The sequence below is a fragment of the Halomonas shantousis genome, assembly GCF_054654615.1.
Window position 1 is genome coordinate 3,828,286 of record NZ_BAAIER010000002.1, and the last position, 57,361, is coordinate 3,885,646.

Sequence of the window (57,361 nt, forward strand, 5' to 3'; positions counted from 1 at the left end):
TCCGGCGCATCATCCGGCTGGTCCTTCTTCATGACCTGCTCGGCTTTCTCGCGCGCGTTGGTGTCGGCCGCCCTCTCGCTCTCGCCGGTCTGGCTTGTCGTCTTGCCTCGCTTATCGTCGATTCCCATTGTCTCGTCCTCCGTGTCGATGGAAGCTGCCTCCGCCCTGACGGCCCCGTGCATCTCACCCGTTGATGGCTGATACCTTCCCACCCTCGGACTCGAGCCGAAGCCGCCAGGCCTGTCCCTGAGACTACAAGAGCCTGTTATCTAGGCATCCCGTTCCTTCGTCTGGCTCTCTGACGAGCTGTCCGTGTCGGAGTTCTGCTTGGCCTGGTCCGCCTTGGCACGTACGTTGTCAACCTGGTGCTGTCCGGCATCGGCGGCCTTTTCCATCGCCTCGACACGGGCTTTCTCGACCTGTTGATGTCCGACTTCGCTGGCCTTGCTCATCGCCTGGTCACGCTTGGCTCCCATGGTGCGGTTCTCTGCCCGGGTGGAAGGCAGCATGCCGCCCAGAGCGGCGCCCAAGGCGATACCCAGTGCGCCGACAACCAGAGGATGTTCCTGCACGAAGTTGGCGATCTGCCCCTGGGCGCCTTGAGTGCGTTGAGACATGTTGTTCATGGAAAAACGACCTCCCTGTTGGTGTTGCTTACGCTGCTGTTTACGCTGCTTGCGCTCCTTGAGCGCTTCCTGACGCTGGTGCGCCCTGTCGCGCATGTCACCCGCCATTCCCTGGGCCTGACCGCGTATGCCCCGCAGCTTCTCGCTCCACTTGCCTGTCGCGGCACCCAGTCGATCCTTCGCGCCGCCCATGCGTCCCCGACCACGGTGGTTATCGTGATCGGTGTAGCCCGGACGAGCCCCCCCAAGATCCGACGCCGGCAGGTTGGACTCGGCCGTCAGCGGCCGCGCTCCACCGTGCGTGGAAGCCCCCGTCGTGGGCCGTGCGGCAGTGGCAGCCCCCGTTCCGGGGCTGCGGGACTCGGCGTTTGCCGTGCCGCGAGTTCCCAGATGCGTCGCGATCCCCGGATAGTCCCGCTCCTGCGGGAGAGCGTGACTGCGCGCATGCGTTGCTGTCCCGGCAGAGACATCAATGCCGGGGCCAGCGCGGGCATCCGCCTCGTTGCTCGCACGGACGTAGTCGTTGGTACCGGGATGCGTCACGGTGCTGCGATGGTCGGCCACGCCGGAGCGGGTCGCGCCAGGATAGCGGGCCGTATCGGAAGAGCCGGTGACATCGGGATAATTGGCCACGCTGGTTTCTGGCGGCATTCCGCTGCGGCTCGACGAGGTGGTATGCCTGGACACCGACAGGTCGTGTGACGAACCGTCATCGGAGGAACCGGAGCGGCGTTTCGATGAACTGGCCACCATCAGCCACCCGACGCCCACGCCCAGCATCAGCGAGGGCACCGGATGCTGCCTGACCGTGCGCCCCAGATTGGAGAAGAACTCGCTCGCCCCGCCATGGCTGACATAGCCATAGGCGTCATGCATTAGCGCCTGGGGATCGACCCGCTGCTCCAGGTCGGATAACGTCTCGTCCAGATGCGAACGCGTCTGCTCGATATCCGATTCGATCTCATCGGGACTGCGATTGTCACGGGTATCGTGCTTACTCATTTCATCTGCTCCTTGGTCTCTTTGCCGTGTTTCTCGACCACACTCTCGTCGCGCCTGACGCTGTTCATCGTTCGGCTCGGCATCAGGCTCTGAGCTTCGAGCTTCTTGCGACCGCTCTGCAGCATGACAAAGCCGATCACCATCACGATGACGGCAACGATCAGTGCGGAGAGCCAGGGAGCCAGTACGTTGCTCAGGGCATATACCGCAGCGAACAGCAGCACCAGGAAGCCGTTCATCAGCACTGCCCCGGCCACGGCAATAGCGGCGATGCCGCCCATCGCCTGCTTCATGTTCTGCGACATCTCGGCCTTGGCCAGATCGATTTCCTGGCGGACCAGCGTCGTCATGTCATTCGTCAGATTGGAAATGAGCGAGCCAATGGATGATGACTCGGTGTTCTTGCCGTTGGGGTTATCCGATTCCATGATGTCTGTCTCCCTGTCTATCGCCAAACGAATCAGAAGGCTGCGCAGGCGATTTGACTACGTCAGCCGGCTTGCATGTGACGGGCCGCTAAACGAAAGCGTTTGACGGCCCGCGTTGATCTGTCGACTAGCCGGACGTTCTAGAACTTTTCACGAAGCGGGACAGCAATATGCCCGCCATGACCGCTCCTCCGACGAAAAGAGCCGGCCGGCGGCGTCCCAGCGCTTTGGTCTGGGAGATGAGCGTCGCAGCATCCCGTTCACGCAGTGTCCCCGAAAACTCATCGACATTGCCGGCCAGATCATGGGCATAGCGTGCCCATGACGCCTGGCCCTGTTCATCGAATTGATCGGCCATGCTATGCACGGCTTTGGCGACGCCACCGACCTGATCCGCGGCCATCTCCTTCTGCCGTTCGACCTGCTGTTCGACGATGCCTGTCGCCTGACGTCGCGCCTCGTGACTCTGATGGTGCGCATACGCCTTGGCACGCTCCTTCACTTGGCCGGCCTGTTGCTTGGCCTGGGCACTCGCCTCGACGGTCCTGGCGCTTTTCTCGACACGCTCATCCGATGAGCGTTTCGGTTCGCCCGTGTAGGAGGGCGTCCCAGGTGTCACACGGTTTTCCGGGTCAGCCATCGAAACCTCCCTTCTTCAATAGCGCATCAATGGATCGCGGATCATTCGCAGGACTGCGCGTGCAGCCCAACGTCACCGCTTGTCACGTTTACCGTCGCGTACACTGGAGGGCTCGAGGAAGTCATCCTTGAGTTCCCTGTTGCTGCTGTTTCCGGCACCGGTCCTGCCGTCATCGCGGCTACCGGCAGCATCAGTCCTGACATGCTCGTTAGTACCGGGCGACGCCACAATGCTGGGATCGGCAACGCTGTTGCCGGCCGGATCCGCCACGCTCGGCCCGTGCGATGCCGCAGTCGTAGACGCCGCCGTTGTCGCCGTTGTGGGCGTAGACGCCGTCTTTGGTGTAGACGTCGTTGGCGTCGTGCTCGAGGTCTGATCCAGGGGAACGGGAAGATTGCGCGAGGAGTCACGTGTGGCGGTGGAACTCCGGTTGGAGGCGAACATCAGCCAGCCCACACCGATGCCGATCAGTAGCGCGGGAACCGGATTCTGCTTGATGGTGCGCCCCAGATTGGAGGCAAACTCGTTGGCGCCGCCACGGCGGACGTAATCATAGGCACTGTTCACCACCGTCTGCGGATCGAACATCTGCTGCAAGTCGCTGAGCGTCTCGTCCAGATGCGAGCGTGTCTGGCGGATATCCGACTCGATCTCGTCCGGATTGCGGTTGTCACGGGTATCGTTGTCGTTGTGGCTCATTTCATTTGCTCCCTGGTGCCCTTTCCATGTTGCTCAACCACTTTCTCGTCACGCCGTACGCTACTGAGCGTCCGGCTCGGCATCAGGCTTTGGGCCTGGAGCTTCTTGCGACCGCTCTGCAGCATGATGAAGCCGATCACCATCACCACGATGGCGACGATCAGCGCGGAGAGCCAGGGAGCCAGTACGTTGCTCAAGGCATATACCGCCGCGAACAGCAATACGAGAAAGCCGCCCATGAGCACCACACCCGCCGCGGCAATGGCCCCAATGGCCGCCACCGCCTTCTTCATGTTCTGCGACATTTCGGCCCGTGCCAGATCGATCTCCTGGCGGACCAAGGTCGTCATGTCATGTGTAAGACTGGAAATCAGCGAGCCAAACGATGACTCGGTTTTAGTGTTTCGGTTATCCGGCTCCATCCCGTTCTGCCTCCTTGCCTATCGTCGTAGCCAACAGCACCAAACGCATACGCGACGTCCAGTGAACCCCGAGGGACACTCAGACGCCTCGCGCCCGAGACCTGTCCCGAGTCGGTGAAGCGGTCTTACATTCCGCCCCGACCGCCGCCTGTCTCTCCATCGCGTTCACCGGAACTCTTCAGGAAGCGGGAAAGCAGCACCCCGGCGGCAACGGCACCCCCCAGAAAGAGTGCAGGCCGACGACGCCCGAAATCCTTGGCCTGGGTCATCAGCGTATTGACGTCCTGCTCACGCAGGGTGCCGGACAGATTGTCGATATTCCCCGCCAGGGTATTGACGTAGCGCGCGCAGGAAGCCTGTCCCTGCTCATCGAACTGATCGGCCATGCTGCGAAAGGCGGTGGCAAAGTTACCCACCTGATCGGCGGCCATGTCCTTCTGACGATCGAAGAGCCCTGTCGCCTGGTGACGCGCCTCATCCGCCTGATGGCGAACATATTCTCTTGCCTGCTCCTTCGCCCCGCTCGCTTTCTGCTTGGCCTGTTCCTTGGCTTGTGCCGTCTGTTCCCTGGCCTGGTCCTTGGTATTGTCCTTGGCGGAACCGCCGCGGGATGCAGTCCCGTTGGTCGGTGCGCTTTCGCCCGAGGGCTGGGCAGAAGAGGGAGTACCGGGAGTTACACGGTTTTCTGAATCAGCCATTTCGACAACCTCCATGTAGCAAAATGTTATATCGGGTTTACTGTTAAAACCTTTATTGCTTCCTTTTTACATCTACCTAAATACGGTTTTCTAGAAGAAAAAATAGTTGCTTTAAGCAGAACGTCAACTTCGCTCAAGAGCGTTTGCTCTCCTTGCCGGCCGCTTGTCCCGCGCCCCAGGCAGGCCTGCGAGCTCATCTCTTTCACCAGCCTAGTTCATTTCATGATAGTGCCTATCGAGCATAGCCCCATGCCCTGCGTCGCGGTGATAACACCGGTTTATAAACCATGAATCGGGATGGAAAATAAATAAATCAAATAGATCATTCATTAGCCGAGCCAAACAATAAAACGCTCTTGCTGATATTCTTTAATTCTGCGCTTCATGACCCGACGGCGGGGAGGGAGAAAACCCTTGCAGGCGACTTGGCAGCCGATATAATCCGCGCGGTTTATCACTGCGAGGCGGTGCAATGTCGCCATGAATCTGATCAGTTTCGACGCCTTTCGTACCCTCGGGCTGCCCGGGGTCCGCTACATCAAACCCGAACGCATGTACGAGCATCTCGACGAGATCGCCCGTGCCGACTGGCTCCTGTTTCCCGAGTATTGGCAGATCAATACGCTGGTCTACGGCCTGAAGAAGCGCATCTTTCCCAGTCTCGCCAGTTACCACCTGGGACACGACAAGGTGGAGCAGACCCGCGCGTTTCTGGCCGTGTGTCCGGCGCACGTGCCACCGACGCAGATCCTCGGCACCTCGTCGGCCAGCCTGGACAGGGTGGAGCAGCATTTCGGCTATCCCATGATCGTCAAGCGTATCAAGAGCTCGATGGGCGAAGGCGTGATTCGGGTCGAGAATCGCGAACAGTTGCAAGCGCACGCGCGCCAGGAAAGCGTGCTGTACGCGCAGGAGCCGCTGCCCATCGATCGGGATCTACGCATCGTGATGGTGGGGGGCGAGATTCTGGCCGCCTACTGGCGCCTCACGCCGCCGGGCGGCTACCGTTCCAACGTCAGCCAAGGCGGTACCGTCAGCCATGACAATATTCCCGAAGCGGCGCTGGCCCTGGTCAGACGCGTGGCGCGTGATCTGGATATCAATCACGCCGGCTTTGACGTCGCCATGGCCTGGGATCACCCGTTTCTCTTCGAATTCAATCGGCTGTTCGGCAATCAGGGCATTCCCGACAGCGCCCGGCGCATCGGACAGGCCATTCTCCGCAGCCTGAACGAGGATGACGATGACATGGACCCCACCGGTCAGCCGCCCTTCGGCCTGACCGGCTGAGGCCGCCCCGCGAGCTTGGTCAATCGCCCTTGAGACGTCCGCCCATTTCCTGGGCCAGATCGACGGCATAGTGATCGGTCATGCCACCGATGAAGTCGAGCATGCGCCGGTAGCTGGCGTAGAGATCCCAGGAGGCGCGCGGCGTGTTCTCTCCGATCAGCGCCAGCACCCGCTGATGCTTGAAGGTGGAGTGGCCGGTGTGATGTAGCTCGTGTGCCGCGCCGATGAAGGCTTCGAGCAGGATCCCCAGCGTGGTGTAGGCCCCGATTTCGAGCTTGGCCTTGCGCTCGTTCTGGAAGATGCGCTCACGGGCCAGTTGCTTGGCCGCCTTCACTCCCCAGCCAAGATCCGGGTGGCAGAGTTCCAGCAGATCCTCCTGCAGCGTACCCTGCAGGAGGATCTGCTCATGTTGCACGAATACCTCGGCAACCTCCGCGACCGCCCGCTCCATGGCAGCACCGCGCAGTGCGGCGATGCGTCGACGCTGGGATACGCCGTCACGCTGCATGCCGGCGTAGTCCGCCGGAACGCCGCCGGCGATCTGGGTCAGCACCTCGGCGACTTCATCGAAGCGCAGGATACCCATCTCCAGGCCATCCTCGAGATCCAGCAGGGCATAGCAGATATCGTCGGCCGCCTCGACCAGATAGGCCAGCGGGTGTCGGCACCAGGAGAATTCGCCGGTCGGCCGCAGACCCAGGCGTTCGGCGACTTCGGCGAGCAGATGCCGCTCGGTCTGATAACAACCGAATTTGCCGGCCGGCGTCGCCCGCTCCACCGTCCATGGGTACTTGAGCATCGTGCCCAGCGTGGCGCCGGTCAGGCGCATGCCGCCCTTGAACTGGTTGTATTCGATCTGGGTGACGATACGAAAGCCCTGCGCGTTGCCTTCGTAGGTCAGCAGATCCTGGCGCTGAGACGCCGCCAGGCCGTCGAGAAAGCCGCTACCGTTGCTCTCGGCGCGCTTGAACCAGTCGCGGATGGCATATTCGCCGGCATGGCCGAAGGGAGGATTACCGATATCGTGCCCCAGGCAAGCCGCCTGCACGATCACCCCGAGGTCCGCCGGGGTGATCCAGGCCGGCAGGCTGTCGCGCAGTTTCTCGCCGACGATCATGCCCAGGCTACGGCCCACGCAGCCCACTTCCAGCGAGTGGGTCAACCGGGTATGAATATGATCGTTGTCGGTCAGCGGATGCACCTGGGTCTTGCGACCCAGGCGGCGGAACGAACCGGCAAAGACGATACGGTCGTGGTCCTTGTGAAAAGGACTACGTCCGATTTCACCGCGCGAGCCACTCGGCTTGTCATGAAGCCGAGTGGGATCGAGCAGGCGGTCCCAGGTCAGCGTGGCCATCGGCACCTCCTTGAATTTGGCCACATCCTACCATCTCGCCCGCCGTGAGACGCCCTGTCGCGTTGTCGAACGGCAGAGCATAAGCAACAGGAAGGGTTCCCCGTCTCGCGCGCTAGCGCCAGGCCGGACAAGTCCGGGCGAGGAGACGCCGTCGAGACCGGATTCAACGTCGCATGGCCGACGCGCGGCAGACCGTGTCGGCTTTATGCCCTATCGGCCCTGCTTCATGCCGCCCCTGCTTCGTATCGGCCCTACTCCATATCGGCCAAGGCCGGCAGCAGCACCTTCAATTTGCGGGTCAGGGTATTGCGCCCCCAGCCGAGCAGCTCGGCGGCTTCCCCCTTGCGTCCACCGGTGTGCTTGAGCGCCGTCTCGATGAGGATGCGCTCGAAGTCGGGCACCGCCTCCTCCAGCAGATGCGTGTGCCCCGAGGCCAGCGCCCGATCCGCCCACTCGCGAAACGCCGCCCGCCAGTCGCCACCGGCGGCCTCGGTGCCTTCGACGTCGCGCAGCTCGGGAGGCAGATCGTCGACCAGCACCTCGCGGCCGGATGCCATCACCGTCAGCCAGCGGCAGGTATTCTCCAGCTGTCGCACGTTGCCCGGCCAGGGCAGCCGTGTCAGGTGCGTCTCGGCATCCTTGGTCAGCACCTTGGTCTCGACCGAAAGCTCCTTGGCAGCCTCGGCCAGGAAGTGCTGGGCAAGGCGCGGAATGTCCTCGCGACGCTCGGCCAGCTTAGGCAGATGCACGCGGATGACGTTGAGGCGATGGAAAAGGTCCTCGCGAAAACGCCCCTCTTCCACCAGCCGCTCGAGATTCTGGTGCGTGGCGGCGATGATGCGCACGTCGGCTCTCACCGAGACGTGGCCACCGACCCGGTAGAATTCGCCATCTGCCAGCACGCGCAGCAGACGGGTCTGAGTATCGGGCGGCATGTCGCCGATCTCGTCGAGAAACAGGGTGCCCCCATCGGCCTGCTCGAAACGTCCACGCCGCTGGGCCGTAGCCCCGGTGAAGGCGCCCTTCTCGTGACCGAACAGCTCGGATTCCATGAGGTCCTTGGGAATCGCCGCCATGTTGAGGGCGATGAACGGGTGCGCCCGGCGCGGACTATGCTGGTGCAACGCCTGGGCCACACGCTCCTTGCCGGTTCCCGACTCGCCGTTGATCAGCACGGTGATGTGGGACTGGGACAGCCGCCCGATGGCGCGGAACACCTCCTGCATGGCCGGGGCTTCGCCGATGATCTCCGCCGACAGGCCCTCCGGCACCTCGGCCGGTGCCCGGCGCTCACGAGCATGCGCCACGGCGCGACGCACCAGGGCCAAGGCGTCGTCGACGTCGAAGGGCTTGGGCAGATATTCGAAGGCACCGCCCTGATAGGACGCCACCGCGCTGTCGAGATCGGAGTGTGCGGTCATCACGATCACCGGCAGATCGGGATGCGTCTCGCGCACCCGGGCCATGAGATCGAGTCCGTCGAGGCCGGGCATGCGGATATCGGTAACCAGCACGTCGGGGGGCTGGCGCAGGATCTCCTCGAGCGCCGTATCGGCACGCTCGTAGCTTTTCACCTCGATATCGGGCTGGGCCAGGGCACGCTCCAGTACCCAGCGAATCGCACGGTCGTCATCGACGATTACGATACGAGCAACTTCAGACATGAGGCCTCCGGCGGATAGTTATCCAGGCTGCAGCGGGAATCATGGTTGGCCCTCCAGCGGTATCAGCAAGCGAAATTCGGTGCATCCGGGCTGCGAGTCGCATTCGATCAGCCCCTGATGCTGATGCAGGATCGACTGGGCGATGGACAGCCCCAGACCGCTACCTTCGGCACGTCCGGACACCATGGGATAGAACAGGGTTTCACGCAGCGCGGCGGGGATCCCCGGCCCGTTGTCGACGATCGCCACCTCGCAGACCAGCCGATGACGCTCGGCCCCCAGGGTGAACTGCCGCCGCGCCCGGGTACGCAGGATCAGCTGCGGCGCTGCCGTGGCATTCTCCTCCATGGCCTGGACCGCATTGCGGGCGACGTTCAACACCGCCTGGATCAGTTGGGCCTCGTCACCCACGAGATCCGGCAGGCTGGGGTCATAGTCGCGAACGTAGGTGACCTGGTGATGCTCGGCTTCCAGCAGCGCCCGGACACGCTCCAGCACCCGGTGGATATTGAGCGATTCGTGGCGCACCAGGGCGTTGGGGCCCAGCATGCGATCGACCAGATCCCGCAGTCGATCGACCTCCTCGATGATGATGCGGGTGAACTCGGCCAGTTGCGGGTCAGGCAGGTCGCGCTCGAGCAACTGGGCCGCACCGCGAATACCGCCCAACGGATTCTTCACTTCGTGGGCCAGCCCCCGCGACAGCACCTTGATGGTTTCCTGACGGGCGATCAGCGCTTCCTCGCGGGAAATGCGCAGCAGTCGATCGCGCGGCTCGATCTCGAGCAGCAATTCATCCTCGGAAAGCGGCGTGGCATTGAAGTCGACCGTGATCATCTCCCCGGGCGGCACGATTAGCGAAGCCTCACGCTGAGTGAAGGGGTGAAACTCCTTGAGTGCCTTGGCCAGTACCTCGGCCACGGTGCCATCGACCCCCTCGAGACACTCCAGCTGCTGGCCGGCGACACGTGCGCAGCTGGCCGATAGCAGCGCCTCGGCCGCCGGATTCAGCCAGCGCACCCGCAGCGCACCGTCCAGCAACACCACGGCGGTAGTGAGATGTTCCAGCAAGCGTTGATACATGACCCGTTCCGACATGGTGCTCCCCCCTCGTACACTTGCACTGCAAGAAGCGCGCCAGCCTCTATCGCCTGCGTTACCGCGAAGAAAAGGACCCGACCCGGCCACTCATGCACCATAATGGTGCTCAAGGGCTATTCCTTGAAGGCTTTCGGTGCTTTTTCCAGCGCTGGCCGGCGTCACTGTCGATGAGATCCGGTGCAGCACCGGCGCCATGCTTAACGTGAAAAACGATGGCCGCACTGGTCTGACGCACCGTGCCACCGGCATCGACCAACTCCGCCTGCAGGACATGCGCCCCCTCGGCCAGATGACTGAGCATGAACACCTGGGCATGCATCGCCGACTGGCTGAGCGTGCCATCGAGGCGCAGTTGAACCCGATCCGCCGGTTTCAGCGCGGGTGCAGTGGCAAGCGCGACCTGAACGTTGCCGCTTCGCCCGGTAGACAGCGTGGCGCCGTTCTCAGGCGAGACGACCCGGAAACGACTGTAGTACCCAGCGCCCGCCGGCCCCGGGCGCAGTCGCGGGTCGCTCGCAGGCAGCACGGTAATCGGCTCGAGCTGAACCGCACCTCCCGGGCTCGGGCGGTCACTGAACGAGACGCTGCCATTCTCGTCGACGCTGCGATAGATCGGGGCCGCCATACTTGCGGTACTCAACGCCACGCCACTCGGCAGCACGACGCCCCATAGCCCGATCATGGCGGCCGATCGCCACCAGCGTCGCTGCCGCGTGGGCCACTCTTGCCACGCTGCACCATTGTCATGCGGCATTGACGCTTTCAAAAGAACCAGCACTCCCAAACGAAACAGCACTTCCAAACGAAACAGGCCCCGCCAATGGCGGGGCCTGTCGCTTCGCGAGCATAGGCTCACTCACGCGTGTCGATCAGCAGCTATAGTACAGATCGAACTCGATCGGGTGCGTGGTCATGCGCAGACGCTCGACATCTTCACCCTTGAGTTCGATGTAGGCATCGATCATGTCGTCGGTGAACACGCCACCTTCGGTCAGGAAGGCGCGATCCTTGTCCAACGCTTCCAGCGCCTGATCCAGGCTGTTGGCGACGGTAGGCACGGACTTGCCTTCTTCCGGCGGCAGATCATAGAGGTTCTTGTCCATCGCATCGCCGGGGTGAATCTTGTTCTTGATGCCATCGATGCCGGCCATCAGCAACGCCGCGAATGCCAGGTACGGGTTGGCGGCCGGATCCGGGAAGCGTGTCTCGACGCGCTTGCCCTTCGGGCTGGCCGTGTACGGAATGCGGATGGAGGCGGAACGGTTACGCGCACTGTAGGCGAGCATGACCGGCGCTTCGAAGCCCGGTACCAGACGCTTGTAGGAGTTGGTCGCCGGGTTGGTGAAAGCGTTCAGGGCACGCGCGTGCTTGATGATGCCGCCGATGTAGTACAGCGCCATTTCCGACAGGCCTGCGTACTCGTCACCCGCGAACTGGTTCGTGCCATCCTTCCAGAAGGACTGGTGAACGTGCATGCCGGAACCGTTGTCGCCCACCAGCGGCTTGGGCATGAAAGTCGCCGTCTTGCCGTAGGCGTGCGCCACGTTGTGGATGACGTACTTCATTTCCTGAACTTCGTCGGCCTTCTTGACCAGTGTGTTGAACTTCACACCAATCTCGTTCTGGCCGGCGTTGGCGACTTCGTGGTGATGCACTTCCACGGACTGGCCGATCGCTTCCAGGGTGTTACACATCGCGCTGCGGATGTCGTGGAAGGAATCCACCGGCGGTACCGGGAAGTAGCCGCCCTTGACGCGCGGACGGTGGCCCAGGTTGCCACCCTCGAGACGCGTCGCGTCGGTGGACCAGGCACCTTCTTCGGAGGTGATCTTGTACATCGCGCCCTGGATGTCGGCTTTCCAGTGCACTTCGTCGAAGATGAAGAATTCGGGTTCCGGACCGAAGAATGCGGTATCGCCCAATCCGGTGGAGTTCAGATAGGCTTCGGCGCGCTTGGCGATGGAGCGCGGGTCGCGCTCGTAGCCCTGCATGGTTGCCGGCTCGATGATGTCGCAGCGCAGCACCAGGGTGGAATCTTCGGTGAACGGGTCGAGGAAGCCGGTGCCGTCTTCCGGCATCAGGATCATGTCGGACTCGTTGATGCCCTTCCAACCTTCAATGGAGGAGCCATCGAACATCTGACCGTTTTCGAAAAACTCTTCGTCCACGGCATGTGCCGGAATCGTGACGTGCTGCTCCTTGCCCTTGGTATCGGTAAAGCGCAGGTCCACCCACTTGACGTCGTGTTCTTCGATAAGGGCGAGGGTCTTCTCAGCCATTGTGTCCTCCACTATGAGCCGCGGCTCGATGTTGTCTAGCTTATCCAACGTCGTTTGTAGCATGCCCCAGGCCGTCTGCCCATGGGGGATGAAATTGTCTATTTTAAAGCATGAGCTATGCCAGCCTAATGCAACACCGCCTACAATCAATGTTAATTCATTGATTATTAAAAGAATAAAAAATCAAAATTTTTGTCTAAGCCAGCACCAGCATAGCGCCGATCATGCTTCATTATGGTGCCATGGCTTACCTGCGCACATAAACGGTGCAAAAAAAACGCCATTGCACACTAATGGTGCACCCCGCGTCATCCTCGCCTCAGCAGTGCCTGCTATCGCTTCGTTTAACCGGTTAACACTCACACGAGCTAGAAAAATCAGTAATTTACGCGATTGCCACGCTTTGCAGCCCAAGACTACGATCCCCTTTCACTACGCAACGTTACCGCTACCGCTCATGGCTCATCATGTACAGTTTCGTGATCGATTCACGCCAGGCCTCGGACCACCTCGAGCGCTGTCTTGCCACGCTCGCCCAGGTGACGGCGCGTCATGTCGAGCCTATCGAGCGGCTGGTGCTCCTGGCTCATGACACGCCGGCAGCAAAAGAGATCGTCCAGCGGCAAGGCGCCTACATGGAGGTCGCCCAGCATCTGCCCCGAGGCGCCCGCCGCCACCGCGGAGCCCGGCTGACCCAGGGCGAGATTCTCGTATTTCTCGACGCCAGCTTTGCCGTCACCGAGGACTGGTGGGCCTCCCTGTATCAGGCGTTTGTACAACGCCGCGCCGACGCCGTGATCCTGACCCAGCATCCCCATCTGCGACTGCCGGGCCTGAGCCGGCGCTGGCGACGCTATCAATATGAGCGCGCGACGCGCACCGACCAGGCCAACCCCGGGGCCAACCTGGCAGTGCGCCGCGAATGGTTCGAGCGTCTGGGAGGTTATGACATGCATCTCGACGACACGGCCGATGCCGATTTCGCTTTGCGTCTGGTGCAGTGCCGGGCTCGGCTGATCCTCGTACCGGATCCGACATTGAAAAGCTGATGTTCGACGCATGGTGAGTTTCATCACTGCGCTCACTGGCCAAACGGGGCAGGCGCAGTATGCTTTCAGAAGCGCCCACGATACGCCACGACAGGATGTCGAGACATGGCAGGCGCTCGACCGACACGGCACGAGGCGTGGAGTATGCGCCAGGGAGGGAGTCATGCCGAATCTGTTTCATGCCCAGGATCTCGTTCAGCGCCTGCGCGGGCACTGGCGCAGGAGCCTGGCCGAACCGCTCTGGGGACGCAGCGCCATTCTGATGCTGCAGCGTGTCCTGCCCGACGAGGACCATGCACGCCTGCCGCACAATGCCCCCCACTGCCTGGGACCCGACAGCTTCCGTCAGTTGATCAAGAGCCTTGCGGAACATACGCATATCACCAGCCTGCGCCAGGCACGCCGACCGCATCGCGATCCCCTGCCCCGCATCGCCCTGACGTTCGACGGCGGCTGGCGTGACAGTGCCGAGGTCGCCGCCCCGATTCTCGACCACCTGGCACTGCCAGCCAGCATCTTTCTTTCCGCCGGTCAGTTCGATCGGCCCTGCGGCCCCTGGTGGGCGGTGATCGGGGATGCCTTGTGGGAACGCCACCGCCCCGAATGCGTGCGAGAGGCGCTGGGCGACGCCGGTCTGCCGCTCCCGCCCATGCCGGCGACCCTACCGGACAAGGCCTATAGTCGTACCCTGCATGGCTACCTGACGCTGCTGCGCCAGGCACCGCCCCGACAGTTGCATGACGCCGCCCGAGCGTTACATGCCCAGCTCGACTTGCCGCCCCATGCGCTGGACGCCTTCAGCATCCGGCGTCTGGAGGCGGACGGGCTGATTCGCTTCGGCGCCCACGCCGCGCTGGCCTCGCTCGAGGCGCTCGATGACGCCGGGCTCCGCCGCCGGGTTCGCGAGTCCCGGCGCGAACTCGCCGTGCTGTGTCGCGACCCTCTGCCGACCCTCGCCTTCGCCGATGGCGCCCCGTCGCCCCGCATGCAGCGCATCGCCCAGGAATGCGGCATCGCAGAGGCCCTGAGCAGCGACATCGGCTGGCTGTCGCATCGCGATGCTCCGCTGGCGCTGCCGCGCATTCCCATCTCGCAACCGATCGCCCACAGTCCCGGTCGCCTCTACGACTGGTTGATCGGGCATCTCTGATCCGACAGCACCCGCGGCGCAGGCAGAAGAATCCCCAGGTATAGGCAAGGCCGCAATGTGTGGTAGAATGCCGGCCTTTAATTCCCCGCCTCCGGCAGACATCTCGTTATCCTGACGAAAGCCCTCATGTCAGCTTTGGGGTAACGTCCTGATAACGCAGCGCTTGTCCATTTTCGCGAAGCTCATCCCCACGCCGAGACAGGTGCACGGCTAGGGGCCTTATTCGCCAACCCGCGCCGTCAGTGGTGGCAGCCGTCATGGCCCGCCCCTATAATGCGCCCAATTTTCCAGCAGGATCCCGTCGTGATCGAGAATCTTCGTAACATCGCTATCATCGCCCACGTCGACCATGGCAAGACCACCCTGGTCGACAAACTCCTGAGCCAGTCCGGCACGCTGGACCGCAAGACCGAAGGTCAGGAGCGCATCATGGACTCCAATGACCAGGAAAAGGAACGCGGCATCACCATCCTGGCCAAGAACACGGCGATCCGCTGGCAGTCTCCCGAGACGAACAGGGACTACCACATCAACATCGTCGACACGCCTGGGCACGCCGACTTCGGTGGCGAGGTCGAGCGCGTCATGTCGATGGTCGACTCCGTACTGCTGCTGGTCGACGCCGTCGACGGCCCGATGCCGCAGACCCGCTTCGTGACCCAGAAGGCGTTCGCCCAGGGCCTGAAGCCGATCGTCGTGGTCAACAAGGTCGACCGCCCCGGCGCGCGCCCCGACTGGGTCGTCGACCAGATCTTCGATCTGTTCGACAACCTCGGCGCCACCGACGAGCAACTCGACTTCCCGATCATCTACTGCTCGGCGCTCAACGGCATCGCCGGCATGGATCCGGATGACATGGCCGACAACATGAACCCCATGTTCCAGGCCATCGTCGATATCGTCGAGCCGCCCAATGTCGAACTCGACGGTCCGTTCCAGATGCAGATCTCGGCACTGGACTACAACAGCTACGTCGGCGTCATCGGCCTGGGCCGCATCAAGCGCGGCGCGGTGCGCCCCAACCAGCAGGTCACCGTGGTCGACGTCGACGGTACCACCCGCAAGGGCAAGGTCGGTCAGGTCATGACCCACCTGGGCCTCGAGCGTGTGCAGACCGAGCAGGCTACCGCCGGCGACATCGTCTGCATCACCGGTATCGACGACCTGGGCATCTCCGACACCATTTGCGATCCGGCCGCGGTCGAGGCGCTGCCGCCGCTGTCGGTCGACGAGCCCACCGTGTCGATGACCTTCCAGGTCAACGATTCGCCGTTTGCCGGCCGTGACGGCAAGTACGTCACCAGCCGCAACATCAAGGATCGTCTCGATCAGGAACTGATCCACAACGTCGCGCTGCGCGTCGAGCAAGGCGAGTCGCCCGAGAAGTTCAAGGTCTCCGGACGCGGCGAGCTGCACCTCTCGGTGCTGATCGAAACCATGCGTCGCGAAGGTTTCGAGCTGGCCGTGGGCCGTCCCGAGGTCATCATCAAGGAGATCAACGGCGTCAAGCAGGAGCCTTACGAAGAGGTCATCATCGACGTCGAGGAGCAGCACCAGGGCGCCGTGATGGAAGAGCTCGGCTACCGCAAGGGCGAGCTGACCAACATGAACCCCGACGGCAAGGGCCGTGTGCGCCTGGACTTCATCATCCCCGCGCGCGGACTGATCGGCTTCCGTGGCCAGTTCCTGACCCTGACCTCCGGCACCGGCATCCTCACCAGCCGCTTCGATCACTACGGCCCGCTCAAGCCCGACGCCGCCATCGAGCGTCGTAACGGCGTGCTGGTGTCGATGGTTCCCGGCAAGGCGCTGGCCTATGCGCTCTACGCCCTGCAGGATCGCGGCAAGCTGATCATCGATCACGGCACCGAGGTCTACGAAGGCATGCTGGTGGGCATCAACAACCGTGCCAACGACATGGTGGTCAACCCCACCAAGGGCAAGAAGCTCGACAACATGCGCGCCTCGGGCAATGACGAGAACATCGTCCTGACCCCGCCGGTCAGGTTCTCGCTGGAGCAGGCCATCGAGTTCCTCGACGACGACGAACTGGTCGAGATCACGCCCAACCACATCCGCCTGCGCAAGAAGCATCTCACCGAGAACGAGCGCAAGCGCGCCAGCAAGAGCTGATCCCGGCGCTTGCCCTCAGCCTTATCCAGCCCGCCTCACGGCGGGCTTTTTCTTGGCAAGCGCCTATTGACGCGCTCTTTCCTGACACGCATTCAAGCGCGGCCTGGCGCTGCCGCCTCCCGAGAGATGCGCAATAAAGCCGGGCGGCGACGTAGCGTACAATAGGCCGCCATGACGAACACCTGACACCACGGACAACCCGGGAGACAGCACATGCAACTTGGCATCATCGGACTGGGCCGAATGGGCGGCAACATCGCCCGCAGACTGATCAACCACGGACATGACATCGTCGTGTACGATCACAATGCCGATGCCATCGAGGCGCTGGCCGCAGAAGGCGCCGAGCCGGCAGCCGACCTCGAAGCCATGATCCAGCAACTGGCCACACCACGAGTGCTGTGGGTCATGCTGCCGGCCGGCAACCCGACCGAACAGACCGTCGAGCTTCTGGGTCAGCGGCTGGAGCCGGGCGACATCATCATCGACGGGGGCAACACCTACTACAAGGACGACCTGCGCCGTGCCAGGACGCTGGCCGAGCGGCAGATCCGTTATCTCGACGTGGGCACATCCGGCGGAGTGTGGGGCCTGGAGCGCGGCTACTGCATGATGATCGGCGGCGACAAGGAGACCGTCGACTATCTCGATCCACTCTTCGATGCCCTGGCGCCCGGCTACGGCAGCATCGAACGCACCCAGGGCCGTGACGCTCCCGACGAGCGTGCCGAACGTGGCTACATCCATGCCGGCCCGGCGGGTGCAGGCCACTTCGTGAAGATGGTCCACAACGGCATCGAATACGGCATGATGCAGGCCTACGCCGAAGGCTTCGACATCCTCAAGATGCGCGGCTCGGAAAACGTTCCCGAAGAGGAGCGCCTGCAGCTCGATCTCGCCGATATCGCCGAAGTCTGGCGGCGCGGCAGCGTCGTGTCCTCCTGGCTGCTCGATCTCACGGCTCAGGCACTGGCCCAGGATGTCCAGCTCTCCCGGTTCAGCGGCTTCGTCTCCGATAGCGGTGAAGGCCGCTGGACCATCGAAGCCGCCATCGAAGAAGCCGTTCCTGCGCCGGTGCTGACCTCCGCCCTGTATGCCCGATTCCGTTCACGCCAGAAGGCGACCTACGGCGACCGGCTGCTGTCGGCCATGCGCTTCGGCTTCGGTGGCCATGTCGAAATCCCTCAGTAAGGCCTCGTGAACGGGTCTCGTCAGCCCGTTTCGGATCGTTGCACTGCAACGAGACCTCCCACCCACGGGGCGGTATGCCGGCTGCGTTGACGGCACGCCGCCCCGTGGGCGATATCAGACTATATTAATGACAACGTATTAGATGAATTTCAGCATCATCCTCTGATTGACGCCGAATAAATCCTACTAGCTTGAGGAAGAGAACCATCTGGCTTCGTGCCCTTTCTGCGTCAGACTGATAACGCAAGGATCAAATAAATTACATAAATAAACGTAAGCACTCTGGCCCTTACGCTCGCACGTTTACGCAAGCGCCAGAATCGGGACATCAATGAGGGAGATCAAGGGAATGGCTGCTTTCAGAATCATGCTGACTTTCGGCTCACGCGTCGAAGCCATCAAGACCGCGCCGCTCATCCACGCGTTGCGTCAGCACCCCCATATCGAGGCCCGCGTCTTTGCCGTCGGCCAGCAGCAGGAAATGCTCGACCACGTTCTGGAGCCGTTCGATCTCGAGACGGAGCACCACCTGACGCTACCCCGTCCGGCCCAGTCGCTCAATCAGCACACGGCATCGCTGCTGCCCCGTCTCGACGAGGTCCTCATCGACGAAGCGCCGGACATGGTGATGGTCCATGGCGACTCGCCCAACTGTCTGGTCACGACACTGGCGGCCTTCCATCGTCAGATTCCGGTGGCGCATCTGGAAGCCGGCGTGCCGACCGGGCCCGCCAACCGCTCACGCCCGGAAGAGGCCAACCGGCGACTGGCAAGAAGCCTGGCCACGGTGCACTTCGCGCCGACCGCCGCGGCCCGTGACGCACTGATCAATGAAGGCACCCAACCGGAGCGGATCGTACTTACCGGCAACATCCTCAGCGACGCCCTGCTGTGGGCACGCCAGTGCCTGCGCAACAATCACTGGCAGCCGCCGGAGTCCTCCGCCCTGGCCGCGCGCCGCCCGGTCGGTGGCCCTCTGCTGCTGGTCAACACGCCGCGTTGCAGCTTCGACGAGGGCACGATGCAGCTTTGCCAGACCCTGGCCCACCTGGCGGATCGCCATCCCGAGCTGCGTATCGCCTATCCCGTGCCGCTGAATTCCGACGTCCGCGGTCCGATATTCCAGCACCTCGCCGGTCGCGCCAACGTACAGCTGCTGCCCCCACTGGATTACGCGGAATTCGTCTACCTGCTGGACCGGGCCACGCTGATTCTCTCGGACAGCGATACTCTGCACGAGGAAACGCCCTCACTGGGCAAGCCGCTGCTGGTGCTGCCCAATATCCCCGAGCCGCAGGTCATCGATAACACTCCGCTGCAGCAGATCGAAGACGATCGCGAACGTGCCATCGCCGAAGTGGAATATCTGCTCAGCGACCAGAGCGCCTATCAGCAACTGGCCCAGAGCCGCGACTTCCAGAGCGACGGCAAGGCCTACGAACGCATCGTCAGCTGTCTGGAGAAATGGACCCAGCCGCAGCTCAAGAGACAGACCGCTTGAAGCGTGCGGCGCGCATTCATCGTTGCTGATGGACGGTCCGATCAGCAGCGTTATCAATCCGTTGCGTCTATGCTGTAAGACAAACTCACGGGAAACGTGCGACAGGAGCCAGCATGCATCGCAATATCGAATGGGACACGCCCGGGCAGGCCAGCGTCAGCCAGCATTACTCTCACGAAAAGAACTATGACACCACGCCTTACCCGGGCTTGATCCTATCGGCCCGCCATCAGGGCAAGATCGCCCGAATCAAGGTGGAAGCGTACAAGGAAGGCGTCAGCATCGGCGAAGTGGTCGCACTGATCGACCCGCACAGCGGCGAGCGTCTCAAGCAGCACGGCAAGCTTGAACTCGGCGACACCGTGCGTCTGCCGGATGACAAACGCTCCTTCGAGCCGCAGGAACCGGACGACGACTGACCCGTGCCGGCCAAGCGCGCATGAGCGGCAAATTGCAGGATGAGAACGGCCAGGCTCCGACGGGGTCAATGAACTCAAGCAGTATGCCTCCGACACGCTGCCCAAGCTGAAAGAGCACCTGCAGATGTGCAGCAGCAGCTCGCCAGCGGCCAGTAAGCTGCAGTCTCTGAGGCGACTTGCCGGTAGCACTTGACGATATAGCGTCCCCATGACCGCACCTCGACGGGTGCGGCTTCTTCATGTCTATCCACGCCTTCACGGTCACGCCGTCGCACCTTCGAACGGCTGTTCAGGCCAATTGCGGGTTGGCCACGAAACGCCCCCGGCATGCCTTGAGATGCTCGAGCGCACCGACCTGACCGCTCATCTCGAGCGCATCCCGGTAGACCGGATCATGCCAGCCCTCGATCTCGATCGTGCCGCGATAGCCGTTCAGCCACAGCGCCTCGAGGATGCGCCGCCAGTCGCTGTCGCCCAGCCCGGGGAAACGATGGAAGGCGAACGTCTCGCGACCATGGATGCCGTGAGTGCGGATCACATCCCAGTTCACCTGAGCATCCTTGCCATGCACGTGAAAGATTTTCGGTGTCCATTGCCGCAGCTGCGCGACCGGATCGATGAGATAGAACCACTGGTGCGCCGGCTCCCATTCGAGCCCCAGATTGTCGTCGGGCAGCTCGTTGAACATCAGTTCCCAGGCCGCCGGGTTGTGGGCGATGTTCCAGTCACCGCGCTGCCAGCCACCATGCATCGGGCAGTTCTCGAAGGCGATCCGCACCCCCTTGTCCGCCGCGCGGCTTGCCAGCTCGCCCCATACCGTCCGGAACCTCGGCAGGCTCGCCTCGATGGGCTGGTCACGCAGCCGTCCGGTAAAGGCCGAGACGATATCCGTGCCGAACAGGTGCGCCTGGTCGATCAGCCTCCCCAGCCCGGCCAGGGTTTGGCGGTCCTGTTCATCGTCTTCGAGCGGATTGCCGTAGAGACCCAGCGCACTGATACGCATCCCGGCGGCCTCGGTCGCTTCGTGGAGCTCATCCGCCAGGCGCGGCAGATCGGCACTCCCCAGTGTGCGGAAGAAGAACGGCTGAATGCTCTCGAAACCGTGCTCCGCGAGCCGCTGCACATAGCCCTTGGGATCCGGCGTCTCGGCCTTGACCATCGTGCCGATACGCAGATCCATCGCCGGCGTGTTCATGTCGCCTCCCCATGTCCTCGCCATCCAACGGACGGCCCGCGCTGCTAGCGCGACACCCCGGTATGATGCGCCTGCGTTACCCGTGGAGGCTCCGGCCCGGCGCAGCCCGATAGCCAGACGCCCAGCATCGCCAGCCCGAGAATCGGCAACAGCGCTCTCCTCGTAGATGCTCCGTGGACTCTCATGTCATCTCTCCAGCTTGTCTCGCCGCTTTCGCCACGCCTCATGCACCACCGCCACTGACCGCTGAGGCACGGCCCCATTTCATCCTCGTCCAGGTTCGCCGGCTTCGCCACCCCTCTCCCGGCGGGCTGAACCGGGATCTGCGCCACGACTTGCCCGGCCGATGCCGTCTCACCGGTTACACACCCCTTTCTCTGGTCTAGCCTGACAGGAGAAGCAGACGCCAGGGGAACGATTATGCAACGCCAACACATCGCCACGGCTTGCCTGATGATGACCACTGCCGCATGCTCCTTTGCGGCATTCGCCCAGTCAGACGGCCCTCAACAGGACGTCATTGCCAACACGCTTACCGGCGGCGTCGGCAGTTTCACGCCTGCCGGCTCCGGTCGCGCGCACTTTCAGGGCGCGATCGGCATCAGCACCAGCGATTACTTCCGCGGCGCCTACCGTAACGTGGAAGAAGATCTCGATCAGATCGCCTTCACCACCGGCCTGAGCACGACCATCGAACTGATGCGCGGCAACCAGGGGCCGATTTCGGACCTCAGCCTGAGCCTGGGCACCGCCAACAACTTCGCCAGCGACAGCGAGCGCCCCGCGCTCGACGACGACGGCCATTGGTACAAGAGCAACTGGTTCGCCGGGCTTGCCGGTCGCCTGGGTACCGACTGGCTGGGCAGCCTTACCTATACGGCCTATACCGTGCCGGCGGACGACGACAGCGACGCCAGCCACGAAGTGGCCATCGCCACGCAATATGCCGGCGACAATCGGGTCGGCAGCCTGAATCCGCAATTCGAGCTGGCCGCCCCCTTCGCCAACCACGACGCTCACGGCGTCTTCGCCTCCGCCAGCCTCTCGCCGCAGACCGAGCTCGGCGGCGCCCGCCCGGTCACGCTCACCTTTCCCCTGGAGATCGGCATGGGCTTCGACGATTACTATGGCGCTGGCAGCGGCTCGGCCGGCTACGCACACGTCGGCGTCTCGGCCAGCACCCCGCTGGACTTCGTCCCCTCCCGCTATGGCAACTGGCATGTCGTCGGCCAGGTGGATGTCCTCGCGCGTGATCATGACCTGCGCGCCACTGAACCCGACTTCGCCAGAGACACCGTCGTGCCCAGCGCGACCGTATCGCTGACCATGACGTATTGAGGGAAGCGGCAGCAGCGCTGCCGCATTCCTATTGCCTGGGCGGCAGCGAACAATTCCCGAAGCCGTAACGCATCCCGAGAGACTTTCTGAGCTGCCTGGGCGGCAGCGAACCGCCGCGCATTTCGCGACCGGCCACGTTGAACTTTCTGAGCTGCCTGGGCGGCAGCGAACCCGAAGTGCGCCGCATGCCTGGGCGGCAGCGAACCCCTCACCGGCGAACGTGAAGCCGGCATCTATTTTCTGAGCTGCCTGGGCGGCAGCGAACGACGTAACGGTGGGTTTTCAGTCGTCGAGTCATTTCTGAGCTGCCTGGGCGGCAGCGAACGCCCAATGCACGGTCACCACGCGCGGCGGGTCTTTCTGAGCTGCCTGGGCGGCAGCGAACCTCGCCGATGCCGGTGGTGTCGATGCCGATATTTTCTGAGCTGCCTGGGCGGCAGCGAACACTCGGGCTTTGTTGGATTCCCATGCCCGTATTTTCTGAGCTGCCTGGGCGGCAGCGAACAAAAGCGTGGATGTGCGGGCGATTGGGAATACTTTCTGAGCTGCCTGGGCGGCAGCGAACTCGTTCAACCTCGCAGGCGAAGCGATGGGGCATTTCTGAGCTGCCTGGGCGGCAGCGAACTTGAACGCGAGCGCGTACTGCGCCCAGTGCGTTTTCTGAGCTGCCTGGGCGGCAGCGAACGTGGTGATCGAGGAATTGGCCGACGTGTCATCTTTCTGAGCTGCCTGGGCGGCAGCGAACGCAGCGAGCGTGGTCGGCATCCAGCCGTAGACTTTCTGAGCTGCCTGGGCGGCAGCGAACCCGGAGCCACCGCCACGCTGCGCCTGCCGATCTTTCTGAGCTGCCTGGGCGGCAGCGAACCGATATGCAGATCCATCGTAGCCAGTGAGCTATTTCTGAGCTGCCTGGGCGGCAGCGAACAACGTGCATGGCTCACTCTCGAGCCGCTACGTTTTCTGAGCTGCCTGGGCGGCAGCGAACTTTCAGCAGACTGCTAGCATGGAGAGCTGTATTTTCTGAGCTGCCTGGGCGGCAGCGAACAACCTGATCATCCCCTCCAAGCGGGACACTGATTTCTGAGCTGCCTGGGCGGCAGCGAACGCCGCCCGTGGCGCTGCCTGGAGAGCCGCTAATTTCTGAGCTGCCTGGGCGGCAGCGAACCTCGCGCCGCTGTTGATCTGCATGCCGCCCAGTTTCTGAGCTGCCTGGGCGGCAGCGAACATGGATATCGTCCTTTACGCTCGCTTCATCCTTTTCTGAGCTGCCTGGGCGGCAGCGAACCACTGCCGCCGTATCGAAATGGGCCAAACAGATTTCTGAGCTGCCTGGGCGGCAGCGAACGTGACGCTGAAAGATGGCGAGGTTTGGGATGATTTCTGAGCTGCCTGGGCGGCAGCGAACGTGATCGATGTCATATACCGGCTTCGCAATATTTTCTGAGCTGCCTGGGCGGCAGCGAACACGGAGGCGTCGAAGTGCAGGTGTCTTGGCCATTTCTGAGCTGCCTGGGCGGCAGCGAACACTCGAAGAGCGCGGCTATCAGATCAGCGTCTTTTCTGAGCTGCCTGGGCGGCAGCGAACATTGCATCATGACTACTCAACGTACCGACCTTTTTCTGAGCTGCCTGGGCGGCAGCGAATTCAGCGCACAACGAAAGGGATGGAAGTTGTTATTTCTGAGCTGCCTGGGCGGCAGCGAACATGTCGGTGATTACATATTGCTCGCCCTCTATTTTCTGAGCTGCCTGGGCGGCAGCGAACGTTTCCCCGGGTGTTGCGGCAGATGTTCAGCATTTCTGAGCTGCCTGGGCGGCAGCGAACAACCGGTAATCACCACGGTATGTTCTCCGACATTTCTGAGCTGCCTGGGCGGCAGCGAACATGCAGCTCAGCACGAAGTGCGAGACTGCGATTTTCTGAGCTGCCTGGGCGGCAGCGAACGGCGACTGCTGGAAGGGGAGCTGGCCCTTAAATTTCTGAGCTGCCTGGGCGGCAGCGAACGGGTTTGTTACTGGCTGTACGGCCCCGATGAATTTCTGAGCTGCCTGGGCGGCAGCGAACCTGGCCGGGAGGGAGTTGAAGGCCTACATCAATTTCTGAGCTGCCTGGGCGGCAGCGAACGTTTCAGCCAGAGCAGTTTATCGGCACTGAGCTTTCTGAGCTGCCTGGGCGGCAGCGAACGGGTCCATGGCGTGCCCCTTATTTCAGGATCATTTCTGAGCTGCCTGGGCGGCAGCGAACTCCGCGAACGTACTGCCCAGCAACGCCTATTTTTTCTGAGCTGCCTGGGCGGCAGCGAACCAACCCGATGCTGCAGGACGTCAACATCGGCTTTTCTGAGCTGCCTGGGCGGCAGCGAACTAATCCTTGGCAAGCAGCGCAATGGGCCTACATTTCTGAGCTGCCTGGGCGGCAGCGAACCGATGACCTACACCGCTGAGGTGCAGCATATCTTTCTGAGCTGCCTGGGCGGCAGCGAACTCATGGGAACTCTCGATAGCAGTCAAGCAAAATTTCTGAGCTGCCTGGGCGGCAGCGAACGGCAACTCAAGATCATGGCCGCGACTCTTGAGTTTCTGAGCTGCCTGGGCGGCAGCGAACCGCTCGAGGCGGTTGCCGGCTTGGATAACAGCTTTCTGAGCTGCCTGGGCGGCAGCGAACGACCCTGCTCATGCCCTACGACTTCCCCGCATTTTCTGAGCTGCCTGGGCGGCAGCGAACAGAGTAGCTGGATCAGGCTAGTACAACCGACATTTCTGAGCTGCCTGGGCGGCAGCGAACAGCGCCGCCGAGGAATACGGATTCACTGGGAATTTCTGAGCTGCCTGGGCGGCAGCGAACTTTTTGCTTGAGCGCCTGGCCCAATTTGAGCATTTCTGAGCTGCCTGGGCGGCAGCGAACAATCTTCAGGTCATAGTCGTTCTGCAGCCGCTTTTCTGAGCTGCCTGGGCGGCAGCGAACAGCTGGCGGCGCTGTCGGTGCGGGCGGAGGGATTTCTGAGCTGCCTGGGCGGCAGCGAACTTGACCGTCGGCGAGAACCGCTACCTGACGCTTTTCTGAGCTGCCTGGGCGGCAGCGAACGGCACAACGCATTGCACAAGGAGGCATGCCATTTTCTGAGCTGCCTGGGCGGCAGCGAACCCTTGATCCAGCCGGCGGGGTCGCCTGCCACGTTTCTGAGCTGCCTGGGCGGCAGCGAACAATGCTTCCTTATTCTGGGGCACGAATTGCTATTTCTGAGCTGCCTGGGCGGCAGCGAACTGGACCGCTGACAGACAGCATTGATGATCTGAGTTTCTGAGCTGCCTGGGCGGCAGCGAACGGTAACGGTATAGAACATGCCGACGTGCCCCATTTCTGAGCTGCCTGGGCGGCAGCGAACGTTTTCGGCTTTGGTACGCTCGAAAATCACCCTTTCTGAGCTGCCTGGGCGGCAGCGAACTTACAGCTTGCCCAGGCGGGCATGCTGGATCTTTTCTGAGCTGCCTGGGCGGCAGCGAACATACGCGCCCAGCCCTTCGCAGAGATCGTCGATTTCTGAGCTGCCTGGGCGGCAGCGAACATCGCGCCGGACGGAGCGCAGCGTCAGCAGGCTTTCTGAGCTGCCTGGGCGGCAGCGAACATGCAGTGCTTGGCATCCTGATTAAGCCGCTTTTTCTGAGCTGCCTGGGCGGCAGCGAACTCTGATCTCAATGGAAAAGCAGGGCCGGGTGATTTCTGAGCTGCCTGGGCGGCAGCGAACCGCGGGGCCGATACTGGTGTCCCAGCTTACGATTTCTGAGCTGCCTGGGCGGCAGCGAACCAAGTATTCCTCGCTGTTTCCGAAGGCCACTGTTTCTGAGCTGCCTGGGCGGCAGCGAACCACGAGAACCTTAGCAAACCTGAAATTTCCCATTTCTGAGCTGCCTGGGCGGCAGCGAACCTGCCTGGGCGAGTATCACGGGTATTTTCAGCTTTCTGAGCTGCCTGGGCGGCAGCGAACCACTCGATGGCGTAGCGTTCCGATCGGATAGCTTTCTGAGCTGCCTGGGCGGCAGCGAACGGGCTGAAGTATGGCTTCCGGTCGGGACTTGATTTCTGAGCTGCCTGGGCGGCAGCGAACCGCGCAGTGGATGATGATGTGATCAACGTCACTTTCTGAGCTGCCTGGGCGGCAGCGAACGAGGCGTGGGCCGATTCTTCAAGGGTGTCCTGTTTCTGAGCTGCCTGGGCGGCAGCGAACATGACCAGGCTTACCAAGGAGAAGGGCTCCCTTTTCTGAGCTGCCTGGGCGGCAGCGAACCTCGCCATCAAGGGGGCACCGCCACTCGAACTTTTCTGAGCTGCCTGGGCGGCAGCGAACGATGCCATGGCAGCACGGGTGCCTTTCTTCCTTTTCTGAGCTGCCTGGGCGGCAGCGAACTGTCTTTCGTAGCATCCCCGTGATCGACCGCATTTCTGAGCTGCCTGGGCGGCAGCGAACCATGGCCCGCTGAACCTGCGGCGGCGCGTCAATTTCTGAGCTGCCTGGGCGGCAGCGAACCGTCTGCGAGAGGAACTCATCGGAGGCGTTCATTTCTGAGCTGCCTGGGCGGCAGCGAACCACCTTCGCCGGGGAGGCCACCACCAAAGCGTTTTCTGAGCTGCCTGGGCGGCAGCGAACTTCCGGCAACGCGTGGCCTCGTCACTGGCAGCTTTCTGAGCTGCCTGGGCGGCAGCGAACTAGAGCGTATTTACGTTAAAGGTCTGATTGTTAAAGAGCAATGCTGTTATAGAGCAACGCCTCCCTTTTCAGAGAGGCGTTGCTAACTCCTTGTTTTTCTACGGCCTATAAAAGCGCCTGAAAAAAAGGGTCAGAACCAGGGGATGGTGGCTTCGCTGCTCAGCCCGTAATGATTGAAATGCCCTGGAGCCGACTGCAATTGCGGTTGGCCATGTTCGATGAACAGGGCAAATCGCTGTCCGCTGGAGCGGCTATTGAGCTGGATGAAAGGGAGAGCGATGCGCTTCTCGGCACTCTCTGCAAACAACGCCTGAGCTTCTTCCACAGTGATGTCATGCCGCCGGGCATAACGTTTCACCTGACTGGCATTGCCCGTCTTGAACTGCCGACGCCTGACCACTCGGTGGCGAACACTCCCCGGCACCGGCTGAATGCCATCGATCTGCACGAGTTCGCGCATGCCGGCCTGCCAGGGTTGTTCCATCAGCTGCTCAAGCCGCGCCTGCTGGCCATGCAGGCGTAGCCGATCACCCGGTGTGCGCGCACGCATACCAATCTTGTGATCGGGCAGACTGATGCCGATATCATCGATATCCAGATCGAACAGGGCCCGGTGCAACTTGCCGTAGAGCGCGCCCATCAACATGGCCGGTGGAAATTCCGGATCGGGGCGCAGGCGAATGTCAATGTAGTGATCCATGTCTTACCCCGCATCACCAAAGACACCACCACGAATCAGGATGGCCATCACGAAGTGCTGATCTTCAGTGGATGGGGCCTGGTCCTTGAGCAGCCAGTTATCCAGCAGGTTGTAGAAATCCTTCTTCTGCTTCGGCTGGCGATAGGCGGCGCCCTGCGTAGTGACGGAGCCGTAGGGTTCGACAGCAATCGGCCCCAAATCGCTACCATCTTCCGGTGCCGGGTACCAGGTATCGATGGTGCGCAGGGCGTTGCCGATCTTCTGCGAGTGAATGGCGGCGTTCTTGTCGTCACCGATGCTGTAGAGCGTCTTGCTCTTGTCGCCACGGGCACGATCCAGAATCAGCTCCTGCGACGGAAATACTTCCTGCCCGGCTCCCACCCGTGCGAAGGCGACGACATCCAGCAACAGATACTGCTCGCCGGCCAGGGCCAGAGCAATGAGATCACCCAGTTCGCGGGTCTGCTCGTTGCCATGAAAATCACGTGTCGAATGACCGAGCGCATCGAATGTCCACTGCTGCGCGGCCTCGCCCTCTTTCATCTGACTGACCGTGACCTCAACCTGCTCGGCGCCGATGCGGTTACGCCAGAGAAAGCGACCGTTGGCGAGGTTGCAAGCATAGCGGTGGGCCAGCTCGCCGAACCCGTGCTCACTGGCATAGCCTTTGACCGTCTGTTTCAGCTTCTGCTGGTACTCCGCGCTGTTGCAGGCCGAGGGCGTACCGGCGCCAGCCAGTACACGCAGCGTGAAGCGTACCGAGAGCGTGTCGGCATCATGGGGTAAAGAAGCTATATCAACCAGTTGTGGATTGGGTGACTCGACCTTCATGTTTTGCTTTAACGCATCTTTCTCTTCCTTTCCTTTAAGGCGGTGTGACGCAGTTCCCCTGACAGCTTTCTCGCGAACTGGCACGGCAGGCCATTGATCATACCGGTCTCGTTCCCCCCAGGCTCCGGCGCCGAACAAAGCATCGGAGGGATCGAGCTTGCGCTCGAAGGCAAGGACGGAAGCGGTTTTCAAAGCATCATTCTTGGCCATGTTTATTCTCCTTGATGGTCACTCTTCGTCGAATTGCGTCTGGGCGTAGCCATTAACGAGGCGATAGACACCTCGCTCGAGATCGTTTTCCACGACCCACATCAGATCGTCGGGTTTTTGGATGCGATGAGGGCTGACCCACTCGCCGACGGAATGGAGACTTTCCACGAACTGAAACGGCACGCTCGGGTCGCGCGCGTTGGCAACCTCGCCGGGCTTGTACAGATCGGAGATAGCGCCGTAGCCGACCGGAATCGGCACCAGCCAGCCGGGATAAGGGCGGCGGACTTCCCAATGCACCGTCTCCTTCTCCTTGCCGTCTTCATCCTTGCACTTCTCGACTCGGCACTCATGATTGAGGCGCGACAGATCAAGCCAGGCGTCGAGTGCAGTGGCGTTTTCGTTATCCGCCTGGAGCGTGGCGGTATGCTCGGTAAGGCGGTCGTCGCGCAGGACCAGGGCAAAGCCGGGAAGCAAACGGCGCTTGAGTCGCCGAAACTGACGACTACGCTCCTCGGCGCTCTCGTCCAGCGCGATCAATTCGGGGTGATGGCGCTTTTGACCAGGCAGTGGTGGCATCACGCTGCCGCCGGCGATGCGCATGCCGCGTACGATCTCGTCGATCTCACGCGCTGTACGGGAGCGCATTTCATGGCTGACGACGCAGGCGCTGTCCAGCACCTCGACGTTCACTATCAGCGTGAGATCGAGATGGGCGCGGCCTTCCTCGACGATGGCGGCGGTACTACCACTCTTGTCGACGGGGTTACGGGTCAGATGAAAGGTGCGGGGCCGATAGAGATGATTGGGACCGCCGGGCGTGGCCTGGGGTACGAAGTCGTGGCAGACCACCCCTACGCCGGAAAAGGCTAGCTCAACATGCTCGGGTAGCTGACGCTCTAATGCGTGGATCAATCCGATAAAGGCACTCATCGCCGGGAAGCCCCAAGTCATCGGACTGGATATGGCGTTGGCGTTCTGGACGCGCAGATGTGGCAGGATCAGTAGGTGATCAATCATGCGTGCCGTCTCCCAGTTTGTCGTCTGCATCGTCACCAAGGCAGTCCTGCAGGTCATCCAGCTGGCGACGGAAGCTTTCCATCAGCGCTGCGGTTTGCCGTACCCAATGGTCATATTCCGTATCGCCAAGATTCAGGCGACTGTGCTGAGACAGGACGTAGTTCAGCCATTGCGCAAATTGCGCGCATATCTCGACGGGCCAGTTAGCGGCGCGGCGTGCCTGGCGGAAATTGTCGTCCAGTTCGGCGCGCCCCGGATCAAGCCAGTACTGTTGGAAGATATCCAACCGACAATCGTTATCATGCGTCCAACCGGGCGGCAGGCGGTGCATCTCCAGCATGAACAGCACCAGTTCGTCGGCTAGCATGGCCGCCAGATCGTCACGCAGGTCGCGGGTCTGATAGTTGCGCTCAGGATCGCTTTCCAGAAAGTGCTTGAGGTCTGAGATGATCTGGCGCACCGGCGCCCGCCGCGCAAAACGTCGAAAAACGGAGTCGGTGCGCAGCGGCGCACGCACATCGCGGGAGACCCAGGCTGGCGGCAGCGAGGCGAGCAGATAGTTCTGGCCGCCGCGTTCACTGTTGAGCTGGGAGATGTTTTGCGGCTTGGTACCGCCCAGCTTCTGCACGGCGAGGTTGGGGTAGTCGCAGTAGCCGTCGGTCGAATAAGCCTTGTTCTTCCGCGCTTGGCGGGCCTGCTTGCCGATATCGCCAAAACGGTCCGTGCTGATGGCCTGAAAAATGTGCTGCGCCAGCGAGGTGGCGTAGAGCGGAGCCAGCAGCAGGTAGTGGTCATCATCTGTCGGGTCCGTGCCATTCAGCCAGTACAGCTGCTTGGCCCGGGTATGAGAAGTGGCGTTGCCGCGCGACTGGGTGATGGCAGCGAAGGCGCGGATCCACTCGATCGCCTGGGCGCGATCATCACTGAGCGCCTGCATCAGCGTTTCATCTTTTGCCAGCGCCCGCTCAAGTAGCGGTTGCCCTTCGTATTCGAGCCGCAGGAACTTATAGACATCCAGTGCCGCAGCGTTGCCCACCACATCGCCTTGAAAATCATCTGGCAGAACATGACTGCCGACTAGCGTGCGTGTCGGTAATACGTTGGGCGGAGCGTAAAGATTGGTGCCCTTGGCATCGGGATGGATAGGCTTGAGCGAGTGAGTGACGACCTGAAGCTGGGCTACACGGCGTGCGGCGTCACCGATCCAGTTAGTGCGCCGGAATTGCTCGACGGTCGCCGCGTATTTTGGGTCATCAGGAGCGAGTTTTTCGAGACGGGCGCTGCATCGCTCCTGCAAGAACTCATCGATCAGCCGCCGAAGGGCTGAGAAGTGTATGTCTGTTGTCATGGACTCTCTGCCTTCAGTTGGGTAATAATATCCATTGTACTCTTATGAATCTTCATCACCGGATCGGCTATTCTAAACTATACTTGCAATTAAACTAATCTGCTGTAAGGCAGCTAAGAAAATTGTGCTCTTGATGCTGGAGCCTTACCGCTGCCGAACAGGCAGCTTTACCCTACCCAGCTAGTTTCCCCGCTATACCGTATGGCGGTATAGCGCTACACTAGGAATAGCTAGATGATTGATTCCTTCAGGGACTCCTGGCTTTACGAGTTCCACGTGAATGGCACCATCCATCGTGCTATTCCGTCGGATCTCGAAGCCGCTCTGCTGCGCAAGCTTGATATTCTGGATTTCGCCAACAGCGAAGCCGATCTGCGTGTGCCGCCGGGTAATCGGTTCGAGCATCTGAAGGGATCGCTGAAAGGCTGGTGCTCCATTAGAGTCAATCGGCAGTACCGACTGATCTTTGAATGGGACGGCCAGCGGGCGCATAACGTTTACCTCGACCCGCATACCTATCGGTGACGTCATGATGCAGACCCAGCGCAAACCGACCTCGGTCGGCGACATGCTGAAATACGAATTTCTAGAACCGTTCGGGCTGACCCAGACCGCGCTGGCACGCGCTATGGGCGTACAGCCGCGGCTGGTCAACGAGCTGTGTCGCAATCGCCGCGTCATTACGGCAGATACAGCGCTAATGCTCTCCCGGGTGTTCGGTAACTCGGCGCAGTTCTGGCTCAACCTGCAGCAGAAAAACGATCTCTGGGACGTCATGCATGATGAGCGGCGCCGTGCACGAGTCGAAAAGGCGGGTCCGCCCCCTGAAATGGCCTGAACGTTAGGCAGCGCCATCAGCGCCTCACGAATCCCAGCGCAGGATGAAAACTCCAGCCCCGCATGTCATCGCGTAATCGAACGGTGCCGAAACGCTCGGCGCAGCGCATCAGGCTCATGTTCATGTCACTCGCCTGGGCGACCAGCGCATCCATGTAATCCGGCTCGTTCCACGGCGTGATTCGCGCATTGTCGATTGCCTCGTCCGTCAAGCGCGTGCAGCGTGTGTTGCCAGGGGTATAGGCGGTGATCTCTCCACGCTCGGTGTTGGCCTCCCAGAAGCCGTAGTCCTCTTCGCTTTCGTCGGGGAGTAATGCCAGTTCCACGTAGGTGGCCGGATCGAAGCGAAACGGCTGCTGCTGCGAAAGCACACCAGAAAGCGTAATCCGCGGCACAACGTGCCAGCTGTATGCGCCCAGCCGAAAAGTGGAAAGGCCGGCCGCTTGGCCCTTGGCGCGCTTGCGCTCACGTTTCGACAGCTTGGCGGGATCGGCCTCCGGTACGGGTGCAGCCTCCGGTGTCTTGGCAACCATCAGCGCCGCCAGCCGTGCATGTTCCAGATCCACCAGCTTCTCGCCGGGTAACAGCGGATCGGGTGCCAATAATCGCGGGCGGGCGTCGATGGTCTCGGATTCCTCCGGCCTGAGCAGTGTTTCCAGTCGGTGATGCTGCAGCCGCCAACGGTTGTCGCTCTCGAAGCCCGGCTTGCAGAAGGCGGCCTCGCCATGACGCTCGAGATGGCGGGCATTGGTGTCCAGCAGCGCAATGTTGGGCGCGGTGACCGACTCCGAGCGGTGGCGCCTCACGCGGCCGGCAAGCTGGATGATCGAGCGCATCGAGGAGGGCTCGACCACGGCCCAGTCGTAGTCGTGGTCGCGACCTACCTCGGTCACGGGCGAGCCCAGCACGATGAACAGCTGCTCCGGCTCGGCGGCGCGTTCCAGTCGGTGGCGGATATCGGGCAGGTCTAATACCGCCAGTTCATGGCTGCGATTGAGGGTGCGATCCAGCCGTTCCTCGATACGCGAACGCAGCAGCAGCGGAAACTGCGAGTGGTAGGCGCAGAGATGAATACGGCAACCATCCGGGATGTCAGCCCGGTAGAGCGCCAGTGCCACTTCGACCAGTGGTTCGATATTGGCCATGCGGATCAGCCCGAAACTGACCCGTTTGTCGGTATGGGGGTCGATCGTATGATGCACGGCGTGCAGCGCCAGCGCTTGCTCGAGCATCGTCTGCGCCAGTGCCGAGCGGACGATCTCGGGCTTCGGGCTCGATGCGGAAACGGGCACCAGTCGAGCCAGCCTTCGAGGTGACGCGTCGGCCAGCCTGGCAGTGCGCCTGCGGGCAAAGGTGTCATGGGCGGCATCGAATGCATTGCTATCGACGCAGTCGACATGCTGACGATCATGTTCATCGAACCAGGCGCAGCAAACATTGACGGGCTGTCCCGGTTCGCCGCGATTGCGCTGAAACTGACGGCGCCCCTCGCGGTAAGCATCGAACAAGCCGCGTACCAGGGCCGGGGGCAGCGTGGCGGAAGAGAGCAGCACACGCGAGCCGAGCATGCCGGTCCAATGCACCAGGCGGGTCAGCGCCGGCAGGTCGTCGATGTCGAAATCGTCCGGCTCGTCGAGCACCAGGTCGCCGCTCATCAGGCGCAGCATCGGCGCTATCTGATGGCCGCCGCGCAGGCTTTCGGTGGCTGGCACCAGATGATCGATGGTGCAGACCAGGATCGGGGCGCTGATCAGTGCCTTGACGTTGGGGTTGGCCACCGCCTTGGCGAGCAACGGGTGATCGTCGAAACGACCTTCGAAATGCACATGGCCTTGCTCTTCGAATAGCGATTCTCGGGATGCCGACCCGCTGGCTTCGGCCCGGGACTGCTGATGCTCGAACAGGGCGCGACTGGCACTGCCGCCCACGCGTACGGCGAGATCGTCGCTGCCGAGCCCGAGGCGTTCGCGATAGGCCTGTCCGGTCTGCAGGGTCAGGGTGCGCAATCCGAGCGCGATCGAGAAGCGTGCGCCCTGTTCGGGATCGGCCAGGGCATACAGGATGCGGCCGTTGGCGAGCGTCTTGCCGCAACCGGTCGACGCCATGTTGATGCCAAAGAAACCCTGCTCTCGCGATTTGCCGCGCAGCCCGGTGGCGAGATCGAAGGCGCGGTCCTGCCAGCGAAAGCGTGGATTCTGGCTGCGTTTCTTGAAGCCCTTGTGGCGTGCGATGCGCGGCAGCGCCTCGACCATGTCCGGTAGCCGGTGAGTGATCTCGCCCACGCCACGGGTCACGCCCAGCAGATGCTCATCGAGCGGCTGGCAGAACTGTCGTTTGCCATGCTCGAAAACGGTGTTGGCGTAAAGCTGCCTCGACCAGTCGCCCTTCAGGCGGCCTGCATCGGTGAGGCCGGAATAGTGATGGTCGGAAAGCATCAGGGCCATGCGGGCCAAATGCATCACGAAGGGATTGTCCAGCGGTGGTTCCGTAGGCTTTTTCATCAACTCCAGCAGCTGACGGGCAAGGCGCTGGCTGCGTGCTCGCCAGGCATCCGAGGTAACCGGCAAGCCATACGAGAAGCGCCACCAGGGCGCTAGATCGGCTGCAGCATCTTCGGGTGGTCGTTCGTTCCAGTTGGCGGTAAAGGCTTCGGGCAGCCGCGGCAGGCTGCCCGCATTGAGATGGCCGCGAGCGCCGACCCGCTTTTGCTTTCCATCGCGGTCATCAAAGGCGGGCATCGCCGGCAAGCGGTGGTGGCTCAGGATCAGCCAGCCGATGGCCGCCGCTATCGGCGGCAGACTCGTGAACGGCGCGTCGCTATCTTTCAGTGAATCCAGCCCATCACGCTTGAGCCGCTCCAGCCAGCAGGCATCGTCGCCTGCCGTCGGGGCCAGAAGCCGGTTGAGCCACTGTGTGTCGGGGTCATTGCCGACGAAAGCCTGCAGCAGGCGTAGCGAAACCCATTCGTGGCGATAGAGGTTGCGCCCTTCCAGCTTGCCGGCAAGCCGCCACTGAAAAGCCTGCGTGGCCTTACCCAAGTCGTGGAACAGCGCGGCCAGCGAGGCGAGCAGGTGAATCAGCTGGCCGCTGTGCCAATCGTTCTCATCCTCCGCGCGCAGAATATTGCGCCGAGTGGTGTTGGTCGGCGTAGCGCCGCGAGCGTTGAATTGCGAAGCGTCCCCTACGACCCACAACAACTCGCTGTGATCGTGACCCCGGATCCAGTGGCAGGCGATCGCCGTATTCTTGCGTGCCTTGCTGCGCAGCAGCTTCCTGAGCGTGTCGAGCCCAGCCTTGGTGATGGAGGTCTGCCAGGTACGTTCGCCACGGCGCTCGGCGAACTGATCGAGAATCCGCCGCGTTTCCTTCAGGGCGTTCTTGTGGCACTGCGAGACGATCAATATGTTCATTGGCTGGCCTCGAAGGCGAGCCGTTCGGCCACGCTTTTCAAGGTGTCGATCATGGTATCGAGCGCTTCCACGCGAGTGAGACGCTCGATGCAGGCCTGGCGGAACTCCTGCTCTTCATCGCCACGGCTGGCAGAAATGAACGCCTGCGGCAGGATCACGGCGTCCTTGATCAGGTCGGCGACATCGAACACCAGCCCGCCGCGACGAGTCTTGCCATGCAGTACGGCGAGCCCGTGCGGCAGGCCCATCACCCAGGTCGCCGTCGCACCAAGGCCATAGGCGAGATAGTTGCCATGATCGAGGAAGCGATTGGCGGGATCGGCGCCGCTGCCGTTCTTGGCACGCGAGAAGTCGCCGTACTCGCTGGCCTGGCTTGCCAAACGGAAAAGCTGCTTGGTGAGACGTGCCTCTTCGGTGAGCAGCGCCGTGGTGTCCGGCGCCTGCGCGATGGCGTCACGGCTGCGCTTCAACAATCCGCTCAGCTCGGCAGCGCTCGGCGTGAAACCACTGTCGCGCTGGAAGCGCCCCTCCAACCAGTGGCGTTCGACCTGTTCGAGCCGCGCCCGCTGAAAACTGCGCGCCGCCTCCAGGCGGAGTGCATCATCGAACCAGAAGCGTACCCACTGCTGCAGATATTCGGTAGGCCGGTACTCGCTTTGTGGGTTGAACCAGGCGACCTCGACATCGACCTCGTTGGCGGAGAACAACGGCGTGCCGCCTCCGCCGCAGAAGCCGACCAACACACCGGCCTTGGCCAGCTCGCGCATCGCTGCCTGGGTGATCGAGGTACCAGTGCCCAGCAGTAGCGAGGTAGTGTTGGCGATGGGGATGTTCCAGTACTTCGAGCGCTTGCCCTCATCGGTGACGTACTCGACACGTCCACCATTGACCAGCACTCGGCAGTGTTGGAGGTAGTACAGATTCGCCCGCTTCGAGTGCAGGATCGTTTTCAGGTCGGAAGGTGACAGATCGTCCATGGCGTCCTCGGCGAAGCAGCTTTGGTTAACCGTTTTTGCATATAAGCAAATTAAGCTACCTACTGCTACCGAAGAGAAACATTATCTCTTGGTCGGCGCTGGGCGATGAATGAGGAAGGCAGGCGTGAAGTCTTCATACCTGGACGACACGGGAGCACATCGTACGGCTTGCGCCGCTGCCCCCAAGAAAACTGCAAGAAAAGATGTGCCGCCGGGAATCGATTCTCACCGCTTCCCGGCGCTCGGCTCAACCATGATCCTGAACTGGGCGGGCACTCTCCTCCGGTGGCGTGATCTCGCCCTTGAGATACTGCTCGGTCGTCAGGAGAAACAGCCGACAGAACAGCTGATGGATGGCCGCTTCCCGCCTCTCGGCCAGCAGATCGGGGTCCTCGTCGGCCAGGGTCGGGTCGTGCTTGGGATATTCCCAGGCCAGGCGTACCGAGCCGGAGGTGGCGTCGAAGATCTGCAGTGTCGGGTTGGTGCCCTTGAGCCCGGTATTGATGCGATATGTCATGTTGGCCTCCTAGCAGGCAATTGATAAAAATTATCATTTGCATAGAAGAAATCTAGAAGGCCGCTCCCGCCCTGTCAAGACAAATGACAATCATTATCAAAAAGAGATCTCTCATCAATACGAAGGCCTCGCCCACCGAAGCGGGCAAGGCCGTCGCATGCCGATTGCGTCCGGCGGCAGGGCCTCAGCCGGGCGGCTGCTCGGGGTTGTCGGGCATGCTGGTCGTGCCCGGCGCTTCACGGCTGAGGTGCAGATAGTGCAGGTGGCGCTCGTACTGGTCGAGGATGTCGCCGATGACTTGATCGCGGGAGTAACCCATCAGGTCGTAGCCCTGGCTGCCCTCGAGCAGGTAGACCTCGAGCCGGTAATAGCGGTCCGAGGCATGGGGCGTGTGCATGGCGAACCCCGGCGTGGTGAAGCCCTGACTCCAGACCTGATAGGTGAAGTTCTGCTCCTCCTCGAAATCGACGTTGAGCGCGAGATATTCATCGCCGTTCTGCTCGCCCTGCTGCACCTCGACGTTAACGCCCTGTTCGCGCAGCGAGTCGCGAACCGACTCCATGGCCGGCCGGCAGACGTTATCGAGAAAACGCCGCGCCTCCTGGCGGTCGGGAAAGCTCATCGCCCGCTTGAGGCGCTGCTGCCAGCTCTGCGAGGTGTGGCGCTCGCCACCGCCGCCGGTACGCCCGGAGAGCTGGCCCGCCAGGCTGGCACGCCGGCTGTCCTCCTTGAAGGCTTCCAGCTTGAGTGCCTTGTAGAGTCCGGCGATCATGAAGAACAGCACGACCGAGAACGGCAGCCCGGTGATGACCACCGCACTCTGTAGCGTGGTCAGCCCACCGGCCAGCAGCAGGGCCAGTGTCAGCACGCCGATCACCGCCGACCACAGGATGCGCATCCAGATCGGCGCATCGCTGTTGACGTCCTTGAGGATCGAGGTGAAATTCGACAGCACCAGCGCGCCCGAATCTCCGGACGTCACGAAGAACACGATCGCCAGGACGCTCACCGCAAGGGTCGTGAAGATCGGCGCGGGGTACTGCTCGAGAAACAGATAGATGCCCGACGGCGGGTTGGCCATGATCTGCGCGCCGAAGTCGGTGGCTCCGTTCATGGCCATGTCGATGGCGCTGTTCCCCAGTAACGACATCCACAACATCATGAAGATGATGGGTAGCGTCAGCGTGCCGAAGACGAAGGTACGGATGGTGCGCCCACGCGAGATGCGCGCCAGGAAAAGCCCCACGAACGGCCCCCAGGCGATCCACCAGGCCCAGAAGAACAGCGTCCAGGCGTTGAGCCAGCCGGTGGGCGGATCGAAGGCGTAAGTGTTGAAGGACATGCTCACGAAACCGGCCAGGTAGTCGCCGATGTTCATCACCAGGGCGTTGAGCAGAAAGATGGTCTTGCCGGCGAACAGCACGAACAGCAGCAGCGCCACCGCGAGCAGGATGTTGAACTCGGAGAGCCGGCGAATGCCTCGTTCCACGCCGGTCACCGCGGAGATGGTCGCGAACAGCACGATGGCGAGCACCAGGATGACCTGCGTCCAGGTACTTTCGGGAATGCCGAACATGTAATCCAGCCCGAAGTTGAGCTGGATGATGCCGATTCCCAGGCTGGCAGCGATACCGAAGACCGTGCCCAGTACTGCGGCGGTATCCACGACATGGCCGATGGGACCGTAGATCTTTTCGCCGAAGATGGGATATAGCGCACTGCGGATGGTCAGCGGCAGATTGTAGCGATAGCTGAAGAAGGCCAGCGACATCCCCACCAGCGAATAGATGCCCCAGCCGGACAGCCCCCAGTGCAGAAAGGTCAGCTGCATGGCATGGCGCGCTGCGGCGACCTGGTCCTCCGGTGCCCCGGGAGCGTTGTAGAACTGCGTCACCGGCTCGGCCAGTGCGAAGAAGATTACGCCGATGCCGATGCCGGCGGAGAACAGCATTGCCGCCCATGAAAAGATATTGAAGTCGGGCCGGGAGTGCTCCGGGCCCAGGCGGATCTTGCCGAAGCGTGACAGACCGACGCCGATGACGAAGACCAGATAGATCACTACAGTCAGGAAGTAGTACCAGCCGAAGGTATGGGCGATCCAGGCCAGAATCGCATTGATCACGCTGTTGGCCTGTTCGGTGGCCAGCATCGTCCACAGCGAGAAGACGACGATCCCGATCACCGAACTGTAGAAGACCACCGGATTGAGACGGTCCCGCGATGCGGCATCGCTATTGTCCTGGTTACTCATATCGGTCCCTGAAGAGTCGGAGAAATGGGCGGGCGCAGCGCGCACACCTATCCGGCCGCCGGTATCCTGCATCGGCGACACGCATCATGCTGGTTCGAGTCGTGGCCCTGCGACCGTCGTCTTCAGAGTAGAACAAGAACCGCCGGCACATGACGTTATGTAACATCCACGCCTGCCGGCACTTGGCGGGCACGTGCGATGATGCGCGTTCCTCTTTACAATTCCCTGGCCGCCTGCCCGAATCCGGAGATTGCCGATGTCCTTCCTTCGCCTTGCCTGTCTTGCCCTGGGACTCACCCTGTCCACGCTGGCCCAAACCCAGGCCCAGGCCCAGCCGGACCGGCAGGAGTGGGAGGGGTATCGCGATGCGCTGGAGCGGGGCGCGCAGCAGGCCCAGGTATGGCAGTACGGCTGGGGCAGCGTTTATGGCGTCAGCCTGGCGGTCAACGCCTACCAGGCCAGCGAGGCGGAAAGCCAGGACGACCGTTTCGACGCGCGGGTCGGCGCGGTGAAGTCGGCGCTGGCCCTGGGCGGGCTGTTCACCGACCCGCTGCCGCACCCGCAGGCGCGGCGCGAGCTGGAACGCCTGGAGACGTCGGATGATATCGCTCAGGCACGAACGCTGATGCGCGACGTGGCCGCCGAGGAGAGCCGGCGCCGCTCGCTGCGCTCACGCCTGGACTCGCTGCTGGTGAATACGCTGGGCGGGCTGGCGATCGGCGTCGGCGATGACCGGCCCCGTGATGGCGCCATCAGCTTCGCCACCGGCATGCTGGTCAGCGAACTGCAGCTGCGCACCCAGCCGACCCAGGCCGGAAGGGCGTGGAACCGCTTCCAGCCGGCTCGCCTGTCGCTGGGTGACGTGCATCTCGACTACCAGTACGCCTGGACCCTCACGCCCAATCAACTGGGGGTGCATATCCGTTACTGAGTGGATCCGCGGCGGCCGGCCGCCGCCGCGCCCGCCTGCCTGTCGAAGCGCTGGCCTCCGCCAGTTTTGTTATGTTATAACCTTCCCGCACCAGCTTTCCGAGGATGTTTTCTTTCATGGCACATCGACACCGCCCTGACGGGCCCTGTCATTTTTCCCTGATGTCGCTCGGCGCCGGACGCCGCGTGCTGCTGTCGCTGGCGCCGCTGGTCGTGCTGTGGCTGGCGGTGGCCTGGGCCGCGGGAGCCTGGCAATGACGGCCCGGCTGACCCTCGAACGCCTGACCTTGGCCCAGGAACGGCGCACGGTACTGGAGAACATCCACGGCACGTTCGAAGACGGCGCGATCACTGCGCTGATCGGCGCCAACGGCGCCGGCAAGAGCACGTTGATTCAGGCCATCATGGGCCTGCTGAAGCCGCTGAGCGGCCAGGTCCGCTGTACGGTGCCCAAGGAGCGTCGTGCCTGGCTGCCCCAGCAACTGGCGCTGGACCTGACCTTTCCGATGAGCGTCGAGGAGCTGATGCTCACCGGCTGCTGGCCCACCCACGGCGCCTTCCGGCGCTACGGCGCAGAGCAGTATCGTCGCGTTCAATCGGTGATGAGCCGCCTGGGCCTGTCGGAGCTCGCCCATCGGCCGCTGGGCGAGCTGTCCGGCGGCCAGCGCCAGCGCGCGCTGGTGGGGCGCACCCTGATGCAGGAAGCGGAGCTGCTGCTGCTCGACGAGCCCTTCGCCAACGTCGATGCCCATACCGTCGATATTCTCGGCGAGAACCTGCGCGAAATGGCCGACCAGGGCGCCACGGTGCTCGTCGTGCTGCACGACGTCGAGCAGGTCGCCAAGCTGGCCGACTGCGTGCTGGTGCTGGCTTCCGGGCACGGCCAGTGGACCACACCGGAGGCCATCGCCACGCGCCATCATGCGCCGGCGCGCCCGCATCTTCATGCCCCGCTCATTCCGCTGCAACTGCGTGACGTACCGCCATGTTCGAGCTATTGAAATGACCTTCACCGAGTTACTGATCGCTCCGCTGACCGATTTCGGCTTCATGCGCCGCGCCCTGATCGCAGGGCTTGCCCTGTCACTGGCCGCCCCGCCGCTGGGCGTATTCCTGATGCTGCGCGGCATGAGCCTGGTCGGCGACGCCATGGCGCATGCCATCCTTCCCGGCGTGGCGCTGGGTTTCGTGCTGGCCGGGTTTTCGCTGCCGGCGATGAGCCTGGGCGGGCTGCTCGCCGGACTGCTGGTGGCGGGGCTCGCGGGCAGCGTATCGCGCATGACCGGCCACCGCGAGGACTCGGCGATGGCCAGCTTCTATCTGATTTCGCTGGCGCTGGGCGTCATGCTGGTGTCGCTGCGCGGCAGCAGCGTCGATCTCACCCACGTGCTGTTCGGTTCGATCCTCGCCGTGGATACCACTGCGCTGGTGCTGATCGCCACGGTCTCCAGCGCGACGCTGATCGTCATGGCGCTGATCTTCCGCATCCTCGTGGTGGAGTGTCTCGACCCGCTGTTCCTGCGCGGCCAGGGCATCCGCGGCGGTCTGGTGCATGGCATCTTCCTGGGTCTGATGGTGCTCAACCTCACCGCCGGCTTCCAGACGCTGGGCACGCTGATGGCGGTGGGGCTGATGATGCTGCCGGCCACGGCGGCGCGCTTCTGGTCGAAGCGCCTGGAGGGGCTGATCGCCATCGCCATCGTCATCGCCATGGTGTCCAGCACGGGCGGCCTGCTGCTGTCTTATCACCTGGGACTGCCCTCGGGCCCGAGCATCATCCTGCTGGCCGGCATCGTCTACCTGCTATCGGCGCTGATGGGTCGCCACCATAGCCTGCTCACCCAACTACGCCGCCGCGCTGCACCGCGCGAGGCGCAGGAATCCTGACCTTCACCTGCAACCAGAGGCACTCCCATGCGCAAGGCAATCGCTCTTTTCATGCTCGGCACCGGTGTCGTCGCCCTGACGCCCGCTCAGGCGGCCGAGCCGCTCGATGTCGTCGCCAGCTTCAGCATTCTCGGTGACATGGTCGAACGGGTCGGCGGTAGCCATGTCGCGGTCAAGACCCTGGTCGGCCCCGAAGGCGACGCCCACGTCTATTCGCCGAGCCCCAGCGATGCCCGCGCCCTGGCGAGCGCCGATCTGGTGGTGATCAACGGGCTGCAGTTCGAGGGGTGGATGGAGCGGCTGATCGATGCCAGCGGCTATACCGGCCCCCGTGTGGTCGCGAGTCAGGGTGTCGCGCCCCTAGGCCTGGATGAAGATGGCCATGCCGCGCATGACGACCACGACGATCATGACGGCCACGACCACCACCATGACGAATCCGAGCACGCGCATGCCGGCCACGACCACGGCAGCACCGATCCGCACGCCTGGCAGGATCTCGAGCGCGGCGAGCAGTACGTCATCAACATCCGCAACGGGCTGATCGAAGCCGATCCCGAGCACGCGGCGGACTATCGCGCCAACGCCGCGCAGTATGTGGAGGAGATCCAGGCTCTGGATGCCGAGATTCGCGAACGACTCGGCGAGATTCCTGCCGAACATCGCACGGTGATCACCGGCCATGATGCCTTCGGCTACTTCAGCCAAGCCTATGGTGTGGACTTCCTCGCCCCGGTCGGCGTATCCACCGAAGCCGAACCCAGCGCCGCCGACATGGCGCGCCTGATCCAGCAGATTCGTGAACGGGACGTACGTGCGCTGTTTCTCGAGAGCATGAGCAACCCGGCAATGATCCAGCAGATTCGCCAGGAAACCGGCGTCACCGTCGGTGGCACCCTATATGCCGATACCCTGGCCAAGGAAGGGGAAGCCAGCACCTACCTGGGCATGTTCCGGCACAACGTCAGGATGCTTCATGACGCCCTGTCGCAGCGCAGCGAATGACCTCTCGTCCGACGCCAGGTGACGGACACGACTAAAGTCTCGACGCTTTCGCCCGATAATGGTGATAGCGCGGCAACCGCAATCTGATGCCGGTGCTGCCGCGCCCCTCCCATCATCGTGCCAAGGCCCATACCGCCCATGGCGGTCACGGGGCGTCAACGAGAACCGTCACCATGCTTTTTCTGAAGAAGAGCGCCAAGCGCAGGCTGGCCGTCAGCCTTGGTGCTTGTATCGTATTACTGATCGTAGTCGGTGTGTTGGGCATCATCAGCGCCAACTCCGCCAACCAGGCGCTGGAAAGGACTTACAACGACAACCTGATCACCCTGATGGAGTTCGGCAAGGTGCGTAACGCGCTGCTGAGCAACCGGGTCAAGATCACTGCCGAGCAGCGTGATCGCGACCCGGCAGCAGCTGCGATAACCAAGGGCGAGGTCGCCGAGAACGATGCCCTGATCGACCAGGCCTGGGCCAACTATTATCCGGCGCGAGTCAGCACGCCTGAAGAAAAGCTCGCCGCGGAACAGTTCCATGCCGACCTGCAGACGCTGCGCGCCAGCATCGACAGACTCAACGACGCCATGATCGCCAACGATTTCGATCAGGCCCGCGAGATCGCCACCACGGCTCTTCGCGCCCACTATCCCCCCGTTCTCAACGGGCTTTCCGGACTGATCGACCGCAACATTGCCCAGGCCGAAAGCAGCTACACGCAATCCACCAGCACCTTTTTCCATCTTCGCAACACGGTGATCGCCGTGATCGTCTTTGCGGTGCTTCTGGCGCTGGGGCTGACGCTCTGGTTGTCACGCGGCATCATGCAGCCGCTGGGCAAGGCACGCTCGCTGGCCGAATCGATGGCCAACGGCCAGCTCGACAACACGGTCGAAATCACCTGCCAGGATGAGTTCGGCGACATGCTGCATGCGCTCAAGACCATGGAAACCAAGTTTTCCAACGTGGTGAGCTCGGTAAGACGCAACGCCGAGTCGGTGAACGTCGCCGCCGACGAGATCGCTCAGGGGAATGACGATCTCAGCCGCCGTACGCAGGATCAGGCCTCCAGCCTGGAGGAAACCGCCGCGTCGATGGACGAGATCACCGCCACCGTCCGCCAGAATGCCGACAACGCCGCCCAGGCCAACCAGCTGGTGCAAGGGGTCAGCCAGCAGGCCCAGCGCGGTGGGGATGTCGTTCAGCAGGCCATCGGTGCCATGGGCGACATCAGCGCCTCCAGCCGTCAGATCGCCAGTATCGTCGGATTGATCGACGAGATTGCCTTCCAGACCAACCTGCTCGCCCTCAACGCCTCGGTGGAAGCCGCCCGTGCCGGAGAGCAGGGCCGCGGGTTCGCGGTGGTGGCCAACGAGGTGCGCAACCTGGCCGGCCGCAGCGCCAACGCGGCCAAGGAGATCAAGGGGCTGGTCAACGAGAGCGTGTCGAGAGTCGAGGCCGGTGCCACGCTGGTCGACCGGACCGGACAGACGCTCGGCGAGATCCTGGCCAGTATCCAGCAGGTGTCCGGCCTGGTCGCCGAGATCGCCGTGGCCAGTCGGGAGCAGGCACAGGGCATTGATCAGGTCAATGTGGCCGTATCGCAGATGGATACGGTGACCCAGCAGAATGCCAGCCTGGTCGAGCAATCCAGTGCCGCCAGTCGTTCGCTGCAGGACCAGGCCGGTGCCCTGCTGCAGGAAGTGTCGTTCTTCAAGGGCGCCGGAGATAGCGCTACACCGTCCAGCGTCCGGGTCCCGCGCCCGACAGACATGTCGCGCAAATTGCCGCCCCACCACGGCCACGCCAAGGTGCCAGCGCTCCGCCCGGCCGGACATGACGACTGGGCCGAATTCTAAGCCGCTCTATTTCTCAACGCCCCCTTCCTCAACACCCCCTCCTCAAGGATCGCAGTATCGTCCCAGCGGCGATACTGCCGCTCAACACCGGATCGTCGCGGGGCCGGTGTCCGGGTCTGCTACTATGCGCAGATACCCTGGATCCCCAGGCCACCTACGCACTCCGCTCTCTTATGCTGCAGCTCGAATACATTACCAAGACCTACCCCACCCCGCAGGGGCCGCTACGCGTGCTCGACGGCGTCGACCTGCGACTGGACGCGGGCGAGAGCCTGGCGCTGATGGGCGAGTCGGGCAGTGGCAAGTCCACGCTTCTGCATCTCGCCGCCGGGCTCGACGTGCCCGACGACGGCACGGTGCGCCTGGCCGGGCTCACGTTATCCACGCTGCCCGAGCCGCAACGGGCCAAGCTGCGCCGTGAGCGGCTGGGGATGATCTTTCAGCAGTTCCATCTGGTACCGAGCCTGAACGTGATGGCCAACCTGACGCTGCAGGCCCGTCTGGCGGGGCGCGAGGACTCGGACTGGTCGGCGCACCTGATCGCCCGGCTGGGGCTGGCCGGACGCGAGCACCACTATCCCGAGCAGCTCTCCGGTGGCCAGCAGCAGCGTCTGGCGATCGGCCGGGCCCTGGCGGTACGCCCCCAGCTACTGCTCGCCGACGAGCCCACCGGCAATCTCGACGAGGCCACCGCCGACGAGGTGCTGGCCCTGCTGCTGGCCCTGGTGCGTGAAAGCGGCTGTGCGCTGCTGATGGTGACGCACAGTCCGCGGGTCGCCGCGCCGCTGGATCGCTGCCTCGCCCTTCGTCACGCCCGGCTGGTCGCCGCGGCAGCGCAGGAGTCGGTCCGGTGACCGCGATGTGGCGTACCGCCCTGGGCGCGCTGCTCTCTCACTACCGCCGCCATCCGGGACAGCTGGCGATGCTGCTGCTGGGCCTGTGGGTCGCCAGTGCCTTGTGGAGCGGGGTGCAGGCGATCAACACCTCGGCACGCGATAGCTACGCCCGCGCCGAGGCCCTGCTCACCGTCCAGCTCGATCGTGTCGAACGCCGCGACGCCATGCCGCTGACGATCGCCGATTACGTGTCGCTGAGGCGCGCGAGCCAGCCGGTCTCGCCGCTCATTGAAGGCCGCTTGGCCATCGATGAAGATGACGCAGTCACCCTGCTGGGCATCGATCCCCTGAGCCTGCCGACGGGGTCGCCGCTCACCCGTACCCATGGCGGCGAAAGCCAGAATGCCCGCGGTGGCAATGAGGGTCTCGCAGCGTTCCTGCTGCCGCCCTACCGCACTCGCCTGGCGCCGGACACCCTGACGCGCCTGGGGCTCGAGGATGCAGGCCACGCCGAGGGCCGACGACCGCAGTTGCCCGACGGGCGGCGCCTGCCGCCGCTGCAGCTCGACCCCAACCTACCGCCGGGCACCCTGGTCACCGACATTGCCGTTGCCCAGACGCTACTGGGCATGGGCGAGCACATCAGCCGGCTGGTCGCCGCGCCCGGGGCCCGACTGGAACTGCCGGCCGAGCTGCAGCGGATCTCGCCCGAGCGTCTGGCCTCGCCGGGACAGCTCACCGACAGTTTCCATCTCAATCTCACCGCCATGGGCCTGCTGGCGCTGGTGGTGGGGCTGTTCATCGTGCATGCCGCACTGGGCCTGGCCCTGGAGCAGCGCCTGGGCCTGCTGCGCACCCTGCGCGCCCTGGGCGTGTCGGCCCGCGCTCTGGTCGTGCTGCTGACGCTGGAGATGCTGATTCTGGGGCTGGTCGGTGCGGCGCTGGGCATCGTCAGCGGCGTCAGTCTGGCCGGCCTGCTGCTGCCCGATGTCGCCGCCAGCCTGCAGGCGCTGTACGGCGCCGAGGTGGGGGCCCGCCTCGCCCTGCCCGGCACGTACTGGCTGGGCGGGCTGTCGATGACGCTGGCGGGCCTGCTGACCGCCGCTGCAGGCACCCTGTGGCGCGTCGCGCATCTCGACCCTCTGGCACTGGGCAGCGCTCAGGCCTGGCGGGCGGGCTATCGCCGCCAGCTCGGTCGCATGAAACTCGGCGGCAGTCTGCTGCTGCTGCTGGCCGGTGCGCTGTGGCTGGCACTCGAATTTCTTTCCCTGGGCGGAGCGGAGCGGGAACTCAATCTGGGCTTCGCCCTGGTCGCCGCCCTGCTGCTGGGCGCCGCCTTGTGGCTGCCGCCGCTGCTGGCCGGGGCGTTCGCGCTGGCGGCCCACCTGTTGCGTCGTACCCCATTGGCGCACTGGGCGGCGGCCGATCTGCAACTGCAACTGCCGCGGATCTCCCTGGCGATGATGGCGCTGCTGCTGGCGCTCTCCGCCAACCTGGGCGTGAGCAGCATGGTCGGGGGCTTTCGCCTGACCTTTCTCGACTGGCTCGACCAGCGCCTGCTGGCCGATCTCTATCTGCACCCCGACGCCGAGCGGTACGACGCGCTGGAACAGTGGCTGCGCGAGCGGGCCGAGGTCGACGTCCTGCTGCCGCGACGTCAGGCCGACGCCGTGCGCCTCGACGCGGCCGGTCATGAGTCCCCCGTGGCACTCAACGGTATCGCCACCCCGGAACTGCTGCGCGAGCGCTGGCCGCTACTTGAAACCCATGATGGGCGCGACGCCGCCTGGCAGGCGCTGTCAGAGGACGCGGCGTTCATCAATGAGCAGCTCGCCCACCGTGCCGGGCTCGCCCCGGGGCAGCGCCTGACACTGCGCACTCCGCGCGGCATGCGCCAGTGGCCGATCGCCGCCGTCTATCCCGACTACGGCAACCCCGGCGACGAGGTCACCCTGCCGGTCGATACGCTGCGTGACGTCTTCGCCGCGCCCCCCGGCACGCTGGGGATAGTCCTTGCCCCCGCTGCCAGTGCCACGCAGCTGCGCCAGGCGCTGGTAGCCCGCTTCGCGCTGGGCGGCGAAGCGTTGACCGACCAGCGCGAGATCAAGCGCCTGTCGATCGAGGTATTCGAGCGTACCTTCGCCGTGACCCGCGCCCTCAATGCCCTGACCCTGGCAGTGGCGGCACTGGCGCTGGCGACGACCCTGCTGGCGCAGGCCGGGGTGCGTCGTGCCCAGCTCGCGCCTTTGTGGGCGCTGGGGGTGTCCCGTATGCAGCTGTTGCTGACCGGGCTGGGCCAGCTTTGCGCCACGGCACTGCTGACTGGGCTGCTCGCCGTGCCGCTGGGCCTGGCCCTGGCCTGGTGTCTGGTGGCGGTGATCAATGTCGCGGCCTTCGGCTGGCGGCTGCCGCTGCACGTCTTTCCCGGCCAGATCGGCCTGACGCTGATCACTGCCGTCACGGTCACCGCCCTCGCCGCCCTGCTGCCCTTGTGGCGGCTGCGCCGCATCCCGCCGCGCCGCCTGCTCGAGGAGTTCGCCCGCGCATGAAGAAATTCCTGTACAGCACGCATCTCATCAATTTCGTTCTGGGGCTCATGTTGTTCGTCCTGCTGGCGATCCTCGCGGGGCTGTGGATGGTGCATTCGTCACCCGAGCGGAAGGAGACGAAAAGCTTCGCCGGGCTGGGGGTGGAGGCCTCCGGCTATGCCCAGGCGCGCCCCGGACAACGCCTGCACTTCCCCGAGGATCACGGTCCGCACCCCGATTACCGTATCGAGTGGTGGTATCTCACCGCTAATCTGCAGGCCGCCGACGGCACCCCCTACGGCGTGCAGTGGACGCTGTTCCGCCAGGCCATCGCTCCGCCGGAGACGGCAGACGCTACGGCCGATCCGTCGGCCACGTCGCCCTGGGCCAGCCGCCAGTTATGGATGGCCCACGCGGCGCTGTCGACACCGCAGGCGCATTACGTGGCCGAACGCTTCGCCCGCGGCATGACGTTACCCGACAACAGCGGCCAGGCCGGAGTCGAGGCAGTGCCCTTTCATGCCTGGCTCGATGATTGGCAAATGAGCAGCGCGGAAGCGGCGAGCGGTCTCGGGCAGCTCAACGTCAACGCCCGTGGCGACGAGTTTGCCTATCGTCTGCGGCTCACGGCCGAGGGACCGCTGGTCCTGCATGGCGAAGCGGGATTCAGCCAGAAATCCGCCGACGGTCAGGGCTCGATGTACTACAGCCAGCCCTTCTACCGAGTCGACGGAAATATCCGGGTCGCGGGCGAACCGGTCGCCGTGACGGGCCGTGCCTGGCTGGATCGGGAGTGGAGCAGCCAACTGCTCGGCGCGCAGCAGCAGGGCTGGGACTGGTTCTCCCTGCACCTCGATGACGGTCACAAGCTGATGGCTTTTCGTCTGCGCGGCGGCGGAGAAGGCGAAAACGCAGAAAGCGGCGAGGACGCCTACGTCTCGGGCAGCTGGATCACGCCGCAGGGCCAGGTCACGCCGTTACAGGGCGACGACCTGCGACTCCAGCCGCTGACCTACAGCCGGGTGGCAGGGCGTCGTATTCCCACCCGCTGGCGCATTCATCTGCCCGCACTCGGCCTCGATGTGACGGTACGGGCGCGCCGCGCCGAGCGCTGGATGGACACGACCTTTCCCTACTGGGAGGGCAACGTCAGCGTCGAGGGCAGTCATGCGGGGGAGGGTTACCTGGAGATGACGGGCTATCAATAACGTTGCGTAACAAAAAGTTGAGATCAGGATAACCTCGGTTAATTCATTAACCGCCCGATACTGCGAAGATGGCCGCCGTTGAGCAGGGAAGAGCTCAAGCAGGGAAGACTAAGCACACGGATGGCTCGAGTGCCAAGGATGCACGGACAGGATGGCCGTGGTAGCCGCAAGGATATGCAGCATCAAGGAATAGCCCGGCCAGTGATGGTCGGGCTTTTTCTTTGTCGGCGGGCCGCTCAGGGCGAGGATGTCATGGCTTCAGTGGCTGCATGATCTTCTGCTCTTCCAGATGCAGATAGTCCGTGCTGAACTCCGCAAACGCCCGCAACCGCTCCCAGTCATTGATGACCAAGTGCTTGTTTTCCAGAGTGATCAGCCCCTCCTTGCGTAGCCGCTGCAGGACCCGGTTGGTGTGCACGAGCGTGATGCCCATGGCATCGGCCAGATCATTCTGGGTCAGCGGGAAGAGCATGGCGTGTTCATGCACGAGACCGCTCGCGCGATGACGCACATACATTTCACAGAGCAGATGGGCGAGGCGCTTGTCGGCCGGGCGCCCGGTGTTGTTGACGAACCACTCGCGCAGGACCGACTCCTCGACCAGCGATGTCCAGAACAAGGCATAGGCGAGCGAGGTGTGATTCTCGAAGATGTGACTGATCTTTTCGCGGGGGATGAGAGCGCATCGGGCCGGCGTCAGTGTGCTGACCGAATGATCCATGTGATCGAGCAGCGCGATATGGATATCACTGACGTCGCCGGGAATCAGATAACCCAGAATCGAACGCTTGCCCTGCTCGAGGTACTTGTAGCGATAGAGCCATCCCTCGACGACGATATGCACATATTCCGGCCTTTCATTGGCGCTGTTAACCTGTTGATTCCTAGAATATTCCTCTACCCGGACCACGGAGTCCCTGAGTATCTGCTCATCGCTGCGAGACAGTGCCAGATAGTTCCCCAGACGGTAAATCAACGCATCGATCAAGCCGGCTCCCCTTCATGAAAGTCGTATCGCCATGAAACCCATATTGCAGGGCTGCGGTGGGCGTCTCACCGCACTGCCCGTCAGCCTCGAACTCTGTCTGAAGCCACGCCGAGCGATGCTCGGAAAAAGGCAAAGGCAGTGAGAGAGGGAGCCTGCAAAACTTGGATGACGGCTTTGAGCCGATTCCGGCGCCGGATGCACAGGTATCGTTCGGACAAAGCGTAGTAAGTGCTCACATTATCATTTTTCGGCCTTGCCATCACGGGAACCGGGCTCGGCCTCTGCCACCCCCGGCACCGGCCGGGTATCGCTGAACGCCGCCTTCAGCGTGTCGACACCGCGCTGGGGATGGGCCAGTCCGACATAATCCTGTCTCTCGCGAGCCTTCTTGGCCACGTCGAAGCCCATGTATCCATCACGGTTGTCCTTGAGCGCCTGGTCGCATTCACCGACCCGGTTGAACGACCACATCAGCTGCGCCTCGCCCATGGGCAGCGTATCGCCGGGCTGACTATCATGACGGCCGGTATGCCAGGTGTGCCAGGTCTTGCCGTAGCTGTTGACCAGTTGCTTCATGAACGCCTTCTCCGCTGCGTCAGGCAGGCCGGGCGCCACCAGTTCGCCGGAAAAGATTTCGTGGTTGTGCGGATGCCAGTAGGGCTTTTCCTCCTCCGGCAGCGTCTCGAACAGCGCTTCGGAAACGATGTACTCGATGCCGATCAGATTGGCGTCGGCGGTGTTGCCGTCGAATATGGTGCACTGCAGGAAATCGTCGTTGACCACCTTGCAGTAGTGATGCGCCTCCATCTGCATGTGCGGCTCGCACTTGGCACAGTGGAAACCGACGACATAGACGTCGAAATGCTTGAGAGGCGCGGCGTCCTGCAGCAGGCCGGCCCCCTCTTCCAGGGCCTTGAGCCACAGCCCCTTGCGCTCACCGGCCGGACGGAGGGGGCTGAGGCGGTCCTTGATCGTAGGTCGCGAGCTCATGGGATACCTCGTCGATGGGGAAGACAATGGGAGGGCAGGAAGCTGTCCGATGACAGTCATTCCATTCTCTACAGTAGAAGGTTTGCGCCGTGGCGCCAGCGACCTCACGCCGCAGTTGACATCACCGGGCCCAGGAGGTGGCAAGGGCCGCGCTGAGCTAGACTAAGCACCTGTCAGCTAACGCTTTCTCACACCATTTATCACATGAGGAGTTGTTTCATGCCCCTGTTTACCGAAGACCATCCCGGCGTCGCCAGCCGTGTGCCGCCGGAAGCCGCGGGCTTCACGTTCAACCACACCATGCTGCGCGTCAAGGATCCGGAGAAGGCGCTGGCATTCTACACCGAGATCTTCGGCATGCGTCTGCTGCGCAAGCTCGACTTTCCCGAGATGCAGTTCACGCTGTTCTATCTGGCCCGCCTCGAAGAGGAGGATCGGGTACCCGAGGATGCCGGCGAACGCACCGTGTGGACGCTGAGCCGCCAGGGCGTGCTCGAGTTGACCCACAACTGGGGCACCGAGGATCAGGCGGACTTCCGCTACCACGACGGCAATGCCCAGCCCCAGGGCTTCGGGCACATCTGCTTTTCCGTGCCGGACCTGATTACCGCCACCGACTGGTTCGACAAGCGGGGCGTGGAGTACGTCAAGCGCGCCGACGAAGGCAAGATGAAGAACGTCGTCTTCATCAAGGATCCCGACGGTTACTGGATCGAGATCGTCGAAGCGGCACTGATGGCCGACACGGGCCAGTGATACGTCGGCGCCCGGCCTCGTCAGAAGCCGGGCGCCGAAATCAACGCGAGACTTCAGGCGTCGGGCAGATCGAATGCCTGCCGGATCACCGGCCAGGCCGGTTCGCCGCCGCGGGTGGTGACCCCTTCCATGTAGGCCCGCACCTTGTCGGCGTTGTCACGCATCCAGCCAATGGCGACGTCACGGGCCTTCTGTTCCTTGTAGCTGTAGTCGAGAATCAGCTGGCTCTGGTCGTCGGCGCTGAACACCATCTGGTCGAGCAGCCGGGTGACGTTGGGATGCGCGTCGGCAAAGGTCTTGTTGAGCAGGGTGCGCACGTCGCTGCGCCCGCCGCCGGGGCCGAACAGGTTCTCGGGGTCGTCGAGGTAGACGATGTCGTATTCGATGTTCATCCAGTGCGGCGTCCAGCCGTAGAACAGGATCCATTCATCGTTGCGGGTCGCGCTTTTCACCGCCCCCAGCATGGCCGGCGTGGTGGCCTCGTGCAGCGTCCAGTCGCCCATGCCGTAGGTATCGTTGTCCACCGCTCCATTGAGGATGTCGCTGGTCGCCGAGCCGGCCTCGATGGAGTACATCTCGCGGCCGAAGCGCTCGGCGAACGCCGGCGTATCGATGTCGCGGGCCGAGGTCACGCCCGCGTCGGCCACGTAGCGCGGCACCGCAAAGCCCATCCGCGCCCCATCGACGTTGTTGCCCAGATCGACCAGCTGGCCCTTGGCGTCGACGGTGTCGTACATGCCCTGCTGGGCCGGCAGCCAGGCCGCGAGATAAGCGTCGGTCTCGCCCAGGTTGAGCGCCTCGTAGGTGATCTGCGCACCCAGTTGCTGGGTACTCGGCGCATAGCCCAGCGCCTCGAGCAGTTGCGAGGCGATCTCGGTCTTCATCGTCACGCCCGGCCAAGGCGGCGCGGAGAAGCGCACCGTCGCATCCTCCTCGGCGAGGGCCGTTGCCGGCAGGGCCATTGAGGCCACCAGCAGTGTCGAGCCGGCAACCAGGCTCAGCGAACGAAGGGGTAAGGACATCTGAAACCTCCCGAATAGAAACGCCATTTATTATAAGAGGGCGTAACAATAACACTTTATTATCATCGGGAGCGTCGATTGTCATCACGCTCCGCTGCGCCACCCGGCTGTCGCTCATGACATGGCGACGAAATGCCCCTCCTGCGGCTGGGCATAACGCACCGCCGGTGCCTGGTAATCCCGCGGCTTGATGGGGTCGGGTACCTCGCTGGCCTGCAGCAGCGCCTTGAAATCCCGCTTGCTGTCGACGTCGGGCATGGGCACTGCCGACAGCAGGCGCTGGGTGTAAGGGTGCTGCGGATTGTGCAGCACCTGCTCGCAACTGCCGGTCTCGACGATGCGTCCGCAATACATCACCGCCACGCGATGACAGATCTGTTCGACGACCGCCATGTCATGGGAAATGAACAGATAGCTCAGATCCAGACGCTGCTGCAGCGCCTCCAGCAGCTCCAGCACCTGTGCCTGCACCGAGACATCCAGTGCCGATACCGGCTCGTCGGCGATGATGACCTTGGGATTGAGCGCCAGCGCCCGGGCGATACAGATACGTTGGCGCTGGCCACCGGAGAACTGGTGCGGGTAGCGCAGCCGGACATCCCCCGGCAGACCGACCTGCTCGAGCAGCTCGACGACGCGTGCCTGACGCTCGGCCGCGTCGGCAAGCCGGTGCACCAGCAGCGGCTCGCCGACCAGCTCACCGACGGTCTTGCGCGGATTGAGCGCCGCGAACGGATCCTGGAATACCATCTGGATATCGCGGCGTACCGCCTTGAGTGCCTCGCCGCGCAGGCCGTTGAGCTCGCGCCCTTCCAGCGTCACGCTGCCGGTGAAGTCGAGCATGTTCATCAGCGCCTTGCCGGTGGTCGACTTGCCGCAGCCGCTCTCGCCGACGATGCCCAGCGTCTCCCCGGCATGCAACGCGAAGCTCACGCCTTCCACGGCCCGTACCTCGGTGCGCGTTTCGAATGGCGTGCGGCGTCTTACCGGAAAACGCACGTTGAGGTCGTTCACCTCGAGCACCACCGGACGCTCGCTGCGTGACGGTCGCTTCTCCGCCGTGCCCAGGCGCGGCACCGCGGCAAGCAGCTTGCGCGTGTAGGCCGATTCAGGAGCGGTGAAGAGCTGGCGCACGGACGCCGCCTCTTCGACGACGCCCCGATTCATGACCACCACGTCGTCGGCCATCTCGGCCACCACGCCCATGTCGTGGGTGATCATCAGCAGTGCGGTGTCGAATTCGCGCTGCAGCTCGCGCATCAGCTCGAGAATCTGCGCCTGAATGGTCACGTCGAGCGCGGTGGTCGGCTCGTCGGCGATCAGGATGCGCGGATTGCAGACCATCGCCATGGCGATCATCACCCGCTGGCGCATGCCGCCGGAGAGTTCGTGAGGATGCTGCTTGAGACGCTTGTCGACATGCGGCACGCGTACCGCGTCGAGAATCTCGCGGGCGCGTTTATGCGCCTGGCCGCCCTCGGCCAACTTGTGGCGGCGAATCGTCTCCTCCAGTTGCTGCCCCACCGTCATCAACGGATTGAGCGAGGTCATCGGCTCCTGAAAGATCATCGCGATCTCGCGTCCGCGCAGGCGCTGCATGGCCCGCTCCGGCAGTTCCAGCAGGTTCTGATCGCCATAGCGGATGGTCCCGCTGGGCAGGCGCGCCACCTTGGGCAGCAGCCCCATGATGGCCAGCGAGGAGAGCGACTTGCCGCTGCCCGACTCGCCGGCGATGCACAGGGTACGCCCGGCATGCAGCGCAAAGCTCAGATCGTCGACGACACGCTGCGTGTGGTGTTCATGCGAGATGTCGATCGACAGGCGTTCGACGGAAAGCAGGCACTGCGCCTGCTGTTCCCGGGAAGAAGCCATAGTGGGTAACTCCTGTAGCCAGAGCCTGTTCACTTTTCCAGCGAGCGCTCCCGACCGGGGCATCCTGCGGACCTCCCGGTCGAGGCGACTGCGCGCCGTATCAGCGACGCGCGGCCGACCGAGGACGGGCTCTACTCGAACACGATCCGCGGCACGTAGAACGACACCACCCAGTTGGGCATGTCGACGATCTCGTTGATGCGCAGATCGCCACATACCGAGCACAGCATGTAGGCCTGCTCGGCGGGCATGTTGCGCGTCTTGACCAGCCAGTCGATCGCGCCGCTCAGGGCTTGGCGCGCACCTTCCATGAGGTCGGGACCGATACCGGTAAAGACCTCGTAACCGGCGCCGTCGAGATGGCGGGTGACCGGGCCCGGGGTAGAGAAGCGCGGCATGGCCAGCGGCGTCTGCTTGATCAGATCCAGCGTCAGGGTGACGTCCATGGCGCTTTCCAGCGCCGTGCCGCACACCTCGCCGTCGCCCTGCGCGGCGTGGGTATCGCCGATCGAGAACAGCGCGCCCGCCACTTCCACCGGCAGGTAGAGCGTGGTGCCCACGCCGATGTCGCGGATGTCGAGATTGCCGCCGATGCGCCTTGGCGGCACGATCGAGTGGTTGCCGGCTGCCGCCGGGGCTACGCCAATGGTGCCGGCGAACGGCTTGAGCGGTACCCGGGCATGCTCACCGAAGGCCGCCGGCGTCATGTGCTCGGTGTCGTAGTGCCAAAGGGCCAATGCCGGCGTCTTGAACTGGTCGGCCAGCAGTCCGAAGCCCGGAATGTTGGCCGTCCAGCCGAAACCGGACGGGGTGAAGCGCTCGATGGTGACCTTGAGAATGTCGCCCGGCTCGGCACCGTCGACGAAGATCGGCCCGGTGACCGGGTTGATGCGATCGAACGGCATGTTGGCGACGGCATCCAGGCCGGAGTCCGGCGTGAAGTGCCCGCCCGAGGAGTCGTTGCACTCGAACTCGAGCCGGGTGCCCGGCGCAACATGCGCGGCCGGGACATTGGCGTTGTCCCATCCCAGATGGCTGTGGTGGCCATGGATGGTCTTGATCAGTCCGTTGTCACACATTCATTTCACCCAGATGTGGTCGTAGTTGACCGGCACCTTGACCGGATCGGTGTACAGCGCGTCCTCGCCGCCCATACGTGCCGAATGCACGGTGTAGCGCTGCTCGTTGAAGATCGGCACCCAGGGCGCGTCGGCCATGGCGGAGGTGAAGATCTCGCCCCAGAGCTTGGCGCGAGCTTCCTGCTCTTCGGGCTTGACCATAGCGTTGGCGGCGTTGGCCTGGGCATCGAGTTCCTCGTTGCAGTACCACGCCCAATTCCAGCCGCCGGGTACGGCGCTTTCGCAGCTCAGGATCGGACCCCAGAAGTTGGAGGGATCGGGGAAATCGGCGACCCATGCCATGCCGCCCGACCAGATCAGCGGCGCCTGGTCCTTCTCGCCGCCGGCGGCGATGACGTTGGCCTGGGCCAGCGACTTGATCGAGGCGTGGATGCCGATCTGGGCGAGGTCCTGCTGGATCGCCTGGGCGATACGCGGCTGCGGCGTGGTGTTCGCCACGAACATCTCGGTCTCGAAACCGTCGGCGTAACCGGCCTCGGCGAGCAGGGCCTTGGCCTTCTCGACGTCGTAGGAGTAGCCCGCGTAGCTGTCGTCGTAGCCGGGCATGGCCGGCGGCAACGGCTGGTTGGTCGGCGTGGCACGACCGTTGATGACGCGGACGATGCGCTCCTTGTTGATGGCCATGTTGATGGCCTGGCGTACCTTGACGTTGTCCAGCGGCGGAATGGTGACGTTCATGGTCAGATAGCCGGTGTGCAGCTGATCGCCGACCACCAGCAGATCCTTGAAGTTCGGATCGTTCTTGATGGCGATGAACTGTGCCGGGGGAATGCCGTCGCCGGCGATATCGACCTCACCGCGAGCCAGACGCATCATCGCCACGTTGGGCTCCTGCCCGATCTCGAAGTCGATCTTGTCGAGATGAGGAATCCCCTCGCGGAAGTAGTCGGGGTTCTTGACGAAGGTCAGGCGCTGGCCGAGCGCCCAGTTGTCGAGCTTGAAGGCGCCGGTGCCGACCGGATGCTTGCCGAAGTCGCCGCCCCACTGCTCGACCGCCTCCTTGGGCACCACGGAAGCGAAGTTCAGCGCCATGACGTGCAGGAAGGTGGCATCCGGCGCTTTCAGCTGGATCTGCACGGTGTGCGCATCGGGTGCGGTGATACCGGAGAGATCGGAGGCCTCGCCGCTGGAGACGGCGTCGAAGCCCACGATGGAAGAGAAGAAGCCGGCACCCGGGCTCTGGGTCTTGGGATTGACGGTACGCTCGAGCGAGTACTTGACGTCGGCCGCGGTCAACTCACGACCGTTGTGGAAGGTGACGCCGGGACGCAGCGTGAAGGTGTAGGTCAGGCCGTCCTCGGAGATCTCGTAGCTCTCGGCCAGGTCGGGGATCAGCTCGGTGGTGCCCGGCTTGTAGT

The 57,361-nt window shown here is 63.1% G+C and carries 46 protein-coding genes, 1 pseudogene and 1 CRISPR repeat array (2 of these 48 running past the window's edge); of the genes and pseudogenes, 20 read left to right on the forward strand and 27 right to left on the reverse strand.

Features of this window, described 5'->3' with window-relative positions:
• From ACYQ12_RS18110 to ACYQ12_RS18140, 7 genes are all read right to left on the reverse strand, one after another.
• Positions 1-128, reverse strand: the beginning of a protein-coding gene (locus ACYQ12_RS18110; protein WP_459874358.1) for a hypothetical protein. Its footprint begins 202 nt before the window's first position; 128 of the gene's 330 nt are visible here — the first part of the coding sequence; the start codon lies at positions 126-128; its stop codon lies off the left edge, out of view.
• Between the two features lie 141 nt (positions 129-269).
• The gene (locus ACYQ12_RS18115; protein WP_459874359.1) at positions 270-1,628 is read right to left on the reverse strand and encodes a DUF3618 domain-containing protein; all 1,359 of its coding nucleotides are present in this window, start codon (positions 1,626-1,628) and stop codon (positions 270-272) included.
• The gene (locus ACYQ12_RS18120) at positions 1,625-2,056 is read right to left on the reverse strand and encodes a phage holin family protein (RefSeq protein ID WP_459874360.1); all 432 of its coding nucleotides are present in this window, start codon (positions 2,054-2,056) and stop codon (positions 1,625-1,627) included. The genes ACYQ12_RS18115 and ACYQ12_RS18120 overlap by 4 nt, the downstream gene beginning before the upstream one ends.
• 127 nt (positions 2,057-2,183) lie before the next feature.
• Positions 2,184-2,696, reverse strand: coding sequence for a hypothetical protein (locus tag ACYQ12_RS18125; RefSeq protein ID WP_459874361.1), 513 nt, complete (start codon positions 2,694-2,696; stop codon positions 2,184-2,186).
• A 72-nt stretch (positions 2,697-2,768) separates the two neighbouring features.
• Positions 2,769-3,395, reverse strand: a complete 627-nt coding sequence (locus ACYQ12_RS18130) for a DUF3618 domain-containing protein (RefSeq protein ID WP_459874362.1) — start codon at positions 3,393-3,395, stop codon at positions 2,769-2,771.
• Positions 3,392-3,817, reverse strand: a complete 426-nt coding sequence (locus tag ACYQ12_RS18135; protein ID WP_459874363.1) for a phage holin family protein — start codon at positions 3,815-3,817, stop codon at positions 3,392-3,394. Before ACYQ12_RS18135 ends, ACYQ12_RS18130 begins: the two co-directional genes overlap by 4 nt.
• A gap of 125 nt (positions 3,818-3,942) precedes the next feature.
• Positions 3,943-4,515, reverse strand: coding sequence for a hypothetical protein (locus ACYQ12_RS18140; RefSeq protein ID WP_459874364.1), 573 nt, complete (start codon positions 4,513-4,515; stop codon positions 3,943-3,945).
• Positions 4,516-4,995: 480 nt separating this feature from the next.
• Between ACYQ12_RS18140 and ACYQ12_RS18145 the strand changes: the two genes are divergently transcribed.
• Positions 4,996-5,805: an ATP-grasp domain-containing protein gene (locus tag ACYQ12_RS18145; protein ID WP_459874365.1), complete on the forward strand. Its 810-nt coding sequence runs from the start codon at positions 4,996-4,998 to the stop codon at positions 5,803-5,805.
• A 19-nt stretch (positions 5,806-5,824) separates the two neighbouring features.
• Here the strand turns inward: ACYQ12_RS18145 and ACYQ12_RS18150 are convergent, their stop codons facing one another.
• The 5 genes from ACYQ12_RS18150 to glnA all read right to left on the reverse strand — a co-directional run bounded on the left by ACYQ12_RS18150 (position 5,825) and on the right by glnA (position 12,206).
• Positions 5,825-7,162: a deoxyguanosinetriphosphate triphosphohydrolase gene (locus ACYQ12_RS18150; protein ID WP_459874366.1), complete on the reverse strand. Its 1,338-nt coding sequence runs from the start codon at positions 7,160-7,162 to the stop codon at positions 5,825-5,827.
• Positions 7,163-7,413: 251 nt separating this feature from the next.
• Positions 7,414-8,826, reverse strand: coding sequence for a nitrogen regulation protein NR(I) (gene glnG, locus ACYQ12_RS18155; protein ID WP_459874367.1), 1,413 nt, complete (start codon positions 8,824-8,826; stop codon positions 7,414-7,416).
• Positions 8,827-8,865: 39 nt separating this feature from the next.
• Positions 8,866-9,909, reverse strand: coding sequence for a nitrogen regulation protein NR(II) (gene glnL, locus ACYQ12_RS18160; RefSeq protein ID WP_459874368.1), 1,044 nt, complete (start codon positions 9,907-9,909; stop codon positions 8,866-8,868).
• 124 nt (positions 9,910-10,033) lie between these two features.
• Positions 10,034-10,681: a DUF4124 domain-containing protein gene (locus ACYQ12_RS18165; RefSeq protein ID WP_459874370.1), complete on the reverse strand. Its 648-nt coding sequence runs from the start codon at positions 10,679-10,681 to the stop codon at positions 10,034-10,036.
• A 115-nt stretch (positions 10,682-10,796) separates the two neighbouring features.
• A complete protein-coding gene (gene glnA / locus ACYQ12_RS18170) occupies positions 10,797-12,206 on the reverse strand; it encodes a glutamate--ammonia ligase (RefSeq protein WP_459874371.1) in 1,410 nt (469 codons plus the stop codon).
• 479 nt (positions 12,207-12,685) lie between these two features.
• On the opposite strand from glnA, the gene ACYQ12_RS18175 reads away from it, so the two are divergent.
• The 6 genes from ACYQ12_RS18175 (at position 12,686) to ACYQ12_RS18200 (ending at position 19,649) form a co-directional block, all read left to right on the forward strand.
• Positions 12,686-13,255 carry a glycosyltransferase family 2 protein gene (locus ACYQ12_RS18175; RefSeq protein WP_459874373.1) on the forward strand — a complete coding sequence of 190 codons (570 nt, stop codon included), beginning with the start codon at positions 12,686-12,688 and terminating at the stop codon, positions 13,253-13,255.
• Positions 13,256-13,418: 163 nt separating this feature from the next.
• Positions 13,419-14,405: a polysaccharide deacetylase family protein gene (locus ACYQ12_RS18180; protein WP_459874374.1), complete on the forward strand. Its 987-nt coding sequence runs from the start codon at positions 13,419-13,421 to the stop codon at positions 14,403-14,405.
• A gap of 273 nt (positions 14,406-14,678) precedes the next feature.
• A complete protein-coding gene (gene typA, locus ACYQ12_RS18185; RefSeq protein ID WP_459874375.1) occupies positions 14,679-16,538 on the forward strand; it encodes a translational GTPase TypA in 1,860 nt (619 codons plus the stop codon).
• Positions 16,539-16,751: 213 nt separating this feature from the next.
• Positions 16,752-17,729, forward strand: a complete 978-nt coding sequence (gene gnd / locus ACYQ12_RS18190) for a phosphogluconate dehydrogenase (NAD(+)-dependent, decarboxylating) (RefSeq protein WP_459874376.1) — start codon at positions 16,752-16,754, stop codon at positions 17,727-17,729.
• Between the two features lie 349 nt (positions 17,730-18,078).
• Positions 18,079-19,230, forward strand: a complete 1,152-nt coding sequence (gene wecB, locus ACYQ12_RS18195) for a non-hydrolyzing UDP-N-acetylglucosamine 2-epimerase (RefSeq protein WP_459874377.1) — start codon at positions 18,079-18,081, stop codon at positions 19,228-19,230.
• Between the two features lie 113 nt (positions 19,231-19,343).
• Complete coding sequence (locus tag ACYQ12_RS18200; RefSeq protein ID WP_459874378.1) at positions 19,344-19,649, forward strand: hypothetical protein; 306 nt, start codon at positions 19,344-19,346, stop codon at positions 19,647-19,649.
• Positions 19,650-19,938: 289 nt separating this feature from the next.
• Here the strand turns inward: ACYQ12_RS18200 and ACYQ12_RS18205 are convergent, their stop codons facing one another.
• Entirely contained in the window at positions 19,939-20,844 is a 906-nt protein-coding gene (locus ACYQ12_RS18205; RefSeq protein WP_459874379.1) for a sugar phosphate isomerase/epimerase family protein, read from the reverse strand.
• Positions 20,845-21,264: 420 nt separating this feature from the next.
• On the opposite strand from ACYQ12_RS18205, the gene ACYQ12_RS18210 reads away from it, so the two are divergent.
• The gene (locus ACYQ12_RS18210) at positions 21,265-22,182 is read left to right on the forward strand and encodes a hypothetical protein (protein ID WP_459874380.1); all 918 of its coding nucleotides are present in this window, start codon (positions 21,265-21,267) and stop codon (positions 22,180-22,182) included.
• Positions 22,183-22,265: 83 nt separating this feature from the next.
• Positions 22,266-26,888: direct repeats of the CRISPR family, unit length 28 nt; unit sequence TTTCTGAGCTGCCTGGGCGGCAGCGAAC.
• 130 nt (positions 26,889-27,018) lie between these two features.
• Here ACYQ12_RS18210 and cas6f read toward each other — a convergent pair.
• From cas6f to csy1, 4 genes are read right to left on the reverse strand one after another with little or no spacing between them, the layout of a single operon-like run.
• Positions 27,019-27,588, reverse strand: coding sequence for a type I-F CRISPR-associated endoribonuclease Cas6/Csy4 (gene cas6f, locus ACYQ12_RS18215; protein ID WP_459874381.1), 570 nt, complete (start codon positions 27,586-27,588; stop codon positions 27,019-27,021).
• A gap of 3 nt (positions 27,589-27,591) precedes the next feature.
• Positions 27,592-28,629: a type I-F CRISPR-associated protein Csy3 gene (gene csy3 / locus ACYQ12_RS18220; protein ID WP_459874382.1), complete on the reverse strand. Its 1,038-nt coding sequence runs from the start codon at positions 28,627-28,629 to the stop codon at positions 27,592-27,594.
• A gap of 18 nt (positions 28,630-28,647) precedes the next feature.
• Positions 28,648-29,649, reverse strand: a complete 1,002-nt coding sequence (csy2, locus tag ACYQ12_RS18225) for a type I-F CRISPR-associated protein Csy2 (RefSeq protein WP_459874383.1) — start codon at positions 29,647-29,649, stop codon at positions 28,648-28,650.
• Positions 29,642-30,997: a type I-F CRISPR-associated protein Csy1 gene (gene csy1, locus ACYQ12_RS18230; protein WP_459874384.1), complete on the reverse strand. Its 1,356-nt coding sequence runs from the start codon at positions 30,995-30,997 to the stop codon at positions 29,642-29,644. Before csy1 ends, csy2 begins: the two co-directional genes overlap by 8 nt.
• A gap of 234 nt (positions 30,998-31,231) precedes the next feature.
• Between csy1 and ACYQ12_RS18235 the strand changes: the two genes are divergently transcribed.
• On the forward strand, positions 31,232-31,522 hold the full coding sequence (locus ACYQ12_RS18235) for a type II toxin-antitoxin system RelE/ParE family toxin (protein ID WP_459874386.1): 291 nt from the start codon (positions 31,232-31,234) through the stop codon (positions 31,520-31,522).
• Positions 31,523-31,526: 4 nt separating this feature from the next.
• Positions 31,527-31,835 (forward strand): HigA family addiction module antitoxin, encoded by a 309-nt coding sequence (locus ACYQ12_RS18240; protein ID WP_459874387.1) that lies wholly within the window; start codon positions 31,527-31,529, stop codon positions 31,833-31,835.
• A gap of 16 nt (positions 31,836-31,851) precedes the next feature.
• Here the strand turns inward: ACYQ12_RS18240 and cas3f are convergent, their stop codons facing one another.
• The 4 genes from cas3f to betT form a co-directional block, all read right to left on the reverse strand.
• On the reverse strand, positions 31,852-35,244 hold the full coding sequence (gene cas3f / locus ACYQ12_RS18245; protein ID WP_459874388.1) for a type I-F CRISPR-associated helicase Cas3f: 3,393 nt from the start codon (positions 35,242-35,244) through the stop codon (positions 31,852-31,854).
• On the reverse strand, positions 35,241-36,221 hold the full coding sequence (gene cas1f / locus ACYQ12_RS18250; RefSeq protein ID WP_459874389.1) for a type I-F CRISPR-associated endonuclease Cas1f: 981 nt from the start codon (positions 36,219-36,221) through the stop codon (positions 35,241-35,243). The genes cas3f and cas1f overlap by 4 nt, the downstream gene beginning before the upstream one ends.
• 247 nt (positions 36,222-36,468) lie before the next feature.
• A complete protein-coding gene (locus tag ACYQ12_RS18255; RefSeq protein WP_459874390.1) occupies positions 36,469-36,738 on the reverse strand; it encodes a hypothetical protein in 270 nt (89 codons plus the stop codon).
• Between the two features lie 184 nt (positions 36,739-36,922).
• Complete coding sequence (gene betT / locus ACYQ12_RS18260; RefSeq protein WP_459874391.1) at positions 36,923-38,989, reverse strand: choline BCCT transporter BetT; 2,067 nt, start codon at positions 38,987-38,989, stop codon at positions 36,923-36,925.
• Positions 38,990-39,245: 256 nt separating this feature from the next.
• Here betT and ACYQ12_RS18265 point away from each other — a divergent pair, with 256 nt between their 5' ends.
• The 9 genes and pseudogenes from ACYQ12_RS18265 to ACYQ12_RS18305 all read left to right on the forward strand — a co-directional run bounded on the left by ACYQ12_RS18265 (position 39,246) and on the right by ACYQ12_RS18305 (position 49,236).
• A complete protein-coding gene (locus ACYQ12_RS18265) occupies positions 39,246-39,920 on the forward strand; it encodes a hypothetical protein (RefSeq protein WP_459874392.1) in 675 nt (224 codons plus the stop codon).
• Positions 39,921-40,036: 116 nt separating this feature from the next.
• Positions 40,037-40,177 carry a hypothetical protein gene (locus ACYQ12_RS18270; RefSeq protein WP_459874393.1) on the forward strand — a complete coding sequence of 47 codons (141 nt, stop codon included), beginning with the start codon at positions 40,037-40,039 and terminating at the stop codon, positions 40,175-40,177.
• The gene (locus ACYQ12_RS18275) at positions 40,174-40,920 is read left to right on the forward strand and encodes a metal ABC transporter ATP-binding protein (protein ID WP_459874395.1); all 747 of its coding nucleotides are present in this window, start codon (positions 40,174-40,176) and stop codon (positions 40,918-40,920) included. The genes ACYQ12_RS18270 and ACYQ12_RS18275 overlap by 4 nt, the downstream gene beginning before the upstream one ends.
• A gap of 1 nt (position 40,921) precedes the next feature.
• Positions 40,922-41,806 carry a metal ABC transporter permease gene (locus tag ACYQ12_RS18280; RefSeq protein WP_459874396.1) on the forward strand — a complete coding sequence of 295 codons (885 nt, stop codon included), beginning with the start codon at positions 40,922-40,924 and terminating at the stop codon, positions 41,804-41,806.
• Positions 41,807-41,833: 27 nt separating this feature from the next.
• Positions 41,834-42,811: a metal ABC transporter substrate-binding protein gene (locus ACYQ12_RS18285; RefSeq protein ID WP_459874397.1), complete on the forward strand. Its 978-nt coding sequence runs from the start codon at positions 41,834-41,836 to the stop codon at positions 42,809-42,811.
• Positions 42,812-42,984: 173 nt separating this feature from the next.
• Positions 42,985-44,664: a methyl-accepting chemotaxis protein gene (locus ACYQ12_RS18290; RefSeq protein WP_459874398.1), complete on the forward strand. Its 1,680-nt coding sequence runs from the start codon at positions 42,985-42,987 to the stop codon at positions 44,662-44,664.
• Positions 44,665-44,837: 173 nt separating this feature from the next.
• Positions 44,838-45,347 (forward strand): annotated as a pseudogene (locus tag ACYQ12_RS18295) (ABC transporter ATP-binding protein); the annotation flags it as partial.
• Positions 45,348-45,523: 176 nt separating this feature from the next.
• Positions 45,524-48,049 carry an ABC transporter permease gene (locus ACYQ12_RS18300; RefSeq protein ID WP_459874553.1) on the forward strand — a complete coding sequence of 842 codons (2,526 nt, stop codon included), beginning with the start codon at positions 45,524-45,526 and terminating at the stop codon, positions 48,047-48,049.
• Positions 48,046-49,236 carry a lipocalin-like domain-containing protein gene (locus ACYQ12_RS18305; RefSeq protein ID WP_459874399.1) on the forward strand — a complete coding sequence of 397 codons (1,191 nt, stop codon included), beginning with the start codon at positions 48,046-48,048 and terminating at the stop codon, positions 49,234-49,236. Before ACYQ12_RS18300 ends, ACYQ12_RS18305 begins: the two co-directional genes overlap by 4 nt.
• Before the next feature lie 250 nt (positions 49,237-49,486).
• Here the strand turns inward: ACYQ12_RS18305 and ACYQ12_RS18310 are convergent, their stop codons facing one another.
• Together ACYQ12_RS18310 and ACYQ12_RS18315 are read right to left on the reverse strand one after the other, a co-directional pair.
• On the reverse strand, positions 49,487-50,224 hold the full coding sequence (locus tag ACYQ12_RS18310) for a Crp/Fnr family transcriptional regulator (RefSeq protein ID WP_459874400.1): 738 nt from the start codon (positions 50,222-50,224) through the stop codon (positions 49,487-49,489).
• A 240-nt stretch (positions 50,225-50,464) separates the two neighbouring features.
• Positions 50,465-51,214, reverse strand: a complete 750-nt coding sequence (locus ACYQ12_RS18315; protein WP_459874401.1) for an OBAP family protein — start codon at positions 51,212-51,214, stop codon at positions 50,465-50,467.
• Between the two features lie 219 nt (positions 51,215-51,433).
• On the opposite strand from ACYQ12_RS18315, the gene gloA reads away from it, so the two are divergent.
• Complete coding sequence (gene gloA / locus ACYQ12_RS18320; RefSeq protein WP_459874402.1) at positions 51,434-51,970, forward strand: lactoylglutathione lyase; 537 nt, start codon at positions 51,434-51,436, stop codon at positions 51,968-51,970.
• 53 nt (positions 51,971-52,023) lie between these two features.
• On the opposite strand, the gene ACYQ12_RS18325 is transcribed toward gloA, so the two are convergent.
• The 4 genes from ACYQ12_RS18325 to ACYQ12_RS18340 form a co-directional block, all read right to left on the reverse strand.
• Positions 52,024-52,992 (reverse strand): ABC transporter substrate-binding protein, encoded by a 969-nt coding sequence (locus ACYQ12_RS18325; protein WP_459874403.1) that lies wholly within the window; start codon positions 52,990-52,992, stop codon positions 52,024-52,026.
• A gap of 114 nt (positions 52,993-53,106) precedes the next feature.
• A complete protein-coding gene (locus tag ACYQ12_RS18330; RefSeq protein ID WP_459874404.1) occupies positions 53,107-54,864 on the reverse strand; it encodes an ABC transporter ATP-binding protein in 1,758 nt (585 codons plus the stop codon).
• Positions 54,865-54,995: 131 nt separating this feature from the next.
• Positions 54,996-55,943: an acetamidase/formamidase family protein gene (locus ACYQ12_RS18335; RefSeq protein ID WP_459874405.1), complete on the reverse strand. Its 948-nt coding sequence runs from the start codon at positions 55,941-55,943 to the stop codon at positions 54,996-54,998.
• On the reverse strand, positions 55,944-57,361 hold the 3' portion of the coding sequence (locus ACYQ12_RS18340) for an ABC transporter substrate-binding protein (RefSeq protein WP_459874407.1). The gene runs 199 nt beyond the window's last position; 1,418 of the gene's 1,617 nt are visible here — the last part of the coding sequence; its start codon lies beyond the right edge, outside the window; it ends in the stop codon at positions 55,944-55,946.

What these genes read in the sequence shown, in the direction of transcription:
- cas1f (WP_459874389.1), bottom strand. Translation starts at nt 36,221, where the DNA reads ATGGACGATCTGTCACCTTCCGACCTGAAAACGATCCTGCACTCGAAG.
- cas6f (WP_459874381.1), bottom strand. Translation starts at nt 27,588, where the DNA reads ATGGATCACTACATTGACATTCGCCTGCGCCCCGATCCGGAATTTCCA.
- glnA (WP_459874371.1), bottom strand. Translation starts at nt 12,206, where the DNA reads ATGGCTGAGAAGACCCTCGCCCTTATCGAAGAACACGACGTCAAGTGG.
- ACYQ12_RS18200 (WP_459874378.1), top strand. Translation starts at nt 19,344, where the DNA reads ATGCATCGCAATATCGAATGGGACACGCCCGGGCAGGCCAGCGTCAGC.
- ACYQ12_RS18205 (WP_459874379.1), bottom strand. Translation starts at nt 20,844, where the DNA reads ATGAACACGCCGGCGATGGATCTGCGTATCGGCACGATGGTCAAGGCC.
- gloA (WP_459874402.1), top strand. Translation starts at nt 51,434, where the DNA reads ATGCCCCTGTTTACCGAAGACCATCCCGGCGTCGCCAGCCGTGTGCCG.
- ACYQ12_RS18280 (WP_459874396.1), top strand. Translation starts at nt 40,922, where the DNA reads ATGACCTTCACCGAGTTACTGATCGCTCCGCTGACCGATTTCGGCTTC.
- csy1 (WP_459874384.1), bottom strand. Translation starts at nt 30,997, where the DNA reads ATGACAACAGACATACACTTCTCAGCCCTTCGGCGGCTGATCGATGAG.
- ACYQ12_RS18290 (WP_459874398.1), top strand. Translation starts at nt 42,985, where the DNA reads ATGCTTTTTCTGAAGAAGAGCGCCAAGCGCAGGCTGGCCGTCAGCCTT.
- ACYQ12_RS18275 (WP_459874395.1), top strand. Translation starts at nt 40,174, where the DNA reads ATGACGGCCCGGCTGACCCTCGAACGCCTGACCTTGGCCCAGGAACGG.
- ACYQ12_RS18135 (WP_459874363.1), bottom strand. Translation starts at nt 3,817, where the DNA reads ATGGAGCCGGATAACCGAAACACTAAAACCGAGTCATCGTTTGGCTCG.
- ACYQ12_RS18285 (WP_459874397.1), top strand. Translation starts at nt 41,834, where the DNA reads ATGCGCAAGGCAATCGCTCTTTTCATGCTCGGCACCGGTGTCGTCGCC.
- csy2 (WP_459874383.1), bottom strand. Translation starts at nt 29,649, where the DNA reads ATGATTGATCACCTACTGATCCTGCCACATCTGCGCGTCCAGAACGCC.
- ACYQ12_RS18330 (WP_459874404.1), bottom strand. Translation starts at nt 54,864, where the DNA reads ATGGCTTCTTCCCGGGAACAGCAGGCGCAGTGCCTGCTTTCCGTCGAA.
- gnd (WP_459874376.1), top strand. Translation starts at nt 16,752, where the DNA reads ATGCAACTTGGCATCATCGGACTGGGCCGAATGGGCGGCAACATCGCC.
- ACYQ12_RS18130 (WP_459874362.1), bottom strand. Translation starts at nt 3,395, where the DNA reads ATGAGCCACAACGACAACGATACCCGTGACAACCGCAATCCGGACGAG.
- ACYQ12_RS18265 (WP_459874392.1), top strand. Translation starts at nt 39,246, where the DNA reads ATGTCCTTCCTTCGCCTTGCCTGTCTTGCCCTGGGACTCACCCTGTCC.
- ACYQ12_RS18325 (WP_459874403.1), bottom strand. Translation starts at nt 52,992, where the DNA reads ATGTCCTTACCCCTTCGTTCGCTGAGCCTGGTTGCCGGCTCGACACTG.
- ACYQ12_RS18300 (WP_459874553.1), top strand. Translation starts at nt 45,524, where the DNA reads ATGTGGCGTACCGCCCTGGGCGCGCTGCTCTCTCACTACCGCCGCCAT.
- ACYQ12_RS18165 (WP_459874370.1), bottom strand. Translation starts at nt 10,681, where the DNA reads ATGCCGCATGACAATGGTGCAGCGTGGCAAGAGTGGCCCACGCGGCAG.
- ACYQ12_RS18140 (WP_459874364.1), bottom strand. Translation starts at nt 4,515, where the DNA reads ATGGCTGATTCAGAAAACCGTGTAACTCCCGGTACTCCCTCTTCTGCC.
- ACYQ12_RS18315 (WP_459874401.1), bottom strand. Translation starts at nt 51,214, where the DNA reads ATGAGCTCGCGACCTACGATCAAGGACCGCCTCAGCCCCCTCCGTCCG.
- ACYQ12_RS18145 (WP_459874365.1), top strand. Translation starts at nt 4,996, where the DNA reads ATGAATCTGATCAGTTTCGACGCCTTTCGTACCCTCGGGCTGCCCGGG.
- ACYQ12_RS18305 (WP_459874399.1), top strand. Translation starts at nt 48,046, where the DNA reads ATGAAGAAATTCCTGTACAGCACGCATCTCATCAATTTCGTTCTGGGG.
- cas3f (WP_459874388.1), bottom strand. Translation starts at nt 35,244, where the DNA reads ATGAACATATTGATCGTCTCGCAGTGCCACAAGAACGCCCTGAAGGAA.
- ACYQ12_RS18150 (WP_459874366.1), bottom strand. Translation starts at nt 7,162, where the DNA reads ATGGCCACGCTGACCTGGGACCGCCTGCTCGATCCCACTCGGCTTCAT.
- ACYQ12_RS18335 (WP_459874405.1), bottom strand. Translation starts at nt 55,943, where the DNA reads ATGTGTGACAACGGACTGATCAAGACCATCCATGGCCACCACAGCCAT.
- ACYQ12_RS18120 (WP_459874360.1), bottom strand. Translation starts at nt 2,056, where the DNA reads ATGGAATCGGATAACCCCAACGGCAAGAACACCGAGTCATCATCCATT.
- wecB (WP_459874377.1), top strand. Translation starts at nt 18,079, where the DNA reads ATGGCTGCTTTCAGAATCATGCTGACTTTCGGCTCACGCGTCGAAGCC.
- ACYQ12_RS18255 (WP_459874390.1), bottom strand. Translation starts at nt 36,738, where the DNA reads ATGACATATCGCATCAATACCGGGCTCAAGGGCACCAACCCGACACTG.
- ACYQ12_RS18240 (WP_459874387.1), top strand. Translation starts at nt 31,527, where the DNA reads ATGATGCAGACCCAGCGCAAACCGACCTCGGTCGGCGACATGCTGAAA.
- ACYQ12_RS18270 (WP_459874393.1), top strand. Translation starts at nt 40,037, where the DNA reads ATGGCACATCGACACCGCCCTGACGGGCCCTGTCATTTTTCCCTGATG.
- csy3 (WP_459874382.1), bottom strand. Translation starts at nt 28,629, where the DNA reads ATGGCCAAGAATGATGCTTTGAAAACCGCTTCCGTCCTTGCCTTCGAG.
- ACYQ12_RS18235 (WP_459874386.1), top strand. Translation starts at nt 31,232, where the DNA reads ATGATTGATTCCTTCAGGGACTCCTGGCTTTACGAGTTCCACGTGAAT.
- glnL (WP_459874368.1), bottom strand. Translation starts at nt 9,909, where the DNA reads ATGTATCAACGCTTGCTGGAACATCTCACTACCGCCGTGGTGTTGCTG.
- ACYQ12_RS18180 (WP_459874374.1), top strand. Translation starts at nt 13,419, where the DNA reads ATGCCGAATCTGTTTCATGCCCAGGATCTCGTTCAGCGCCTGCGCGGG.
- ACYQ12_RS18125 (WP_459874361.1), bottom strand. Translation starts at nt 2,696, where the DNA reads ATGGCTGACCCGGAAAACCGTGTGACACCTGGGACGCCCTCCTACACG.
- ACYQ12_RS18115 (WP_459874359.1), bottom strand. Translation starts at nt 1,628, where the DNA reads ATGAGTAAGCACGATACCCGTGACAATCGCAGTCCCGATGAGATCGAA.
- betT (WP_459874391.1), bottom strand. Translation starts at nt 38,989, where the DNA reads ATGAGTAACCAGGACAATAGCGATGCCGCATCGCGGGACCGTCTCAAT.
- ACYQ12_RS18210 (WP_459874380.1), top strand. Translation starts at nt 21,265, where the DNA reads ATGCAACGCCAACACATCGCCACGGCTTGCCTGATGATGACCACTGCC.
- glnG (WP_459874367.1), bottom strand. Translation starts at nt 8,826, where the DNA reads ATGTCTGAAGTTGCTCGTATCGTAATCGTCGATGACGACCGTGCGATT.
- typA (WP_459874375.1), top strand. Translation starts at nt 14,679, where the DNA reads ATGCGCCCAATTTTCCAGCAGGATCCCGTCGTGATCGAGAATCTTCGT.